Below are 44609 nucleotides of genomic sequence, written 5' to 3' on the forward strand. Positions count from 1 at the left end.
GGGCCGGGGACCGGGGCCGGGAGGGCGGATGCCGCGGCATCCGCCCTCATCAGCGAGGGGTTCGTCACTTGAGGTCCTTGAGTTCGACTCCGGCGACCGCGGCGATCTCGGCGAACGACTCGAACGACGATCCGTCGGGGTCGACGGTCTGCTCGGCCGCGGCGAAGGCGCCGTAGGCTCCGAGAGCCTCGGCGTTCTCGGGCGAGAAGACCTCGGCGATGCCGTCCTGGATGACCTTGCGGGTCTCGTCATCGAGCGACTGACGGCCGAGCACCGCCCCCTGGATGTCCATCGCCGGGCTCTCGCCCACCGCGCGCCACTCGCCGTCGGCGAAGGGGAACATCGGGGCGCCGAGCTCGGTGAGCATGACGGCGGTGCAGGCGGCATCCACCTGTCCCTGCTGCAGCGCCGCGAAGCTGCCCTCGTGGCCGCCGGCGAAGATCGCCTCGTAGTCGGTTCCCTGCTCAAGGCCCGCCTCGTGCAGCATGTACACCGGCATGAAGTAGCCAGAGCTCGAGGCCTGGTCGGCGAACGCGACGGTCTTGCCCTCGAGGTCGTCGACGGTCTGGACCGGCGAATCGTTCAGCACGACGCAGGTCGAGACCGGCTTGTCGTCGCCCTGGAAGGCGACGAGCGCGTCGACCTCGCCCGTGTTGACGGCGAGAGCCGAGGGGAAACCGCTCATGATGCCGATGTCGACGTGGTCGGCACGGATCGCCTCGACGACGCTCAGATAGTCGGGCACGTCGGTGATCTCGACGTCACGGCCGGTGGACTCTTCGAGCAGCTCGGCGAAGACCTCGATCGGGTTCTCGGCGGTGGGGTCGTCGCCGACGGGAAGCGTCGCGATCGTGATGGGAGCGTTCGGATCGGCGGGAGCCGCTTCGGCGGTCGGACTCTGGCAGCCGGTGAGGGCGAGGGCGGCGAGGCCGAGGAGGCCGACGGCGGGCAGGGTGAAGCGGCGCATGATGACCTTTCGGGAGGAGACGTTCCCGAATTCCGAGAACATGAGTATTCCAACTCGCGAAGGTGACAGGGAATTACGAGACCGCCGTACTCGAAACCGAACGCTGAATGAACGGCTGGTGTCGGTGGGCGGGCCGGATGTCGGAAGTCCGGCTTAGAGTGTGCGGATGACCCCTGACGCCCGCGCTCGCCTCGAACAGCTGCGCGCCCGGGCGGCAGAGCGAGTCGCGGCGACCGGCGCCGCCCTCGCCGAGTTGATGCACGACCGGGAGGGGTCGAACGACGACGACGAGCACGACCCGGAGGGCGTCACGCTCTCGTCGGAGTGGTCACGGCTGACCGGGCTCGCCGAGGCTGCGGCATCCGAACTCCGGCAGGTCGACGATGCGATCGCCCGGTGGGATGCCGGCACCTACGGCATGTGCGCGAACTGCGGCCGACCGATCCCGCAGGCTCGTCTCGAGGTCCGTCCGTTCGCGACTCACTGCGTCGCCTGCGCCGAGAAGCTCGGCTTCTGACCCCGGGGCGTCCGGCGACCTGACGACGTTTCGTCTCGGTCGGCTGCGCCGGCCTCGCTCAGCGAGCGGGGAGGATCGCCGACCGGGCCGACCGGGCCCGACCGGGTGCGATCACCAGAGGAACGTGACCCCCACGGTGACCACCGCTCCGATCACGGCGACCGCCCACCAGTACCAGGCACGACGGCGAGGCGCGAGCGGCAGGGGTGCCCGCGACGTACGGAGAATCAGGATGCCGATCGCGGCGAGCGCCGGCGCGAACGCGATGCCCCACAGCCAGCCGCCGACGGAGAACCATGGCCCGCTGTGCCAGAGCAGCAGGAGGCCGAAGGTCGCCCAGATCAGGTCGCCGATCGACGGCAGCAGCGCCTTCACCCGGAACGCGCGGATGAGGGCGACCAGGCTCAGCAGCAGTGCGAGCCCGAAGATGCCCCACGCCACGCCGACGGATGCACTGTCGACCGCGGGAATCGGCGCGCCTGACGCATACGACATGGCGATGTAGTCGGCCGGGGCCACCGTGTTCGACAGCGCGAGGAAGGCGGTGCCGCCCTCGCGGTCGAGCGTGAGCATGGTGCGGAATCCCCCGGTTCCGCCGTTGTGCCAGGTCTGCAGGCCGTCGCCGTCGAACGCGGCCGACGTGATCCATCCCCAGCCGATCTCGGCCCCTTCTCCCATGGGCGCGGTCGGGTCGAGGGCTGCTGCGCCGGGGGCGGTGCCGTCGAGGTTGGCCTGCGCCCACAGCGCGAGGTCTGCCGGGGTGGTGAACGTCGACGATCCGGCGGGCAGGTAGCCCTCTCCCCACCACCGAGGAGCGGGGACGCCGTTGATCAGGAACCCGGGCACCGCATCGGCCGGCACGTCGTCGACGGTCGCGGCGACGACCGTGTCGTCCATGCCGAGCGGTTCCGTGATGCGCTCTCTCAGCAAGGAGGCGTAGTCATCGGCATCCGCCGCTTCGACCAGCGCCGTTCCGAGCAGCGAGACGGCGAAGTTCGAATAGACCGACCCCTGAGCGGGGTCGACCGGCGCGACCGCGGCGTCGGCGATCAGCTGCGCGGTCGTGGTGGTCGCGTAGGGGTTCTCGTTGAGGAGGACGCCGCTCAACGCCTGGGCTTCAGCCGTGGCACCGAGTCCGGGAAGACCCGACGAATGCTGCGACAGCGACGCGAGCGTGACGTCGCCGGCGGCCGTGCCCTCGAGGTCGGGAAGGTGTTCGGCGAGCTGATCGTCGGGGTCGACCTCGCCGCGCTCGATCGCATCGGCGAACAGCGCACCGGTGAAGGTCTTGGTGATGGAGCCGAGCTCGAACACCGTGTCGGCGGTCGGGGCCCCCGGGTCAGACGGGTCAGCGTCACCGAGCCCCGCGAACACGGCACCGTCGGGCCCGATCTCGGCGACCGAGAGCGCGCGGAAGCTGTCGAGGCTGCCGGGCAGAGAGCGGATGCGGTCGGCGAGCGCTTCATCACCCGTGGTCGACGCGCTGACCGTCTGGTGCTGCGGACCGATCGCCGCACCGAGAGCCACGCCGACGACGGCAGCGGCGCCGACCACGGCGAGGATCGCTCGAGTGGGGCGGCGGCGCGGGGCATCCGCTGCGCTCTGGCGGTCCTGCAGGTCTGCGGAAGGGATCGAGGGGGTGGTCACGGTGGGCTCCTCAGCTCGAAGCGATCATGGTCAGGACCAGAAGGGGCACCACGCGCGCGGCAGGCACCTCGTAGTGCCCGCGGCGCGGAGAGACGAGCCACCCCGCACTCACCAGCTGCCGCAGGTGGTGGTAGAGCTGGCCCGACGATGCGAGGTGCTCGAGCTGCAGCAGCTCGGCAGTCGTGTGCGCTCCGCGCATCACCTGACGCACGAGCTCGATGCGCGCCGGGTGCCCCAGAGCTTCGAGCGGACGTGCGAGGTCGCTCCAGTCGTGCGCGAGCAGCCCTTCGGCGTGCAGCCCGTACTGCCAGCGCACCGGACCCGCCTGCGTCTCGACCGCCCCGGCCATCATGACGGCCCCCGGCGCGCGACGACCGAGCTCGTTCACGAACCAGAGCGGATCGTCGGAGCCGGCCGACTCGGGCGCAGCATCCGTCGCCTGCGGATCCAGGTCCGCATCGTCAGCGGGTGCCGCGGAGTGAGCAGCGAGCGCGGAGAGCCGTGCGACCTCATGCTCGAGGTCGGCCAGTCGGCGCTCGAGTGTCGTCAGGCTGTCGGGTTCCATGAGTCGAACCTATCAAAAGTTCGTAATTACGTAAATTGAGCATGAGCAGTTCGTCATGACCCCGGACCTCGGGCTCGGTTCGGCATCCCGGTCACGACTTCCGACCCCCGCGTCCGGCGCGCCGTCGGAACCCGAGCAACCTGGGCGTGTCGAGCCCCGCATCCGAAGACGTGCCCGGAAGACTCCGGCACGGAGACGGGGAACCGCATGCGACGCCGCCTGACCCGAGAAGTAGGCTGAGGACATCATGGACGAGTTCATCCGGGGATTCTGGGACTTCGCAGGCAACTACTGGTGGCTCGCCTTCCCCATCCTCGGCATGGCCGGCGGCGCCGCGAAGGCATGGGAGCGCAGCGCGAAGCGCCGCCATGAACGACGCATCGAGACTCTGCGGCTCAAAGCCGAGATCAAGACCGCCCAGCTCGAGGCGCGCAACGGCCGCGCGAAGCGCATCGGCCCGGCGGTCGTCGACACCCAGGCATCGGTCGCCCCGAACACCCTGCTCGAGCGTCTCTTCTCGGAGCACGACGAGATCACCGCCCGCTGGCTCGACTACGAGCTCGACGTCGCGAAGCTCATCGCCTTCCCCGCCATGAGCGATGGGCGACAGCCACTGGTCGCCGCGTTCCTGCGAGCCAAGAAGACGGCGGATGCACTGCGCCCGTCGTCTGCCGACTCGACCGTGACCGAGCGTCAGGTCTCGGAGTACCTCGACGCGGTGGGCGCGTATGCCGTGGCCTTCGAGATCGCCGAGAAGGATGCCCGCAGGCTGCGCGACTCGACCTTCACCGACCCCGAGCGCAAGCGCCTCGATCGCGCACAGCAGCTGCTCAAGGTCGCCGTCGACGAATCCGCCACGCAGGCCGAGCGCAACGTGGCATACCGCCGCGTGCGCGACGAGCTCGAAGGACTGATCCTGCTGAGCGACGAGGCCGTGCAGGTGCTCGAGAAGCAGGTGGCTCGCGAGCTGCCCGAGCACGCGAGACCCGCAGCCGCGCCCGCTCCGGAGCCCGAGAGGATCGTCCTGCCCTCCGCGACGCAACGCCCAGTGCCCCGGACCGGAACAGAGGCGCCCGCCCAGCCGAGCGCGAACGACGACCGGGAGAATCCGCAGTGATCACGAGATTCGACGAGCTCGACTGGCAGGAGACGCCGATCGGCGAGCTGACCCTGCGTCGAAGGACGGAGCCCGCTGTCGGCCAGGAGGTCTACGAGGTCAGGCTCGGCGACGAGTATCTGATGTCGAGTCTGTTCACGGTGGCGGAGGAGGAGCTCTCGAACCTGGGCCTGGCCGCTGTCGACGGCGACGATCTCTCGGTCCTGGTCGGTGGGCTCGGGCTCGGATACACGGCGGTCGCGGCACTGCGAGACGAGCGTGTGACTTCCCTGACCGTGGTCGACCGGCTCGGCGCGGTGATCGGCTGGCATCAGAGGCAGTTGCTGCCGGTGTCGGCTGAGCTCGTCGGCGACCCGCGGACGACACTGGTCGAAGACGACTTCTTCGCCCTGGTCCGGGCAGCACCGAGCGAAGGCCACCGCGGATACTCCGCGATACTGCTCGATGTCGACCACTCGCCGCGTCACCAGCTCGACCCCACGCACGCCGATCTCTACACCGCGGACGGCCTGCGCGCACTCGACCGGCACCTCGCAACGGGCGGCGTCTTCGCGCTGTGGTCGGATGATCCGCCCGACGACGACTTCATGCGCGAGATGCACGCGGTGTTCGATGACGCCACGGCCCACGTGGTCGACTTCGCGAACGCCGTCACGGGCGGGACGTCGTCGAACACCGTCTACGTCGCGCGCAGTCGCCGTGCGATGGACGCGGCTGCGACTGCCGGGCTTGGATGGAAGGGATCCTCGTGACTCCGAAGACGGTGGTGCTCACCGGAGCATCCGACGGCATCGGCGCGGCCGCAGCGCGCCAGCTCGCAGCATCCGGTCACCGGCTGATCCTCGTCGGCCGCTCGATCGAGAAGACGAGGGCGGTCGCCGCCGACACCGGAGCCGAGTGGTTCACCGCCGACTTCACCAGACTCGACGACGTGCGAGAGCTCGCGACGAAGATCGCGGATGCTGTCGGCGACGGCGGCATCGACGTGCTCGCGAACAACGCGGGCGGGATCTTCGGCGATCAGACCCCGACGGTCGACGGCTTCGAGAAGACCCTGCAGGTGAACCACCTGGCGCCCTTCCTCCTGACGAACCTGCTGATGCCCCAACTGCGCACCGGCCACGCGGCGATCATCAACACCTCGAGCGTCGCTCACCGCCTGTTCGGGAACATCGACATCGACGACCTCGACAACCGCCGCAAGTACAGCGCGAACAAGGCCTACGGAGACGCGAAGCTCGCGAACGTGCTGTTCACGAAGAGCCTGCACACGAAGTTCCACTCCGAGGGGCTGACGTCGGTCGCCTTCCACCCCGGCACGGTGCAGACCAACTTCGCCTCGGATTCGAGCACCGTCATGCGTCTCGTCTATCGCACGCCGCTCAAGCATCTGCTGCTGATCAGCAGCGAGAAGGGCGGCAGCACCCTGAGCTGGTTCATCGAGGGAACCCCTGATGAGACATGGATCTCGGGCGATTACTACGACGAACGAGTGCTGACCCGCCGCGTGAATCCGCGCATCGAGGACGCTGCCCTCGCCGAAGCGCTGTGGCAGAAGAGCGCCGAGCTCGTCGGTATCAGCGCGAGCTGACGCGAGCCCGCTCCGCGTCTGGCGTGCGGTTCGGCGTCCCGTCCGGCATCCCGCACGCTCCGGCCGCGCGCACCTCGCGTCCAGACGGCGGGAGTATGCTGGCACACCGGGTCACGTGACCCCTTCAGAGCGCGAGAGGCGGTGATGGCGATGTCCGGTGATAGTTGCGACGCCGCCTTCGTTGCGTCGCGTCTGACTGCATCCGTGCGTTGAGCCTCGGCTCCGCACCTGCAGGTCTTGCTTCGCAGCCGTCGGCGGCGTCTTCCGCCCCCTGACGAATTCTGCGCACGCCCTCTCTGATCCGGCGTGCGCCTGCGAGAACGGAGCCCACCATGGCCCTCATCGACAACGGCGTATACGTGCACGGACGCCGAGTGGAGACCCCGAAGAACCTCGACGAGACCTACCGGTCGCTCGATGCTCACGGCGGAATCGCCTGGATCGGCCTGTATCGGCCGAGCCCCATCGAGGTCGCCTCCGTCGCGCGCGAGTTCGACCTGCATCCGCTCGCCGTCGAAGACGCGCTCTCGGGCCACCAGCGGTCGAAGGTCGAGCGCTACGGCGACACGCTCTTCGCCGTGCTGCGCCCCGCCCGCTATCGCGACGAGCAGGAGTCGATCGAGTTCGGCGAGCTGCACCTGTTCGTCGGCCCCGACTTCGTGGTGACGATCCGCCACGCCGAGTCCCCCGACCTCGCAGCCGTCCGCCGCCGCATGGAGGCGCACCCCGAGCTGCTCGCGATGGGGCCCGAAGCCGTGTTCTACGCGATCCTCGACGAGGTGGTCGACGGGTACGAGCCGATCGTCACCGGGCTGCTCAACGACATCGACGAGATCGAGGATCAGCTCTTCGGCGACAGCGATGACGATGCCCTCTCGCGCCGCATCTACGAGCTCTCACGCGAGGTGATCAACTTCCAGCGGGCGGTGCATCCGCTCGCCGGGATGCTGGAATGGCTGCGCCGCGGTTCCGAGAAGTACCGCATCGACGAGGAGCTGCAGCGGTCGCTGCGCGACGTGCTCGACCACGTCATCCGGGTGAACGAGCGGGTCGACTCGTTCCGCGCGATCCTCGAGAACGCCCTCACCGTGCATTCCGCTCTCGTCGCACGACGCCAGACCGAGGCAGGATTGGCGCAGAACGACGAGATCAAGAAGATCTCCTCGTGGGCGGCGATCATCTTCGCCCCCACCCTCGTCGGCACGGTTTACGGCATGAACTTCGAGGTGATGCCCGAGCTGCACTGGGCGCACGGGTACCCGATGGCGATCGGCGCGATGGCCGCCTTCGCCGTGGCCCTCTACTGGGTGTTCAAGTACAAGAAGTGGTTGTGAGGCCCGACGGCCGAGGCCTAGGCCTCGGCGCCGTCGCGGTCGCGCACCTCGATGTTGGCGACCTCGAGGTCGTCGTCGAGCTGCACCAGGATCCGCGATTCCGGAAACTGCCTCGGCGCGTCGAACGCGATCAGCACCGCGTCGGCGAATACCACCACGGAGGTGGCTTCGAGATCGTCACGCAGGTCGATCTGCTCGAGCACCGGCTCATCGTCGACCGCCTCGTCGATGTCGTCGGCGACCTCGTCGATCACCGCACGCCACCGCGTCTCGGAGACCGACAGGATGCGCGTGATCGCCTCGAGCAGCGCGTCGTCGTCGAGGGTCTCCTCGTCGTCCTCCAGCTCGGGGTCGACGTTGACCTTCACCACCGCGCCGGCGGCGTCGATGGTCGCCCGGCCGTAGACGAGGCCGTTCTCGGCGACCGGATCATCGAGCAGGCCGCTGTCGACGATGCGGGCGAGCAGGTGGTCGAGCAGTGGGGAGGCCATGAGACCAGTCTTCCACTCACGCCGCCGCTAGGCTCTAGGGCGTGCCGAATGCAGTCGCCCCCGCCTCCGCCGCATCCGACCTCAGCCGCATCGCGGCGTCGCTCGCCGGCCCCGAGCCGCTGAACTGGGTCATCACCGGCGACTCGATCACCCACGGACTCGTCCACACGCAGGGCGGTCGCAGCTACGCCGAGCATCTGCACGAACTGATCCGCGGCGAGCTCGCGCGCACCCGTGACGCAGTGATCAACACGGCGATCAGCGGACACCGCCTCACCGACATCCTCGACGACTGGGATCGCCGCGTCGCAACGTGGCGGCCCGACATCGTCACCCTCATGATCGGCACGAACGACATGGCGACCGGCCCCGGTCAGGTCACCGTCGAGCCCGCCGCGTTCGCCGCCTCGCTGCGTGAGTTCGTCTCGCGTGTGCGGGCGTCCGGCGCTGTTCCGGTGCTGCAGACCCCGCCGTCGATCGACGTGGCGAACGCCCCCGGTCGCGAGCGCATCATCGATTTCGCGGACGCCGTGCGCGACGTCGCCACGAGCGAGGACGTGATCGTCGTCGACCAGCACGCCCGTTTCACCGAGCTCGGCAACGGCGGAGTGCCGTGGGGGCTGATGGGAGACCCGTTCCACCCGAACGCCGCGGGGCATGCTGCGCTGGCGCTCGAACTCGCGAACGCGCTCGGCATCTGCCCGGAGCCCGGCCGCGACCGCACCCTGCCGCTGCTCGAGGCGCAGGTCGCGATGGCGCGCCTGAACGGCTGACGCTGCCCGCCCGGCCCGGCGCGACCCCCGCTCAGCCCCCCGGCATGCGGGGTCAAAAGCGCACCGCGCAGGCCCGTTTCCGATGCGAAACTGTCCCCGCATCGCCGCGGACATGCGGAATCGACCCTGCATAACCGACGCCGCCGCGGCCGAAGCGGAGTGGACCGAGGTCGACGCGTTCACAACTCAGGATGAACGCAGCAATTCGCCCCGGTTATGGCACTTTCGCGCACTGATCCCCCGATTCGTCCTGAGTTGTGAACGGCACCGTGGCGACACCAAGAAAAGATCAGTATTCGGTGTTGCTAAGTACCGGTACTCAGTGTTACTTTGTACCGGTACCCAGCAACGCTGAGTACCGACCAACGAGAGGAGGCCTTCATGGGCAAGCAGATGACCGAGATGCTCAAGGGCACCCTGGAGGGCATCGTTCTGGCTCTCCTCGCCGAGCAGCCGGCCTACGGATACGAGATCACCACCCGTGTGCGTGACCACGGATTCACCGACATCGCCGAGGGCACCATCTACGCCCTGCTCGTGCGGGTCGAGCAGAAGAGGCTCGTCGACGTCGAGAAGGTGCCGAGCGAGAAGGGTCCGCCCCGCAAGGTGTACTCGCTCAACCCGGCGGGCACGCACGAACTCGAGGAGTTCTGGAAGACCTGGAGCTTCCTCGCGCAGCGCATCGACAGCCTGCGCACCGACGACAAGAACGCAGACAAGAACACCGACACGATCGACAAGGAGAACTGACATGGCCGCGAAGTGGATGGAGCTCGTCACCGGCCCCCTCGAGCAGAAGAAGCAGTACCGCGAAGCGAAGAAGCGCATCGACTCGCTGCCCGAGCCCTATCGCTCGGTCGCCAACGCCCAGCACCGCTACACGATGTACTACGGCGGCATCACCGACGGCGACACCCTCGTGCAGATGTATCTCGACCTCGCCGACCTGTGGGAGCGCGCCGCACTCGACGGCATCACCGTGAGCGAGATCGTCGGCGACGACGCCGTCGAGTTCGCCGAGAACTACGCCCAGGCGTACGGCGGACGCCAGTGGATCGACAAGGAGCGGGCCCGCCTCATCACGGCGGTCGACGACGCGAAACACAGGGAGACCCGATCATGACCAGCCCCGCCATCGCCGTTCGCGGACTCGAGAAGTCCTACAAGGACCTCCACGTGCTGCGCGGAGTCGACTTCGAGGTCGAGAAGGGGTCGATCTTCGCCCTGCTCGGCTCGAACGGGGCCGGAAAGACCACCGTGGTGCGCATCCTCTCGACACTGCTGAAGTCGGATGCCGGCACGGCCGTGGTGCAGGGCGTCGACGTCGCCGCCGACCCCCTCGCCGTACGGCAGAAGATCAGCCTGACCGGGCAGTTCGCCGCGGTCGACGAGATCCTGACCGGGCGGGAGAACCTCGTGCTGGTCGCGAAGCTGCGACACCTGCCCGACTCCGCGCAGATCGCCGACGACCTGCTCACGAGGTTCCGCCTGACGGATGCCGGCGCTCGCAAGGTCGGCACCTACTCGGGGGGCATGCGCCGTCGCCTCGACATCGCGATGAGCCTGGTCGGACACCCCGAGGTCATCTACCTCGACGAGCCCACGACCGGACTCGACCCCGAGTCCCGCATCGAGGTGTGGGACGTCATCACGGAGCTCGCCGACACCGGCACCACGGTGCTGCTCACCACGCAGTACCTCGACGAAGCCGAGCAACTGGCCGACCGCATCGCGATCCTCCACGAGGGCCGGATCATCGCGAACGGCACCCTCGCCGAGCTCAAGCGCCTGCTGCCGGCGGCCAAGGTCGAGTACGTCGAGAAGCAGCCCACCCTCGAGGAGATCTTCCTCACCCTGGTCGGCACCACGTCGGGCCCTTCGACCACGCCGACGACCGAATCCGGAAAGGAGACCACAGCATGAGCACGCACGTCGCCGCCGACACCGCGACGCTCACCGGCCGGTCGATGCGGCACATCTTCCGCAGCCCCGACACCATCATCACGACCGCGGTCACGCCGATCGCCCTGATGCTGCTGTTCGTGTACGTCTTCGGCGGCGCGCTCCGCGAGAGCACCGGCACCGAGAACTACGTGAACTACCTGCTTCCCGGCATCCTGCTCATCGCCATCGCGTCGGGCATCGCCTACACCGCTTTCCGGCTCTTCAACGATCTGCAGAGCGGCATCTTCGAGCGATTCCACTCGATGCCGATCGCACGATCGAGCGTGCTCTGGGCGCACGTCCTGACGTCGCTCACCGCCAACGGCATCACACTGGCGATCATCTTCGGAGTCGGATTCCTGATGGGGTTCCGCACCGGAGCCGACCCGCTCGCGTGGCTCGCCGTCATCGGCATCCTGTTCCTGTTCACCCTCGCGCTCACCTGGCTGGCCATCATCGCCGGCCTGAGTGCGAAGACCGTCGATGGCGCGAGCGCCTTCTCGTACCCGCTGATCTTCCTGCCGTTCATCAGCTCGGCGTTCGTGCCGACCGAGACCATGCCGGGCCCGGTGCGGTGGTTCGCCGAGAATCAGCCGGTCACCTCGATCGTCGACACCATCCAGGCGCTGTTCGCCGAGCAGCCGGTCGGCAGCGACATCTGGGTCGCCCTCGCCTGGTGCGTCGGCATCCTGATCGTCGCCTACGCGTTCGCGATCATCGCGTACCGCAAGAAGGTCAGTTGAACGCCCCTCGGGAGGAGAACTGCGCCTCGGGAGGAGAATCCAGCGCGAACCCTCCTCCCGAAGAGCAGTTCTCCTCCCGAAGGGCGAAGCGAGTTCTCCTCCCGAAGGGTGAGTGGAGAGGAGGGCTGAGGGAAGGATGGAACCTACTTCAGCCCGAGCGGCCCGAGCACGATGCGCTGGCGCGTGCGCACCCACACCACACCGTCGGCGCGCCGCTCGGCCCGCGTCGCGAAGCGGTAGCGGTAGGACACCGCGCGCACCCACCGAGGTGGCTCACCCTCGAAAGGGTCGATGCGCAGCAGCGCGAGGGTCGGAGCATCCGCTTCGAGAAGTCGCAGCAGGAACACCGTGAACCAGTCGTCGAGTGAGCGCCCGAGCGGCAGGAACCACATCAGCCAGTCGAGTCGCAGGTGGTACGGGGCGAACTGCCGCGGGATGCGGCGCACATCGCCCGGCTTGCCCCTGAACTCGTACTCGCGCCACAGCATCCCGTCGTCGTCCACCGAGCCCTCGACCACGATCTCGACCCGCTGCTTCGTCACGGCGCCGAACGCTCCGTAGGCGTTGCCGATCTGCCACCGGTTGAAACTCGCGTTCATCAGTTGACGGCGCGCGAACAGGTTGCGCAGGGCCGGCCAGCTCACTGCCACGACGAGCACTCCGACGGCAGTGGTGATCACGAACCAGTACAACGGGATGCCGGGCCAGAGCGCATCTTCTGCCGCCTCGGCGGGAGGGGCAGCCCCGATGCCCGGAAGACCGATCGCCGAGAACGCGATGACGATCGTCACCCAGTTGAGCCACGCGAAGTTGCCGGTGGCGACGAGCCACACCTGCGTCGCGATGACGATGACTGCGGCCATCGCGCCGACGACCTGCGGCACCGGCCCGGGAACCCACACCGACAGCAGCGACGCGAACACGAAGAAGGGCACCACGAGCTGCGCGAAGTGGTTGCCGACGACCTCGACGCGGTGGAACCACCGGGGCAGCAGATGCGCCTGACGGCTGAGCGGCCCCGGCATCGGCTGCGTCTCGTGGTGATAGGTCAGGGCAGTGAGGTCGCGCCACTCCTGCCCACCGCGGATCTTGATCATGCCTGCACCGAACTCCACCCGGAACAGCAGCCACCAGAACAGCACGATCACGACGGTCGGCGGCGGCTGATCGTTTGAGCCGAGGAACGCCGCGAGGAACCCAGCCTCGAGCAGCAGCATCTCCCAGCCGAACGAATAGAAGGTCTGACCGATGCTGACCACCGACATGTATCCGAGCCACAGCGCGAGGAAGCACAGCATCGGCGCCCACGGCGGACCCCACTGTGGGATGCCGATCACGAGCACCGCCGACACGATGATCCCTGCTCCGCACAGCATCGCGAGTCGCCTGTCGGAGTATCGGATGCGGAGGAAGAGCGTCGGATGCAGCATCCGCCGCCGCTCGCTCTTCTCGCCGATCCAGTCGAGCAGCACCGGCGCCGGGAGAAGTCCGTTGTCGCCGAGGAGCGCGCGGAACTGATTCAGGGTCGAGAGGAACGCGACGAGGTACAGCGCCGCGATGCCCCGCTGCAGGACCTCGCGGGCGAACCCGAAGTCGATCGCCGCGAACCCGTCCACGGGCACAGGCTACGCCCGTGGACCCACGGCGCGGAGAGGGTTGCACCACCGCCGGCGTCGCCACCCGTAGGCGGTCGTTGAGCGAGCCCGGCGAAGCCGAGAAAGACGGAACGCGGTACCGATGCACGATCGGTACCGCGTCTCGTCTCAGTCGACTCCGTCGTCGTCGCTCAACGACCGACGGGTCAGGTCAGCTCAGTGCTGTCTTACTCCGAGACGACCCAGTCGAAGTCGTCGCCGTGCTCTTCGAGCCACGCGTCGACGGCTTCCGCTTCCTTGCCCTCGCCGAACTCGTTCACGACCATGTCCTCGAGCGAGCCGTACTGCGCGTCGTCGAGCTTGATCTTCTCGATCAGCTCGGCGGCCTCGGGGAACTCCTCGGCGAAGCCCTTGTGGCCGAGGAAGTGCAGACCCTCTGCCTCGCCCATGGCGCCCTCGGGGTCTTCGAGATCCTTCATGCCGAAGGACTCGTTGGCCCAGAACGGACGCCACAGCGTGACGACGAGGTCCTCCTGCGCATCGGTCGCGGTCTTCAGCTCGGTGAGCATCGCCGCGGTCGACGAGGTGACGAGCTCGTACTCGCCCTCCAGACCGTATGCGGGGATCATCTTCTCCGTCTGAGCAGTCAGACCCGCGCCCGGCTCGATGCCGATGATCTTGCCGTCGAACTCCGCACCCTTGCCCTTGAGGTCCTCGATGGAGGTGAGCTCGGAGTACTCCGGCACCGCGATCGTGAGCTTGGCGTTCTCGTAGTAGGTGCCGATGTCCTCGATGTCGTCACCGTAGGTGTCCATGTACTCGGCGTGCGTCAGCTCGGGCCAGGCCGACGGGTACATGTCGACGTCACCCTGAGCGAGACCGGTGTAGAGCGGGCCCGCCTCGGTCAGCGTCTTCATCTCGACCGTGTAGCCGATCTTCTCGAGCTGGTCCTGCAGCAGGTACGCGGTGCTCAGACCGTCGGTCCACGAAGGCAGGAAGCCCAGCGTGATGGTGCCCTTGTCTTCCGCACCGTCTCCGCCGGAGTTCGTGCCGCCTGCGCCGTCTCCGCTGCAGCCTGCGAGGGCGAGGGATGCGGTGATGCCGAGTGCTGTGATTGCGAGGAACTTCTTCTTCATGTGTATCTCTCCTGGTTCCGTATGGGTGTTGTCTCGTACTGTGTGAGTTTTCGTCAGACGCCGCCGACAGCAGAGCGACGCGGAGCCGCCTTGCGACGCTCTGCCTCTGCCGCCGCATCCTCGTCGTCGGAGGCGGCCGAGCCTGACCCCTCGTCGTGACCTCGGTTGCGGCGACGCTCGAGCATCCCGAGCAGTGACGAGTGGTTCTCGCCCGGGGTCCCGAGAGCTGCAGTGACGCGGTCGAGGAAGACGGCGATGAGCACGACGCCCAATCCGGCCTCCACGCCCTTGGGGATGTTGATGGTCGAGATGGCCTCCACGACCATCTTCCCGAGGCCGTCAGCACCCGCCATCCCGGCGATGACCGCCATCGACAGCGCGAGCATGATGACCTGGTTGACGCCCGCCATGATGGTGGGCGTGGCGAGAGGCAGCTGGATGCCGCGCAGGATCTGGCCCGGCTTCGCACCGAACGCGTGACCGGCCTCGACGGTCTCGGAATCGACACCGCGGATGCCGAGCTCGGTCAGTCGCACGCCCGGAGGCAGCGCGAAGATCACGGTGGCGACGAGGCCGGGGACCACGCCGATGCCGAAGAACACGATGGCCGGGATCAGGTAGACGAACGCCGGCATGGTCTGCATGAAGTCGAGCACGGGCTTGAGCACCGCACGCACGGTGGCGTTGCGCGCCGACCAGATGCCGAGAGGCACGGCGATCAGCACGGCGATGATCGCGGCGACGAGCACGAGCGCGAGCGTCTGCATCGCGGGAACCCAGAGGTCCATCCCGACGATGAGCCCGAAGGACACGACGGTTCCGAGGGCGAGCTGCCACGAGCGCACGGTCCAGGCGATCAGCGCGGCGATCACGATGACGACGGCGAAGTGCGGCGCCAGCAGGGCACTCGTGAGGCCCTCGACGAGAAGGCTCATCACGAACGAGATGACGTCGAGGAGTCCGTCGAGATTGGTCTTGACCCAGTCGACGACCGCTTCGATCCACGTTCCGACGGGGATGCGGAAACCCTCCATCAGCGCACCTCCTCTGTCGCTCCGGCGGCCGGCTGCGGGTCGGCCGTCCATCCGTCATCGAGCACGGCATCGATCTCGGCCTGCGGCATCGGAAGCAGCGGCAGGGTGAGCTCTCCCGTCGCACCGGGGCCGGGGCCCAGGGCGGCGAGCAGGGTGATGCGGGGGATCACGCCGGTCAGGCGCCCTGCGGCATCCACCACTGCCAGCGGCAGCGGCGACTCGACCGAGGGGATGAAGAGGTTCATGAGGACCTCGTCCTCGCTGACGCTCTGCGGCACCGGCTTGATGATCGACTCGAGCGTCGACACGCCCTGGCGCACCAGCTTGACGGCGTCGCGGTCGGTGACGATGCCGAGCAGCTTGCGGTCGCGGCCCGTCACATATGTGGCCGACATGAACGCGTCGCGCATCTGGCGCAGCGCCGTGCGAGGGCCTGCGGTCTCGGCGACGACGGGGCGCGGGCGCTCCATCACGTTCGCGGCCGTGAGCACGCGCGCACGGTCGACGTCCTGCACGAACTGCTCGACGTAGTCGTTGGCCGGATCCGTGAGGATGTCCTCCGGGGTTCCGATCTGCACGATGCGACCGTCACGCATCACGGCGATGCGGTCGCCGAGGAACATCGCCTCGTTGAGGTCGTGGGTGATGAAGACGATCGTCTTCTGCAGCTTCTCCTGGAGTTCGAGCAGCTGCTCCTGCATCTCGCGGCGGATCAGCGGGTCGAGGGCGCTGAACGCCTCGTCCATGAGCAGGATGTCGGAGTCGGCAGCGAGAGCACGGGCGATGCCCACGCGCTGCTGCATACCGCCCGACAGCTCGGACGGCATCTTGTCGGCCTGGCCCTCGAGACCCACGAGCGCGAGGATCTCGTCGGCCTTCTTCAGCCGCTCGTCCTTGCCGACGCCCTTGAGTTCGAGCGGGTAGGCCACGTTCGCGGCGACGGTGCGGTGCGGCAGCAGTGCGAAGTGCTGGAACACCATCGAGATGCGGTCGCGGCGGATCTCACGCAGACGCGACGACGGGATGCCGGTGATGGGGTCGCCGTTCACGACGACGGAGCCGTCTGTCGCCTCGTGCAGCCCGTTGAGCATGCGGATGATGGTGGATTTGCCGGAGCCCGAGAGGCCCATGATCACGAAGATCTCGCCCCGGTTCACGGTGAAACTGGCGTCGATGACGGCGGCGGTTCCTGCGTCGCCGACCTCGGATCTGCTCTCACCGGCCTTCAGTCGACGGACGGCACTGCTCGGATTCTTCCCGAACACCTTGTACAGATTGCGCGCTTCAAGAGCGATTTCGGACACGTTTCCCCTGCGGCTCGCCTTCGGGCGGCTGAGCCTGCTTCGGTTACGCCCGGGTGATCCTCCCGGCCGTTTCGACATGGTGCTGTGGCGGCGCGGACGGCGGATTTCGGATCCACCGCGATAGAGCATCGACCGTACGTCCACGCCTCTTCGCAGCACAGCACATTCGAAAGAAGGACGTGATCGCGGACTGGTCTTCGGGCCGTCAGGCCCACCAACCAACGTAACGAAACGGCCGGTCAGGGGCAAATCCGGCATTTCTACCGTCGTTCAGTTTCGTCGGCTGACCGGGGGATTGCGCGGGTTTCGGACGCCGGTCCGGGGCCGGGCGTGGCGCGGGTCTCGCAGCCGCGCAGACGTCGGTCGGACGCGGCGTCGACGCGCAGGCGGCGGCTCGACGAGAGGCGATCAGCGACGGACGCTGCGCGTCACCGTGAACTTCGGCGTGCGATGCACCTGCTCAGTGGCGCCGACGAGGCGAGTGAGCTCGGCACGGTACCCGAGTGACGAGTTGTAGACCGTGAAGAGCTCGCCGCCGGGGCGCAGGATGCGGGCGGCAGCCTCGAACAGGCGCGTGGCTGCACCCGTGTGCACACTGCTGCCGAGGTGGAACGGCGGGTTGAGAAGCACGACATCGGCGCTCGCGTCGGCGATCGCGGAGCCGGCATCGTCATGCAGGACCGTGACGCGGTCGGCCACGCCGTTGGCAGCGACCGTGGCGCGGGCGGAGGCGACGGCCGCGGCGGAGCGATCGGTGGCGATGACCCGGGATTCAGGGTGGGCGAGGGCGTAGGACACGGCGAGTGCGCCCGTTCCGCAGCCCAGATCGACGACGCCCGGGGCAGGGCTGACGTGTTCGTCGTTCACAACTCCGGAAGAACGTGCGCTCTCGGGCGCATTCGGCCCGCTTTCGGCCGATGCCGAGGTGTTCTTCCTGAGTTGTGAACCAGCGAGGCCGAGCACCTCGAGCAGAACGCGCGTGCCGATGTCGAGGCGAGCCCCCGCGAAGGCGCCACCGTGTGCGACGAGCGCGAGACCGTCGTGTCGCGCCGTCACCGGGAACGGCGGCTCCGACGGCACCGGTCGCGACTCGGATGCCACGACCAGTCGGGACTTGCGCACCGCCCGCTCGGCCTGCACCTCCGCGAAACTGCGTCCGAGCACCTCATTCTGCGCGATGGTCATGTGCTTCACGCGACCGCCGGCGACGAGCAAGACATCGGGCTCGGCCCAGCGGGCCACCGCATCAGCGATCTCCTCGAGCTCTGCGAGAGACTTCGGCAACTGCAGCAGCACGAGCCGCGCGCCGTCGAGCAGAGAGGCGTCGAGCTCGTGGCTCGAGAAGCCGACGAGTCCGAGTTCGTCGGCGTTGCGGGCCAGCGCACGACGCCCCGTAGCGAGGTCCTGGTGCACGCGGATCCCGTCGACACCCGAGGCGGCCAGCGCAAGGGTGATCGCGCCGAACTCGTCGCCGATGACCGCGATCTCTCGCCCATCGATCCCGAGCGACAGCGCGCGTTCGACGAGCAGCAGATCGGTGGCGTCGTAGGCCTGGAGGTTGTCGGCCTCGACGTCGGGCCAGCGGCGCAGGCCGCTATAGGGGAAGTCCACCCCTCAAGACTAGGAGCGCCCCCTCTTGACAGGGACTGAACACGTGTTTAGTCTGCTGTACATGCGTTCAGCTTCTGACGATCTCACGGCTCGTGCCCGCATCCGCGACACCGCCATCGCCGCCTTCGCCCGCGACGGATACGACGGAGCGAGCATGCGCGCGATCGCCAGGGAGGCCGGCGTCAGCCCCGCGTTGGTCGTGCACCACTTCGGCGACAAGAACGCCCTGCGCACGGCCTGCGACGACTATGTGGTCGGCGTCTTCATCGACGAGGATCACGACCTCATCGTCGCGCCGACCCGCGACCGCATCCGCACCGCCCTCAACGACCTCGAGCGCTACGGTCCGTACATCGACTACCTCGCGCGCATGCTCGCCGACGGATCAGCCGCGGCCGATCGACTGTTCGACAGCTTCCTGGCGAACACCCGCGATGTGCTCTCCGACCAGCGCGAGGCGGGGATGCTCGAGCCGATGAGCGACCCCGAGATGACGACGATGCTCCTGACGCTGATCGGACTCGCCCCGGTCGTCATGCGCGCGCAGATCGCTCGCGCTCTGGGCACCGACCAGCTGAGCCCGGCCGGACTCCTGCGCACCACTCTGCCGACGCTCGAACTGCTCACCCACGGCATCTATTCGACGACCGCATTGCTCGACGGAGCGCGAGACGCACTCGCAGCCGAGGGGAACGCCCCGAGAGGAGACGCATCATGACCGACACCATCGAGATCGACCGCCTGCATAAGCGCTACGGCAGTCGCATCGCGCTGCACGAGCTCGACCTGCACGTGCGACCGGGTACGGTCTTCGGGCTGATCGGATCCAACGGCGCAGGCAAGACGACGACGCTCCGCACGCTCGTCGACGTGATCCGCCCGTCATCCGGCTCGGTGCGCGTCCTCGGAGAGGACCCGCGACACGGCGGCGCAGCGCTGCGCCGGCGCATCGGCTACGTGCCGGGCGAGCTGCACCTCGAAGGGCGATCGAGCGGGCACCGGATGCTGGCGTTCTACGCCCAGGTCTCCGGCGAGCGCGATTCCGCGGCGACACTGCGCACCGGCCGCGAGCTGGCCGACCGGCTCGGCGTCGACCTGACGCGGCCCGTCCGCACGCTGTCGAAGGGCAACAAGCAGAAGGTCGGGCTGATCCAAGCCTTCATGCACCGGCCCGAGCTGCTGATCCTCGACGAGCCCACCAGCGGTCTCGACCCACTGGTGCAGCGTGAGTTCCTGCAGATGGTGCGCGAAGCGAAGGACGCCGGGCAGACCGTGCTGCTGAGCTCTCACGTGCTCAGCGAGATCCAGCAGTCCGCCGACGAGGTCGCGGTGCTCGCGAACGGACGGGTCGTCGCCGACGGCGATGTCGCCTCGCTGCGGCTGGGTTCGATCCGACGGGTGCGCGTCGAGATCGCCACGACGGATGCCGCGTCCACCCGGGCCGACTTCGACAGCGTGCCCGGCCTCACCGGAGTCGAGGCGCGCGACGCCGACGGCATCCTGAGCCTCTCCGGCACCGTCGACGGCGCGATCGACCCGTTCCTCAAGGTGCTCGCCCGGTTCGAGGTGCGCGATCTGACGGTGGAGGAACCTGACCTCGAAGAGTCGGTGCTGCGTCTGTACGGCACCTCTGCCACGCCGGCATCCGCCCGACCTGCGACCCGACGATCGCGGCGCGACAGGGAGGAGCAGCGATGAACGGCATCCTGCCGGTGTTCCGTCGCAGCCTGCAGGAGTCCTGGCGAAGCCTGCTCGGATGGACCGCCGGTCTCGCCGCGGTGCTGTTCCTCTACCTGCCGCTGTATCCGAGCCTCGCGGGCGACGGCCAACTCGAGGCCATGATCTCGTCGCTGCCCAAGGAACTCGTCGACACCCTCGGGTACGACCAGATCGCGACCGGCGCCGGATACGCGCAGAGCACGTTCTTCGGCCTGATCGGCTTTCTTCTGCTGACGATCGCTGCGGTGACCTGGGGGTCGTCGGCCATCGCCGGCGCCGAAGAGAGCGGACGGGCCGAGCTCGACCTGGCGCACGGCATCGGTCGTGGTCAGTATGCGCTGGAGTCGGCCGTCGCCGTGCTCGTGCGACTCCTGTGGCTCGGCGCCTTCTCGGGGTTCGTCGTCTGGGCGTTGAACGACTCGGCCGAGCTCGGCCTCGAGGGGTGGCGCATCGTCGGAGCGAGCGCTGCGCTCACCGGGCTCTCGTTCCTCACCGCATCCGCCGCTCTGCTCGCGGGCGCAGCGACCGGCCGCCGCATCTGGGCGACCGGCGTCGGCGCAGGAATCGCCGTGCTCGGGTACGTGCTGCAGGCGATCGCCCGGCAGTCCGACGACCTCGAGTGGGTGAACGCGCTCTCCCCCTACGCCTGGGTCTACCGCCAGCCGCCGCTGGCCGAGGGCGTGGATGCCGGTGGGCTCGCCCTCACCTGGGGCCTGGCTCTCGTGTTCGTCGTGGCGTCGGTCTTCGCATTCCGCGCCCGCGACCTCCGCGGCTGACACCGCGCCCGCCGGGCACCACCACCACCGCCGCCGCACCAGCCAGGCGGGGTCAGTTCCGCACCGCACCAGCCAGGCGGGGTCAGTTTTGCACCGTAACGCGGCGTTTCGGATGCAGGACTGACCCCGCACGACTGCCTGGCCGAGAAACGGGTTGACACGATCCGGGTTCAGTGGTTACCTAGTCGAGTAACTAACCCACTAACCAGCGGAGGACTCGTGATCGAAGAAGGCAAGCCGCTCTTCCTCCAGATCGCCGAGCAGATCGAGGACTCGATCCTCGACGGCTCGCTCGCGGAAGAAGCACAGGCTCCGTCGACGAACGAGCTCGCCGGCTTCTACCGGATCAATCCCGCAACAGCAGCCAAGGGAGTCGCCATGCTCACCGACAAGGGAGTTCTGTACAAGCGCCGCGGCATCGGCATGTTCGTCGCCACCGGCGCGAAAGACCTGCTGCTCGGCGAACGCCGCGCGGCCTTCGCCGATCGCTACATCGACCCGCTTCTCACCGAGGCCCGCACGCTGGGGCTCGGCACCGACGACCTTGCCGCACTGCTCCGCGAGCGCGCGGCCCGGGAGCCACAGACATCACCGGCACGACAGACAGAAGGGAAGACCCCCGCATGACCGCCGTCATCGAGGTGCAGAACCTCACGAAGCACTACAAGGAGAAGAACGCGCTCGACAACGTGTCGCTCACCCTCGAGGGCGGCGCGATCTACGGACTGCTCGGTCGCAACGGAGCCGGCAAGACCACGCTCATGTCGATCCTGACCGCGCAGAACTTCGAGTCGTCTGGCACCGTGCGCGTCTTCGGCGAGCACCCCTATGAGAACACGCACGTCCTCAACCGGGTCTGCTTCGTTCGCGAGAGCCAGAAGTACCCGGATGACGCCTACCCGCGTCATGCCTTCAAGGCCGCGAGCCTGTTCTTCCGCAACTGGAGCCAGGAGCTCGCCGACGAGCTCATCGAGCAGTTCCAGCTGCCGATGAAGCAGACGATCAAGAAGCTCTCACGGGGCCAGCTCTCGGCCGTCGGAGTCATCATCGGTCTCGCCTCCCGTGCCGAGCTGACCTTCTTCGACGAGCCCTACCTGGGACTCGACGCGGTCGCCAGGCAGATCTTCTACGACCGGCTGCTCGAGGACTACGCCGAGCACCCGCGCACGATCATCCTGTCGTCGCACCTGATCGACGAGGTGTCGAACCTGATCGAGAAGGTCATCGTGATCGACAACGGGCGGATCCTGCTCGATGAAGACACGGATGCCGTGCGCGACCGCGCCGTCACCGTGGTCGGCGAGGCCGGCAAGGTCGACGCCTGGGCCGCCGATCGCGAGGTGCTGCACCGCGAGGCTCTCGGTCGAGTCGCCTCCGTCACCGTGCTCGGAGCACTGTCGCCGGCCGAGCGCGCCGAGGTCACGGCATCCGGTCTCGATCTGGCCCCGGTCTCGCTGCAGCAGCTGATCGTGCGTCTCACCCAGAAGGCCGAGGCGGGCTCTGCCGGCAGAGCCTCCGCCGCGAAAGAGGAGGTCCGCTGATGCGACGCACACTCAATGTCATCCGCCTGCAGCTGATCAACCGCCAGACGTTCATCTGGGTTCCGCTGATCGTGCTCGGCTCCGCCGTCGTCATCTCGGTGCTGATCTACGCGATGATCCCCGGCGACCAGCCGAAGTACGGCGGCGGCGGCCAGGCCCCGCTCTGGTACTTCTTCGCCATCGGGCTCTCGGCGATGACCCTCACCTTCCCGTTCTCGCAGGCGATGAGCATCACCCGACGCGACTTCTACTTCGGCACGCTGCTCACCGCCATCCTCGGAAGCGCGCTCATGGGCGTCGTCTTCCTGATCGGCGGCGGCATCGAGACGCTGACGAACGGCTACGGCGTGAACGGATACGTGTTCTACCTGCCGTGGCTGTGGGAGGCGGGCCCGCTCGGCGCGTTCACCGTCTACTTCACCCTCGCCCTCTTCCTGTTCGTCTTCGGCTTCACCGGGGCGACGATCTACAAGAGCTGGGGACCCACCGTGCTCACCATCGCGAGTGTCGGTCTGGGCCTCATCCTCGTGGGGCTCGCCTTCCTCGCCACGAGACTCGAGCTGTGGGCTGAGGTGTGGCGGGGAATCCTCGACGCCGGCGCTCTCGGTCTCGCACTGTGGGGCCTCGTCGCCACGGTGGTGCTCGCGGGCATCTCGTTCCTCGCCTTCCGCAGGGCCATCCCCTGATCAGTCGGTGATCGCTCGGCGCCGGTCGCTCCTCACGGGGCGACCGGCGTCGTCGTGTGCGTGGCGTGCTACCCGGCGTGAGCGCGAGAAGCAACCCGGTGGGCGACACGAAGCCGGGCGGCTAGCGTCGTCCTTTCGGCAGGATCACGAAAGGATGCCGTGACGACGTTCACCTCACGACTCCGCGCGCGCCGCGCAGGGATCGCCCGGTCGCTGCACGAGGCCGTGCTGCCGGCGCGCCTGCTGCTCGTGGCCAAGACGACCCTCGCGGTGGGGCTCGCCTGGCTGATCGCCCCGCATACGCCAGGGGTCACCGACGAGTACCCCTACTACGCACCGCTCGGCGCCCTCATCAGCATGTATCCGACGCTGATGGGCTCGGCACGCTCGGGCCTGCAGACGCTGCTCGGCCTCGCCACCGGCATCGGCCTCGCGACGATCGTCGTGCTCACGGTGGGTCCGACATGGTGGACGATCCCTGCGGTGGTCGGTGTCGGCGTGCTCGTGTCCGGCACTGGCTGGTTCGGGATCGGCCGAGAGTACGTGCCGATCGCCGCCCTGTTCGTGCTGATCGTCGGAGGCCAGGACGCCGACGAGTACTCGCTGGGCTACCTCGTGCAGATGGCCCTCGGAGTGACAGTCGGACTGATCGTCAACGTGGTCATCGCCCCGGCGCCCCTCACACTCACGGCAGTCGCACGGATCGACGCATTCCGCGAGCAGCTGAGCGACCACCTGCGCGACATCGGCTCCGCAGTGTCCGAATCCTGGCCCCCCGAGACCGAGCGGTGGGCGGTCGATTCCGCCTCCCTCGCCGACACCACCTCGGCGCTTCGCACCGCACTGTCGGATGCCGATGACAGCCGCCGCGGCAATCCAAGGGCGTTCGGGGGCCGGGGCGAGACCCGGCACATCCACGAGGAGCTCACGCGCCTCGATCGGATCGCTCACCTGATACGTGACATCTCGGATGAGGTGGCCGACACGATCTGGGCGCGTCCAGGAGCACTCGAACTGGATGCCGCACTGCCCGAACCCCTCTCGGCCGCATGCCATGCCGTCGCCGAGGTCATCGCACAGCAGGACCCCCTGACGCCGGACGATCACCGCGCCCGCGGCGAGGCGGCCCGTGCGATCCGGCTGCTCCTCGAGACGGTCGACGCGCGCACGATCGATGTGCACCGCTCGATGGGACCAGGCGTGCTCGCGGCGATGCATCTGCGTCGCATCCTGATCCTCAGCGGACTCCGCGGCACGGACGACGAAGCGGAGGGCGAGGAAGAGTCGGAGCCGGAGGGCGCGTAGGGGTCAGATCGTGTCGTCCGCGGCGACGAGATCGATCTGCCAGAAGCGACCTTCCGGGTCGTCGTCATCGTGCGCGGCTTCGGCCTCGGCCACCGCCCTGTCGAAGATCTCCATCACCGCCGTGAATTCGGCCTCGGTGAGCCGGGTGGTCCGCTGCTGGAACACGGCGTGGATGCCCGAGGCTCGACCCCCGTAGTACTCGGGCGACCACGCGATCACGCGCTGGAGAAGGTCCTGGTGCTCGGCGGCCACGGCGCGCACGACGGCTCCCCCGAGCTCCTCGTCGGCCACCGGATGGTCGGGGTCGCCGACGCTCATCGCGCCCTTCACCGGCGCCCAGACGCGGTCGCGACGATCTCGCGCATGCTCCGGAGCCTCGACGATGAGGCCCGCGTCAGCGAGAGTGCGCAGGTGGAAGCTGACGCTGTTCGCGGCGACGTCGAGCTCGGCGGCGATGTCGGCCGCGCGCATGTGGTGGCGTCGGGCGAGCAGACGAAGGATCCGTCGACGCAGGGGATGCGTGTAGGCCTTGAGCATGGCCGTCGTCATCCATACGGGATCTTCGCCGTGAATGCCCTCGCCCATGGGTCGATCCTACTCGCACGAAGATTTGCGCAAGAGTAGTTGCGCAAGTCTTCTTGCGGAACTACTCTCTTCACCATGACGACGACCGTGACCGCACCCCACCGGCTCTGGCGCAACGCCCGGTATCTGACCTGGCTCGTGAGCGACACGAGCAAGGGCCTCGCGGCGACCCTGTTCGCCTTCGCGATCCCGCTGCTCGCCTTGATCGTCACGAACGACCCTGCGCAGGCCGGCGTCATCGGCGGTGCAGGGATGATCGCGCGGCTGGCGCTCACCCTCGTGGGCGGCGTCCTGGCCGACCGGCATCGTCGCATCCTGCTCATGCTCATCGGCTCGCTGACCGGCATCCTGCTGGCGGCAGCATTCACCCTGCTTGCTCTCGCGGATGCCCTCACCTTCGGCACCCTGCTCGCGGCGAACATTCTGCTCGCAGCTCGCGGCGGACTCTTCGACGTCGCCGGCGAGAGCGCGATCAAGGAGATCGTGCCCGACGAGGCGATGGGCAGGGCTCAGGCCGCGAACCAGGGGCGGGATGCCGCACTGCAGCTGGCCGGCGGCCCTCTGGGCGGACTCCTGCTCGGCGTCGGCGGCTGGCTGGTCGGCGTCGTCATGACGCTCTGCCACGCGGTCGCGGCAGTCACGGCATGGATGCTGCGGCGAGAGGCGCGCCGCGCCGGGATCGCGGACACGGGGGCGGACGCCGCGGTGGTCGCCCCGGCCAGGACCAGCGCGTGGGCCGAGCTGCGCGAGGCGTTCGCCTGGCTGTTCTCGCGCCCCGACCTGGGCGGCGTGCTCGTCATCATCACGATCGTCAACCTCGGCTTCAACGCCGCGATCACGACCGTCATGTACGCGCTCCAGCAGGCCGGATACTCCGAGCTCCTGATCGGCTCGCTCGGTGCGGGGGTCGGCGCGGTCATGCTCGCCGGCGCCGTCGTCGCGCCGCTGCTCGTTCCGCGCATCCGCACCGGAGTGCTCGCGATCGCCGGCCTCGCGGGCGGCGCCGTCGGCACGGTGGTGCTCGCGACGGTCACCGAGCCATGGGCGATCGTCATCGTGCTGGGAGCCTCGGTGGTGCTGCTTCCGGCGCTCAACGCCGGGATGATGGGGTACTTCATGGTCGCGACGCCGACCGAGCTGCTGGGTCGGGCCAACAGCGCGGCCGGCGTGCTGGGAATGGGCGCCATGCCGCTCGCTCCTCTGATCGCCGGCTTCGGCCTCACCTGGATCGGTCGCGAATGGACGATCCTCGTGTGCGCGGCGCTCTGCATCGTCGCCGTCGCCCTCGCCCTGGGCAACCGCGCGCTGCGCGCTCTGCCCGTCGAGTCGCGCTGGGCCGAGCACGCGAAGCAGTACGAGCTCGATCGCCCGTGACGGATGTCGGCGTCCGCGCGTAGGATCGGCGTCACGCACCCCGACCTGAGGAGACGATGATGTCAGCCATGGAGATCAGCGAGAAGCCGCTCCCGTTCGTACGACTCGCGTCGCTGACCGAGACCGTCGCGTCGCAACCCGAGGTCGCGGCTGTCGTGGGTCCGCTGTTCGACCGGGTGGCCGACGCCCTCAGCGATGCGGGGGCGACGCCGGGACTCCCCGTCGCCGAGTACGACATGGACAGCCACGGTGTGCGCATCACGGTCGGCTTCGTCTACGACGGCCCCGCCGTCGACGGGCTCGTCGTCGTCGAGCTGCCGGCCGTCGAGTCGGCGTTCACCGCCACGCACCTCGGCACCATGGCGACCATCGACGACAGCTGGCAGGCGCTGAACGAGGCGATCTCCGACGGCGGCGCCACCGCTGTCGGAGCGTGTCGCGAGGTCTATCTGCGGTCGGAATCCGAGGATCAGGCCGACTGGATCACCGAGCTGCAGCAGCCGGTCACCCGCTCCTGAGCGCCTTCGGGCTGACCAGGGCGCCGACCGCCAGAACACTGATCGTCAGAGCGCTCCGGCGAGCGCCGCGACGCCGACGATCACCGAGACCAGCGCGAGCACCAGGGCGATCGCGATCAGCACCGCATGCACCTTCAAGAATGTCGTGGCCTTGCCGTCGGCATCCCGAGCCCTGGGGTCTGTCGCGACGCGCTTGTAGAAGCGGGGCCACACCAGCACGTTGAAGGCGGCGTTGAGGAAGAGCACGACGGAGAGAGCGATCACCCCTCCACGCTAACGCTGAGACGGCGCCCCGACGCTGACCGGCCCGGAGGATCCGCCCTCACGCCCCGGAAAAAACACCGAGTCCATGTATCAGCAGGCTCTTGCCGTGCTCCTGACTGGTGTGATCACAATGGGACTCATGATCGACGGCGCACCCGGTGGCGCCGGCCTCGATCCTGCACCGGACGACGGAGCGGCCCGCTGGAAGCGAGCCGCCGAACTCTTCGACGCATGGCGGGACGGCGACAGCCGCGCGATGGACGACCTCGTGCGGCTGATGACGCCTGTGCTCTGGCATGTCGTGCGCGCCTACGGACTCGACCGCACATTGGCCGAAGACGTGATCCAGACGACGTGGCTGCAACTGGTTCGGGGGCATCGGTCGATCAGCGACCCGAAAGCGGTCTCGGCCTGGCTCACCACCACCGCCCGCCGCGAGGCCTGGCGGGCGGGCAAGGCGCACAACAGGGTCGATGCCACGGAGTCGGATGCCCTCGACGCACTGCTTCCTGCGCAGCAGTCGGCCGAGCACCATGCGACCGTCGGAGACGAGAACCGCCGGCTCTGGGCTGCGGTGCATCGCCTCGCCGACCGATGCCAGCGCCTGCTGCGTGTGATCGCCTTCGAGGAGCGACCGGACTACGCCCGCCTCGCCGCCGACCTCGCGATGCCCATCGGCAGCATCGGCCCCACCCGCCAGCGCTGCCTCGCGAAGCTGCGCGACCTGCTCGACGAGCCGACACCACGAACGGAGGGCAGCTCATGAGCGAGAACGACGGCGCCGACGGCAGCGACAACCACGAGGATGCCGAGCTGTTCGCGCAGCTGCGCGCACTCTGGCGCGACGTCGATCCGATGCCCGCCGCCCTGATCGATCGCATGATCGCGACCGTCGCGGCCGAGGGCCTGTCGGAGGAGTACGCGCTGCTCACCCTGATCGAGGAGCCGCTCGGCGCCGTGCGCGGTGACGCCGACGCGCTGACCCTGCAGTTCAGCGACGGCACGACCAGCATTTTGCTGCATGTCACCCGCACCGCGACGGGCGCGCACCGCGTCGACGGCTGGGTCGACTCGACATCGCGTGCGATCGAACTCGCGCAGGGCGAGCACATCCGCTCGACGACGGCCAGCGACACCGGACGCTTCATCTTCGACGAGGTGCCGGACGGACTGACCCTCGTGCGTCTCCACACGACCGTCGGCGATCAGGAGCGAACCGTGACGACCCCGCAGTTCGAGTTGTGATCCGTCGCGGGACGACCCGCGCACACTGCGGGAGTTCCCGCACAGGACGCGGGTCCGCCCGCGAGGAGAGGACCCACGATGGAGCAGCCCAAGGGGTGGAGTTGGCAGGACCGAGCCGAGGGATCGATCAGACGGGGGACGGCTCTCGATCCCTCGGTCGAACCGGTCGACGGCGTCAGGGCGTTCCCCACGGCGTATCTGCAGGAGCGCCTGCTGATCACGCAGGATCAGGAGAACGGTCAGGAGGCCTACGACCAGGAGATCCGTGAGCTGCGCGACGCGGCCGGCTCGTTCGGCTGGAATCTCGAGATCGAATCGCCGGATGCTCTCCGCGCGGCCGATCCGCTGGTTCCCGGAGTTCCCGGCTTCCTCCGCGCCCGCCTGACCACGCCTGACGAACCGACCCGCGGCGAGTCTCCGGTGCCGCCCGATGCGTGGCGCGTGCTGCAGCGCGCCCGCCGCAGCTCGGGCACGCCGATGCCGAGGACCAGCCTCGAGCACGTGCTGTCGATCGATCCGGTCGGACTCAACCCGTTCACCCGCACGAATCCCTTCACCCGCACCAACCCGTTCACGCGCACCAACCCGGTGCGCGGCGCGGGAGCAGGGGCCGGCGGCAGCGACGACTACCTCGAGCCGGGACGCGGCGCCCGTCAGCCGGTGACCTGGCTCGGGCCGGCTCCGCAGCGCACCGCCGCTCCGAAACGAGGCCGCCGCCCGGTGGTGGCCGTGCTCGACACCGGATGCGGAGTGCACGACTGGCTGCCGGACGACATCGTCACCCGGCAGCTCGCGCTCGACGGCGTGCCGATCGGCCTCACCGACGACGCCGACCCCGAGCGCTACCCCGACCTCTACGGGCAGCTCGACGGAGAGATCGACGCGGTCGCCGGGCACGGCACGTTCATCGCCGGAATCATCCGTCAGACGGCGCCGGACGCCGACATCGTCTCGATCCGCCTGGCCGGCGCGCTCGGCGTGATCGATGAGAGCACGTTCCTGACCACGGTCGCCCAGGTCGTCGAGCTGCTGCGGCGACACCGGGAGGACCCCTCGACAGGGCATCCGATCGACGTCCTCAATCTGTCCCTCGGGTATTACCACGAGACGCCGACGGATGGCCTCTTCAGCACGACGCTGCACGCCCTATTGACGACGGCGCGGGAGCTCGGGTGCGTGGTGGTCTGCTCGGCGGGCAACGACGCGATCGACCGGCCGTCCTTCCCGGCATCCCTCTGGCCCTGGCCCGGAGCCGACAACGGCATCCCCCGCGACAAGGACGCCCCGCACGTGTCGGTCGGAGCCCTGAACCCGTCGGCCAGATCGGTCGCGCTGTTCTCGAACATCGGCCCGTGGGTGCAGGTGTACGCGCCCGGCGCCGCCGTGGTCAGCACGTCACCGGCGTTCGTCGGAGGCGAGCAGGCGAGTACCAGGGCGGATGTCGACGGGCTGCGCCGCGAGACGATCGACCCCGACGACTACCGCGGAGGCTTCGCGATCTGGAGCGGCACGTCGTTCTCGGCACCGTACGTCGCGGGTCGCATCGCCGCACAGCTGGGCTCGGTGCCCGCACAGGGCGTCACCGCGACTGCCGCGGCGAAGGCCGTCGCGGCGGTGCTGAAGACACTGCCGTCGCCGGTGACGGGCGGGTAGACGCGGAGGGCTCGGCACGGTGGTCGGCCAGACCTGAGACACGGATGCGGCCGCAAGCCTTCCCTGAGACCAGACATACCGGCATTCTGGTGCGATGCCCCTGTCTGCTCTCGAGCTGCATCAGCGCGGCGTCGACGCAGCCAACTCCCGACGGTTCGCGCAGGCGCGGCGTGCGCTGACTACCGCCTCCGCGCGCACCGACGACGGCGATCTGCGCGCACGCATCGACGGGACCATGGCCTACGTGCTCGCCCAGACGGGCCAGCCGGCGGCGGCCGAGCGGCTCTCACGACAAGCGCTGTCGCGCCCTGGCCTCAGCGATGAGACGATCGCGCTCGCGAACGGGCAGCTCGGTACGCTGCTCGCTCACGGGGGACGCCTGGATGAGGCCGACCTGCTCCTCACGAAGGCGATCGACGGACTCGATGAGGGCTCGATCGAGAGCGCGAACTGCCTGATGAGCCGCTCGGTCGTCACCATGCAGCGACACCGGCTCGACGACTGCGTGGCCGACCTGCAACGGGCGATCGCTGCGTATGAGGCGCACGGGGCAGACGCGCCGCTCGCCGAAGCCCGCCACAACCTCGGCTACGCCGCACTGCTCGGCGGCGACCTCGTCATAGCGCTCGGGCTGATGACCCGATCGCGGCCGATCCTCGCCGCCACGAGCGACCTCGCCGCAGCGATCAGCGACCTCGACCGCGCCGAAGTGCTGCGCGATGCGGGCCTCACGACAGAGGCCGAGGAACTGCTCGGCGCGGTCGCGGCGCGGTTCGGCGCACAGCGCATGCGCCAGGCGCGTGGCGAAGCCGAGTTCCACCTCGCACGATCGCTGCTGCGCCACGACGCTGCTGCCGCCGAGCGGGCAGCCGCGACCGCATCCCGTCGCTTCGCGGCTCTGGGGAGCGAGAGCTGGGCCGCCCGGGCCGAGGCGGTGCGGCTGGAGGCCCGGCTGGCTGCCCACCCCAAGGCCCTGCCGAAGGCCGAGGACTTCGCGCGCACCGCCGCAGCGCTCGCCCGCGGAGGCTTTCGCACCGAGGCCACGGCCCTGTCTCTCACGGCACGCCTCACTGACGGCGGTCGGCTGCCGCGGCTCTCCTCCGACGCCCCGACGCCGCTGCGCCTGCGAGCGCACGAGGTGCGTGCGATGCGGGCGGCGTCTGCGGGCAGGGATGCCGCTGCTCGCCGCGCCGCAGCCGAGGGCCTCGACCTGCTCACCGCCTGGCAGCAGTCGTTCGGCGCGCTCGACCTGCAGGCGTCCGTCGCGATGCACGGCACCGAGCTGATGTTCACGGGGCTCGCCGCCGCCGCACGATCGCGCGACCCCGAGGTGCTGTTCGAGTGGTCCGAGCGCGCCAGGCATCTGAGCCAGCAGGTCGCTCCGGTGCGGCCGCCGCACGACGCAGACCTCTCTGCCGACCTCGCCGAACTGCGGATGCTGCGCGCAGACCTCGCGGGGTCGGACTGGACGACCGATGCGCGTGTGCGCGAGCTGCGCGATCGGGTGCGCGACCGCCAGTGGTCGTCGACCGGTGTCGGCGGAAACCACCAGCGCCTCGGACTGCTCGAGGCCAGGGCTCGTCTCGACGGCGAGACGGCGATCCTCGCCTACGTCTTCACGCGCACGGAGCTGCTCTGCGTCGTGGTGACGGCATCCGGTTCGTCGATCGTCGAGCTGTCGCTGCCGCGCGTCGAGGCCGCTCTCGACGGACTCCGCGCCGACCTCGACGTGGCCGCTCTCACCCGCCGTGGGCCGATGGCCCCTGTCGTGGCACGATCGCTCGACGAGAGGCTGCGCCGGCTCGACGATGCCCTGCTCGCACCGGCCCGTGCGGCGGCGGGAGGGGTCGCTCGTCTCGCTGTGACGGTTCCGGGCATCCTCGGCGGCATCCCCTGGGCGATGCTCCCCGGCATGAGCGGAACGCCGTTCACGATCGCGACCTCGGTGTCGCGCCTTCTCGGGCAACCGCCTCGACGACCCGATTCCTCCTCGCCCCCTTCCGCACCGGACTCCTCGCGCGGCGCGCCCCGGCGCGTGCACGACGCAGCGGCATCGGCTCCGACGGCCGGATTCGCGACCGGACCCCGGGTCGCGCGGGCCGAGGAGGAGGTGCACGTGGCCGCCGAGGCGTGGACCGACGCCCGGATGCTGACCGGCGAGCGCGCACGGGTGTCGGCCGTCACCGAGCTCGCCGAGCAGGTCGACGTGCTGCACATCGCCGCCCACGGTCGCCACGCCGTCGACAACCCGCTGTTCTCGGGATTCGAACTCCACGACGGCACGCTGTTCGGCTATGACGTCGACCTGATCTCGCGCGCGCCCGACACCGTGGTGCTCTCGGCGTGCGAGCTGGGCCGCTCATCGGTGCGCTGGGGCGAGGAGGCACTGGGCATGACGCGGGTCTGGCTGCACGCCGGCACCGGCTGCGTCATCGCGGCTCCCGTGGTGGTGGCAGACGACGTCGCCTGCGAGCTGCTCGGCGCCGTGCACATCGAGCTGGCGGCGGGTGCACGACCGGCCGTCGCGCTGGCGGCGGCAGCCGAATCCACCGGACTCCGTGCACCGTTCCAGTGCCACGGAAGCGGACTCTGAAACTTTGCTCCAGTCGATGTATCAGAACATCGATACCCCGCTCCTTATCTCCAGAAGGTGCCGGCGAAGGGCTTCGGAGACGAAGCGCGAGGGAGGCGCAGTCGAATTGGGGAAACCCTCGTGCACTGGGGAGTGTGAGGGAACGACAGGACACCATCTACTCCGGGGGTGCCGCGAGCAGGGTCGCGGCACCCCCACCAGGAGTCCGCAGCGCGACACGCAGGTCAGGCGGTCAGAACCTCGTAGCCCGCGTCGCGGAACGCGGCGAGCGCCGCGGCATCCGCCCCGCCGTCGGTCAGCAGCAGGGGGAACAGCTCCGGGCCGCCGACGGCCGCGAACGCCACCGTGCCGATCTTGCTGCTGTCGGTGACGACCACGGCACGGCGGGCTCGCTCAGCCATCATGCGGTTCACCGCGGCTTCGCGTTCGTCCTGCGTGGTGGCACCGGCTGCGGCGTCCATGCCGTTGACTCCGATGAAGGCGATGTCGAGCCGTACACCCCTCAGCAGCTGCTCGACGAACGGGCCCACCAGCTCGTAGCTGCGCGAGTGGATCACCCCGCCGGTCACGACGACCTTGATGTCGGGTCGGGTCGCGAGCTGCGCCGCGATGTTGACGGCGTTGGTGACGACCGTGATGCCCGTCCCTGCGGCGAGATCGTCGCGGGCGGCGAGCGCTGCGGCGATGGCCGTGGTCGTGGTCCCGCCAGACAACCCGACGACCATGCCCGGCGCGACGAGCGCGGCGGCAGCCAGGGCGATGCTCTCCTTCTCGTGCGAGCGCTGGTGGCTCTTGTAGCGGATCGGCAGCTCGTAGGCGACCGAGTGCGCGACGGCCCCTCCGTGCGTGCGGGTGAGCAGACGCTGCTCGGCGAGTGAGTCGAGATCGCGACGGGTGGTGGCAGCCGAGGCGCCGAAGCGCTCGACGAGCTCGTCGACGTTCACCTCGCCGTCCGCGGCCAGGAGGTCGAGGATCGCGTTCAGACGGGCGGCGCGCTTCATGTCACCATCCTGCCCGTGCTCACGCTGGTCACCCCGCAACTCCGGCGGGTTCGAGGGCGAAGAGGCGCAGCATCCGTGCGGCTTCGCCGGCGAGCGCATCGCGCGCGGGGGTGAGGTACTTGCGCGAGTCGACGAGCCTCTCATCGGTGTCGAGCGTCGAGCGGATCGCCCGGGTGAAGAAGCCGTTGAGGTGCGTCGAGACGTTGATCTTGGTCATTCCCGCGCGCACGGCGTCGGCGATCACGGCATCCGCGACTCCCGACGATCCGTGCAGCACGAGCGGCACGGCCCGCTCGTCACGACCGCTGCGCTCAAGCGCCTCGCGCAGTCGGGCGATCAGCTCGAGGTCGAGGGATGCCGTCCGGTCGGTCATCGCGTGCGATGACCCCACGGCCACGGCGAGCGCATCGACGCCGGTCGCTGCGACGAATGCGCGCGCCTCGTCGGGGTCGGTGCGCACGCCGGGTGCATGGGCGCCGTCTTTGCCGCCGACCTCGCCCAGCTCGCCCTCGATGTAGACGCCTGCCGCATGAGCCCGCTCGGCGACGGCAGCCGTGATCGCCACGTTCTCGTCATAGGGCAGCGCACCGCCGTCGAACATGACCGAGCCGAATCCGAGGGCGATGGCCTCGTCGACGAGCTCGGGGCGCTCGGCGTGGTCGAGGTGCACGGCGACCGGCGTCGCTGCCCGACGGGCGACCGCGAGGGTCGCCAGGGCGATCGGCTCCAGACCCCCGTGATAGTCGGCGCAGTTCTGCGAGATCTGCAGGATCACCGGCAGGCGCGCTGCCTCGGAGGCGCGCACGAGCCCCTCGGCGGTCTCGAGGTGGATCACGTTGAATGCGCCGATGCCGGTGCCGCGTGCTGCGGCATCGGTCACCAGTTCGCGGGCGGAGACCAGGGTCACAGAGGGTCCTCTCGAACGATGGGGTCGTAGGGGGCGACGAGCAGACGCTGTTCGAGCGCCTCCCACTCGTCGGAGATCTCGCCGGCGAGCGGCATCAGCACGGCGCTCGCCGACCAGGCGGTCGCGCGTCGCAGGATGATTGCGGGGTCGCGGATGCCGTCGGCATAGAGCACCGCGCAGGCGGCCACTCCGGCGTCACCGGCTCCGGTCGGGTTGCCGGCGAGCGGAGCATCGAGACGGGCGTGCAGCACCTCGGATGCCGTGACCGCCAGCATGCCCTCGGCGCCGAGCGACAGCAGCACGAGGTCGACGCCGCGCTCGATCAGCGAGCGGGCGCCCGCGACCGGATCGGTGATGCCGGTCGCCTCGACCAGTTCGGCGGCGTTGGGTTTGAGGACGGATGCTCCGGCATCCGCCGCGCGCAGCATCGCGGGACCGGACGTGTCGACGATCACCGGCACGCCCGCGTCTCTCGCCGTGCCGATCAGCAGGGGCAGCAGCGTCTCGGGTGCCCCGGGTGGAAGACTGCCCGAGATCACCAGGACCTGCGCGCCGGGCAGAGCGTCGACCACCTCGCCGAGCAGCGCGGCCCACTCGGGATCGGTCGGGTTCACACCTCGCTCGTTGACGACCGTGGTGTCTCCGAGCGCCTCGTCGACCAGGGCGATGCTCTGCCGAGTCGCTCCCACCACAGGGACCAACCGGTGCGGCACCCCGCTGGCACCGAGCTCGGCGGCGAGCTCGACGCCGCTGCGACCGCCGGCGGTCGAGACCGCGAGCACCGAAGCGCCCTGAGCGTGGGCGACCCTGGCGACGTTGAGCCCCTTGCCGCCGGCACGCACGGCGCCGGCATCCGCCCTGTGCGTCTCGCCGAGAGTGAGTCGGTCGACGTGCCAGGTGAGGTCGAGTGCGGGATTCGGGGTGACGGTGAGGATCATGCGAGCTCCCTCGCGCGCAGTGCCGCGCCCAGGATGCCGGCGTTGCCCGAGAGCTCGGCGGGCACGAGCTCAGGAATCCGATGGAAGCTGAGCCGCTCGGCCAGTCGGGCTCGCAGCTCGTCGAAGAGTGCGCCACCGGCGCGGGAGAGCCCGCCGCCGATCACGATCGCTTCGGGTGCGACGACCGCCGTCAGCTGCGCGAGCGACAGGGTGAGGGCGTCGAGCGCCGAGTTCCAGATCTCCGAGGCGATCCGGTCGCCGGCAGCGGCCCGGGCGATCACGTCTTTGGCGCCGTCGGGGGTGATGCCGGTCGCCTCTCGATAGCGGCGCGCGATGGCACCGGCCGACGCGACCACCTCGAGGCAGCCCCGCGCACCGCACGCGCACACGGGGCCGTCGGCGATCGGCGAATGACCGATCTCACCCGCGTAACCGCCCGCCGTGTACGGCTCCCCGCCCACGAGAAGCGCGCCGGCGATGCCGGTGCCGATCACGAGCACGACCGAGTTCGAGTACGTACGAGCCCCGCCCAGGCGGTGCTCGGCCCAGCTCGCCGCGCGAACGTCGTGGTCGAACGCCACAGGCAGGCCGAGCTTCGCCGATGCGAGGTCGCGCAGCGGCGAGTCGTGCCAGCCGAGGTTGCTCGCGAAGACGCCGAGTCCGGCATCCGCGTCGACGATCCCCGGCACCACGAGCCCCGCCGCCTGCGGAACGACGTCGGGGTGGTCCGCCCGCAGCTCGGCGGCGAGCACTCCGAGCCGTTCGATCAGCACCTCGGTGCGATCTCCGTCGGCCACCGGCGTCGGTGTACGACGCAGGCCGAGTGCCGTGCCGTCGGCGTCGAACAGCGCCGACTTGATGTCGGTGCCGCCGACGTCGAAGGCCAGCACCGGAGCGCCGCTGCCCAGTGGACGCGCGGAGGCGAGCTTCTCACCCGATGCGTCGCTCACGACATCGGCGATGCTCGCGGCATCCTCAGGGCTGGTCATCGAACTCTCCGCGGGTGGATCGGGTCATGCATCCAGGATGACGGATCGCGTGAGGTTGCGCGGCTGATCGGGGTCGAGACCCTTGGCGACCGCGCGATCAAGGGCGACGCGGTGCAGACGCACGAGATCGGCGAGCGGGTCGACCGGATGCTGCACGAAGCGCGCTCCCGTGGCCTCGACCTGCGCGGCCAATCCTTCCGGTGCCTGGCCGAACTGCCAGGTCACGCGGCCCGGCGCCGCGATCGCGATCGGACCGTGACGGTACTCCATCGACGGGTACGACTCGGTCCACGACTGCGACGACTCGCGCATCTTCAGAGCGGCCTCGTGCGCGAGACCGACGGTCCAGCCACGACCGAGGAACGAGTACTGCTCGGCATCGCGCAGCTCGTCGTCGTAGTCCGCGGCGAGCACGGCGGCGGCATCCTCGATCGCGCCCGTGAGATCTTCGCCGAGCGAGGCGCGGAACAGTGCCAGCGCGGTGGTCGCGAAGCGCGTCTGCACGACCGACTTCTCATCGGCGAAGGGCAGCAGCACAGCGTCGTCGACGAGCGAGACCAGCGGCGATTTCTCGTCACCGATCACGCCGATCGTGGGCACGCGGCCCTTGATGCGCTCGACCAGCTCGAGCACCTCCGTCGTGGTGCCCGAGCGCGTCAGCGCGACGACCGCGTCATAGCCGCGGTCGACGAACGACTCGGATGCCGCGAAGGCGTCTGTCTCGCCCTGCCCCGCGGTCTCGCGCAGGAACGCATAGGACTGCGCCATGAACCACGACGTGCCGCATCCGACGACCGCGACACGGGCTCCGGATGCCGGCAGCAGCGCCTGAGCATCCCGGAGATCGGCGGCGCGGGCCCAGGTCTCGGGCTGCGAGTTCAGTTCTTCGCGCATGTGTGCGCCGGGCAGAAGTTCGGTCATGTTGGGCCCTCCGGACCAGATGTTGCAAGTTTGTGATTGTTTAGAGGTTGATTCGATCATAGTATTTCGACACGAGGAAATCATGCAAGGTTCCTCTTGATTTGTTTATTCTCCTGACAAATAATCGAACAAGTTCCACCGCCCCTCTGCAGATCCGGTCCACGGAGGGTTCCTCGAGCCGACCCGGCTTGAACCGATCGCCCAGCCACCGGCGAAGGCGATCACACGCACCGTCGCGTGAGTTGTGCTTGCGACTGTGCACCACCTACACAGTGAGGAATGCAATACACATGAAGAAGTCACTGCGATTCGGTGCCGTCGCCCTGGCGGCGACCGCCACGCTCACGCTCGCTTCGTGCGGGTTCGGCGGCTCGACAGGAGGCGGCGGAGACGCCGAGGGCGAGACGACGCTCAACCTTCTGGTGCCCAGCTACTCCGACGCCACCAAGGGTCTGTGGGAAGACGTGATCGACGGGTTCGAGAGCGAGAACCCCGACATCACGGTCGACCTCGAGGTGCAGTCGTGGGACAACCTCGAGAAGGTCGTCTCCACCAAGATCCAGGCCGGTGAGGCCCCCGACATCTACAACGGCGGACCGTTCGCCGGATTCGTCGGCGACGAGCTGCTCTACCCGGTCGAGGACGTGGTCTCGGAGGAGACCTACTCAGACTTCCAGGACGCGTTCCTCGCGAACGCCGAGGTCGACGGCACCGCCTACGCCCTGCCGCTGATCGCATCGGCCCGTGCCCTGTTCGTCAACAACGCGCTCCTCGAGCAGGCCGGCGTCGAAGCGCCGACCGACTGGGATGAGCTGCTGGATGCCGCGACCAAGGTGTCGGCGCTCGGTGGCGGCGTGGCCGGCTACGGCATGCCGCTCGGGTCTGAAGAGGCTCAGGCCGAGGCGGCCGTGTGGCTGTGGGGCGGCGGCGGCTCATTCGGCGATGCCTCCGAGATCACGATCGACACCCCCGAGAACCTCGCGGGTGCCGAGCAGATCAAGAAGATGATCGACGCCGGCGCCACGCAGGCCGACCCCGGCTCGACGCAGCGCTCGCCCCTGATGGACATCTTCATCCAGGGCAAGATCGGCATGCAGGTCGGCCTGCCGCCGACGGTGGGTCAGATCGAAGAGGGCAACCCCGAGCTCGACTACTCGATCGTCCCGATCCCGACCGAAGACGGCTCGCCGTTCACGCTCGGCGTCATGGACCAGCTGATGGCGTTCCAGAACGACGGTGACAAGCAGGAGGCGATCACCAAGTTCTTCGACTACTACTACTCGGCAGACGTCTACGTGCCGTGGGTACAGGCCGAGGGCTTCCTGCCCGTCACCAAGTCGGGCGCCGAGCAGCTCGCCGGCGAAGAGGCCCTCAAGCCCTTCCTCGACGTGCTGCCCGACGCGCAGTTCTACCCGTCGACGAACGCGAAGTGGTCGGCCGCAGACGGAGCCTTCAAGGCGCTGTTCGGCCAGCTGCAGTCGAAGCCGGCCCAGGACGTCCTGGCAGAGATCCAGGCACAGGTCGACGCGGGCTGAGGCCCGCTGACCCTGCCCACACCACGCGACGGAGAGGTTCGGGTATTCCCATGAGCCAGACGAAAGAATCCTCGAACCTCGCGGGGGCGGCCACCGGCCGCCCCCGCACCCCGGGGCGCCGACCAGGTGCCGCCCGCGGCAAGCCCGGCGGGAAGGACCTCCTCCAGGCGCTGCCCTGGATCGCTCCGGCACTGCTGCTCATCATCGGCGTGGTGCTGTTCCCCGCCGGAGTGATGTTCTTCAACTCGACCCGCGACATATCGCTCTCGGGCCTCGACAAGGGCTCGGTCGGCTTCGACAACTTCGTGACGGTGTTCACGTTCGCCGAGTTCTGGCCGATCATCTTCCGCACGATCATCTGGGTCGTCGCGGTCGTGACCTTCACGGTGCTGATCTCACTCGGCCTCGCCCAGATCCTCAACAAGGCGTTCCCGGGTCGGCAGATCGTGCGCATGGCGGTCATCGTGCCGTGGGCGGCATCCGTCGTGATGACGACGATGGTCTTCTACTACAGCCTCGAGCCGTACTTCGGCGTCTTCAACAAGTTCCTCTACGACATCGGGCTGTCCGATGACGCGGTCGGCTACGGCTGGACCAAGAACCCGGCCACCGCGTTCGCATGGTCGATCGTGATCGCGATCTTCGTGTCGCTGCCGTTCACGACCTACACGATCCTCGCCGGGCTGCAGACGGTTCCGTCCGACACCCTCGAGGCCGCGAAGATGGACGGCGCCGGGGCGACGCGCACCTACTGGACCATCGTGCTGCCGCAGCTGCGCAGCGCCCTCGCGGTCGCGGTGCTCATCAACATCATCAACGTCTTCAACTCGCTGCCGATCCTCAAGGTGATGACGGGGTCCATCCCCGGTTACGGCGCCGACACGATCATGACGATGATCTTCAAGTACATCGAGCTGCAGAAGAAGGTCGACGTCGCGAGCGCGCTCTCGGTCGTCGCCTTCCTCATCGTGATCGTGATCGTCGCGATCTACGTCAAGGCTGTCAAGCCCATGAAGGAGGTCTGATCATGACTCTGACCGAGACCGCCCTCGTCACCACCGCAGGCGACGACGCCGCCCCCCGCATCCCCGGGCGCAAGCGCAGGTACACCGAAGACCAGGTCACGCTGCCCCGCGTCATCCTGCGCATGGCCGCCGGCATCCTGGTGCTCGCGATCTTCGTGCTGCCGTACCTGATCATGTTCTTCGGCTCCGTGAAGACGAAGTCGCAGATCCGCTCGGTCGACCCGACCTACCTGCCGATCGAGTGGCACTGGGAGAACTACATCTCGATGTGGTCGACCCCCGAGACGCCGCTGCCCTACAACCTGATCTCGACGATCATCATCGCCGTGTTCGCGACGCTGCTCGTGCTCCTCGTGTCGCTGCCGGCCGCCTACTACACCGCCCGCTTCAAGTTCCCCGGGCGCATGGTGTTCCTGTTCCTGGTGATCGTGACGCAGATGCTGCAGCCGGCCGTGCTCACCTCGGGTCTGTTCCGCCAGTTCACGGTGCTCGGACTCAGCGACACGTGGGCCGCGATGATCTTCATCAACGCCGCGTTCAACCTGTCGTTCGCCGTGTGGATCATGCACTCGTTCTTCGCCGGCATCCCGAAGGAGATCGACGAGGCCGCCCAGATCGACGGCGCCGGACGCTCCACCGTGCTCTTCAAGATCAACCTGCCGCTGGTCTGGCCCGGCATCGTGACCGCGATCGTCTTCACCTTCGTCGCCTGCTGGAACGAGTTCGCCGCGTCTCTCGTCATCCTCTCCACCGACAAGAACCAGCCCCTGTCGGTCGCGCTCACCAAGTTCGTCGGCCAGTACGAGACCAGCTGGCAGTACGTGTTCGGCGTCTCGATCGTGGCGATCCTGCCGGTCGTCATCCTGTTCATGCTCATCGAGAAGCGCCTCGTCGGCGGCCTGACCGCCGGCAGCGTCAAGTAGAACCTGCTCGCGATCACCCGGACGCGAGACGAGATCTCGGCGCGCGGGCTGGGTGTACCAGCCCGCGTTCACAATTCAGCATGAGATCGATGGATCCGCGCGACCTCGGTCGCACACCGGCGTATCGACACCGTTCATGCTGAATTGTGAACGGCGGGGGCGCTGGTCCGCTCTTCAGGTGCTCGGAGCGGAGGAGCGCCGTCTAGTGTGGTGACGCAGGGGGGCAATATATGACATGGCAGGATGCGGGACGAGTTGATCGACGACCGTCAGGCGATGCACACCCGGGGTGGGGATGGGGCGTGGTGCTCGTTCCGGCAGCAGTCGGACTCGCGGCGCTCGGGCTGTTCTTCATCCGATCTCTCGACCCCGGGATGGGCACCCTGATCGGCGTCGCCCTCATCGCCTGGGCGGTGTCCCTCGCGATGCCGTTCTTCGTCATCGCCTGGTACGCGGCGCAAGCGGCTTGGAAGGCGCCTCGCGAGCAGCGCGGACAGGCGTTCGCTGCACCATCGCACGCGCTGCGACGCATCGGATTCGGCATGCGCTGGAGCTTCCGCGCGCGCGGCTCGCTCTTCAACCCGGCGTCGTACGACGGACCGGACCTCCCGATGCTCGTCACCGGCAAGATCGTCCATTACCTCGCAATCGCGATCCTGGTGATGGCCGGGCTGGTGGCCGCACTGGTCGGGATCGCTTCGCCGCGCTGAGCGGAGGCCTCGCGTCCGCAGCGGCCTCAGGAGAGAGCGCTGAAGTTCAGTCGCGAAGAGCGGATGCTGCGCGCAGCTGCGCCGGACTCCAGCGCACGCCCAGCGCGCTCGAGAGTGCCACCTGTGCGACACCCGTCGATATCGACGCGTCCGAGTCGGCGTATCGCACCGGCACGTTCGCGGTGCCGGTCGCTGTGTAGTCGACCTCTGCCTGAACGAGGGCCAGGAACCTGTCGCCCAGCGCCCGTGCCGGTCCGCCGATCACGACCTCGGCCGCGTCGAGCACCGCGGCGATGAGCTTGATGGTGCGGGCGAGCGCTCGTGCTCCCTCCGCCAGGTGCTCGTCGTCGGCAGACGCGGCGAGCGCCGTGATGGCCTCGTCGTCCATGGAGTCGTCGAAGTCGTCGCCGAGCATGGCCGTCATCGACGACGCCGACTCCAGGCAGCCCTGTCGTCCGCACCGGCACGTCCGCGCGTCATCGCCGAACTCCACCTGGACGTGACCGATCTCGCCCGCGCGATCGCGAGGGCCCGGAGCGAGCTCGCCGTCGAGAGTCACCGCCGCGCCGATGCCGGTGCCGATATGGATGAACAGCCGGTAGCCCGAGGGCTCGTCTTCTCTGGCAGCCTCGGCGATCGCCTCGGCATCCACGTCGTTGACAAGCAGCACGGGGATCCCGAGTACCGCTTCGAAGCGATCGGCGAGCGGAACATCCGTCCAGCCGAGCTGCACGCTCTCGAACACCCGGCGTCCGTCGGTCGTGCCCGGCAGCTGCACCCCGGCGATGAGCAGTCGACCGGAGTACTCGGCCGCGATGTCGACCACGGCGTCGTCGAGCGCCTGATCCCGCGACTCGTCGGAGAACGCGACGCTCCGGGTCTCGACCTCGGTGCCGTCGAGCGCGACCAGCGCGATGCGCGCATCGGTCGGTCGGATCACGAGCACGAGGATGACGTGATGTCCGGCCGCGATGCTCAGAGTCGTCGCTCTCTTGCCGCCTGTGCTCGCAGCCTGCTCGCCGTCGACGATCAGCTGCAGATCGATGAGCTCGGCCACCAGGGACGAGGCGGTCGCCGCCGTGAGACCGGTGGCGCGGGCGATCCCCGCCCTCGTCTCCGAGCCGGGGTTGCGGAACACGAGCTGCAGCGCCCGACGCAGGTTCGCGCGGCGCACCGAGGCCTGCGTATCGAGTGCGTCGTCGCCGTTCAGCATGGTGCCGGTCCCGGTGTCGGATTCGGTTGACAGGCCTGGTGGTTCTGCGTACCCTCGGTCATAGTTTATTCAATAAACTTAGTTCGGTCCCCGGGCGGGTGAGTGCTGCACACACTGTCACTCGCCCGGAAGGCCGGATCATCGCCCCTCGGCGGCTTCGGTGTGGTGGCGGATGACTTCAGCCACCACGAAGTTGAACCACTTCTCGGCGAACTCCGGGTCGAGGTGCGCGTCCTCGGCCAGTGCCTTCAGGCGCGCGACCTGCTGCTCCTCGCGCCCCGGATCGGATGCCGGCATCTCGTGCTCGGCTTTGAGCTGCCCGACCTGCTGCGTCGCGCGGAACCGCTCGGCGAGCATGAAGATGAGTGCGGCATCGATGTTGTCGATGCTCGAGCGCAGTCGGAGGAGTTCAGCCCGGGGGTCTTCGGCGGCGGTCATGCCCCCTACTCTACGGAAACACGGGGCTGGACGACCCTTCGTGACCATGCGGATGCTGCCGGGTCTGGCATCGATCGGACGCTATCGTGAGCACATGAGCCGAGAAGAGCATGAGTCGCCGTCGAGCGGGTCCGACGCCGCATCCGACCCGTCCGCGACGTCCGCGCACGAAGTCTCGACGGCCGACGCACCCGCTGACCCCTCTGCATCCGCGAGCTCTCCTGCCTCGACGGCCACCGTCGTCGCGACGACCTCCCCACGCGACCCGGCCACTCCGCCCGCCGCTCGTCACGGCGTCGTCGAGCCGATGACGCCGAGCCGCTCGTTCTGGACGCGCATCGACCGCCCCTTCGTGTTCGGGTTCCTGGTGACGCTCGGCGCCCTCGCCGCCATCGTGCTCGGCCTGGCAGTCGCGAACCTGTCGACCGTGCTCATCTACATCGCACTCGCCCTGTTCGCCGCCCTCGGCCTCGACCCCAGCGTGCGGTTCCTCGAACGTCGCGGGCTGTCGCGGGCCGTCTCGGTGGTCGTCGCGATCCTCGGGCTCATCGTCGTCGCGGGCCTCGTCGTGTGGATGGTGCTGCCGGTCGTGATCGATCAGATCGCGAGCTTCGTGCGATCCGTGCCGGGGATGATCCAGGAGTTCACTCGCAGCGACATCTATGCGGCGCTCGATGAGCAGTTCGGCGATCAGTTCCAGGACCTCGTCGCCGACGTGCAGTCGTTCCTCACGAACCCCGGCAATATCGCCGCGATCGGCGGCGGGGCCCTGAAGGTCGGCGCCTCGATCGCCAACGCCATCTCAGGCATCATCGTCGTCTTGGTGCTCACGCTGTACTTCGTCGCGACCCTGCCCTCGATCAAGGCGGGAATGCTCCGACTCGCTCCCGCTCGCGATCGCGCTCGTGCCGCCGACATCACCGACCAGATCACCGACTCTGTCGGTGCCTACGTCATGGGCATGGTCGTGCTCGCGTTCTGCAACGCCGTGCTCGCATTCCTGCTGTATCTGTTCCTCGGGTTGCCGTTCCCGCCGCTCATGGCGACCGTCGCATTCTGCATCACGCTGATCCCGCTCGTCGGATCGGTGATCTTCTGGATCATCGGCACGGGCCTCGCCCTGTTCACCAATCCGGTCGCGGCGCTGGTGTTCGCTCTCGTCTACCTCGTCTACATGCAGATCGAGGCGTACGTGATCACACCCCGCGTGATGAACCGCGCCGTCTCGGTGCCCGGAGCCCTCGTGGTGATCGGTGCACTCGCCGGCGGCACGCTGCTCGGGCTCCTCGGTGCGCTCGTCGCGGTGCCGGTCGCGGCATCCATCCTCATCATCATCAAACAGGTGCTGATCCCCCGACAGGATGCCCGGGTCTAGCCGCGC

Annotated in this window: 46 protein-coding genes; 28 read left to right on the plus strand and 18 right to left on the minus strand. The window is 68.6% G+C overall.

Annotated features, from left to right (window positions below):
• Nucleotides 1-64: 64 nt before the first annotated feature.
• A complete protein-coding gene (gene phnD / locus QMA07_RS15885; RefSeq protein WP_290163655.1) occupies nucleotides 65-967 on the minus strand; it encodes a phosphate/phosphite/phosphonate ABC transporter substrate-binding protein in 903 nt (300 codons plus the stop codon).
• 166 nt (nucleotides 968-1133) lie between these two features.
• Between phnD and QMA07_RS15890 the strand changes: the two genes are divergently transcribed.
• Nucleotides 1134-1484 carry a TraR/DksA C4-type zinc finger protein gene (locus QMA07_RS15890; RefSeq protein WP_290163657.1) on the plus strand — a complete coding sequence of 117 codons (351 nt, stop codon included), beginning with the start codon at nucleotides 1134-1136 and terminating at the stop codon, nucleotides 1482-1484.
• A 111-nt stretch (nucleotides 1485-1595) separates the two neighbouring features.
• Here the strand turns inward: QMA07_RS15890 and QMA07_RS15895 are convergent, their stop codons facing one another.
• Complete coding sequence (locus QMA07_RS15895; protein ID WP_290163660.1) at nucleotides 1596-3131, minus strand: serine hydrolase domain-containing protein; 1536 nt, start codon at nucleotides 3129-3131, stop codon at nucleotides 1596-1598.
• A 10-nt stretch (nucleotides 3132-3141) separates the two neighbouring features.
• Complete coding sequence (locus QMA07_RS15900; RefSeq protein WP_290163663.1) at nucleotides 3142-3696, minus strand: winged helix-turn-helix domain-containing protein; 555 nt, start codon at nucleotides 3694-3696, stop codon at nucleotides 3142-3144.
• Between the two features lie 247 nt (nucleotides 3697-3943).
• Between QMA07_RS15900 and QMA07_RS15905 the strand changes: the two genes are divergently transcribed.
• The 4 genes from QMA07_RS15905 to QMA07_RS15920 all read left to right on the plus strand — a co-directional run bounded on the left by QMA07_RS15905 (nucleotide 3944) and on the right by QMA07_RS15920 (nucleotide 7738).
• Nucleotides 3944-4813 carry a hypothetical protein gene (locus QMA07_RS15905; RefSeq protein WP_290163665.1) on the plus strand — a complete coding sequence of 290 codons (870 nt, stop codon included), beginning with the start codon at nucleotides 3944-3946 and terminating at the stop codon, nucleotides 4811-4813.
• The gene (locus QMA07_RS15910; protein ID WP_290163667.1) at nucleotides 4810-5565 is read left to right on the plus strand and encodes a spermidine synthase; all 756 of its coding nucleotides are present in this window, start codon (nucleotides 4810-4812) and stop codon (nucleotides 5563-5565) included. The genes QMA07_RS15905 and QMA07_RS15910 overlap by 4 nt, the downstream gene beginning before the upstream one ends.
• Nucleotides 5562-6404 (plus strand): SDR family NAD(P)-dependent oxidoreductase, encoded by an 843-nt coding sequence (locus QMA07_RS15915; protein ID WP_290163671.1) that lies wholly within the window; start codon nucleotides 5562-5564, stop codon nucleotides 6402-6404. The genes QMA07_RS15910 and QMA07_RS15915 overlap by 4 nt, the downstream gene beginning before the upstream one ends.
• A gap of 332 nt (nucleotides 6405-6736) precedes the next feature.
• Entirely contained in the window at nucleotides 6737-7738 is a 1002-nt protein-coding gene (locus QMA07_RS15920; RefSeq protein ID WP_290163674.1) for a magnesium and cobalt transport protein CorA, read from the plus strand.
• Between the two features lie 17 nt (nucleotides 7739-7755).
• On the opposite strand, the gene QMA07_RS15925 is transcribed toward QMA07_RS15920, so the two are convergent.
• Complete coding sequence (locus QMA07_RS15925; protein WP_290163676.1) at nucleotides 7756-8229, minus strand: cytochrome C5; 474 nt, start codon at nucleotides 8227-8229, stop codon at nucleotides 7756-7758.
• 41 nt (nucleotides 8230-8270) lie between these two features.
• On the opposite strand from QMA07_RS15925, the gene QMA07_RS15930 reads away from it, so the two are divergent.
• The 5 genes from QMA07_RS15930 to QMA07_RS15950 all read left to right on the plus strand — a co-directional run bounded on the left by QMA07_RS15930 (nucleotide 8271) and on the right by QMA07_RS15950 (nucleotide 11689).
• Nucleotides 8271-9002, plus strand: coding sequence for an SGNH/GDSL hydrolase family protein (locus tag QMA07_RS15930; protein WP_290163680.1), 732 nt, complete (start codon nucleotides 8271-8273; stop codon nucleotides 9000-9002).
• A gap of 381 nt (nucleotides 9003-9383) precedes the next feature.
• Entirely contained in the window at nucleotides 9384-9752 is a 369-nt protein-coding gene (locus tag QMA07_RS15935; protein WP_290163683.1) for a PadR family transcriptional regulator, read from the plus strand.
• A gap of 1 nt (nucleotide 9753) precedes the next feature.
• Nucleotides 9754-10125, plus strand: a complete 372-nt coding sequence (locus QMA07_RS15940) for a DUF1048 domain-containing protein (protein WP_290163685.1) — start codon at nucleotides 9754-9756, stop codon at nucleotides 10123-10125.
• Nucleotides 10122-10925 carry an ATP-binding cassette domain-containing protein gene (locus QMA07_RS15945; protein WP_290163687.1) on the plus strand — a complete coding sequence of 268 codons (804 nt, stop codon included), beginning with the start codon at nucleotides 10122-10124 and terminating at the stop codon, nucleotides 10923-10925. Before QMA07_RS15940 ends, QMA07_RS15945 begins: the two co-directional genes overlap by 4 nt.
• Nucleotides 10922-11689, plus strand: a complete 768-nt coding sequence (locus tag QMA07_RS15950) for an ABC transporter permease (protein WP_290163689.1) — start codon at nucleotides 10922-10924, stop codon at nucleotides 11687-11689. Before QMA07_RS15945 ends, QMA07_RS15950 begins: the two co-directional genes overlap by 4 nt.
• A gap of 143 nt (nucleotides 11690-11832) precedes the next feature.
• On the opposite strand, the gene QMA07_RS15955 is transcribed toward QMA07_RS15950, so the two are convergent.
• The 5 genes from QMA07_RS15955 to QMA07_RS15975 all read right to left on the minus strand — a co-directional run bounded on the left by QMA07_RS15955 (nucleotide 11833) and on the right by QMA07_RS15975 (nucleotide 18369).
• Nucleotides 11833-13305, minus strand: coding sequence for a lipase maturation factor family protein (locus tag QMA07_RS15955; RefSeq protein ID WP_290163691.1), 1473 nt, complete (start codon nucleotides 13303-13305; stop codon nucleotides 11833-11835).
• A gap of 206 nt (nucleotides 13306-13511) precedes the next feature.
• Nucleotides 13512-14420, minus strand: a complete 909-nt coding sequence (locus QMA07_RS15960; protein ID WP_290163696.1) for a glycine betaine ABC transporter substrate-binding protein — start codon at nucleotides 14418-14420, stop codon at nucleotides 13512-13514.
• 53 nt (nucleotides 14421-14473) lie between these two features.
• Nucleotides 14474-15454, minus strand: a complete 981-nt coding sequence (locus tag QMA07_RS15965) for a proline/glycine betaine ABC transporter permease (RefSeq protein ID WP_290163698.1) — start codon at nucleotides 15452-15454, stop codon at nucleotides 14474-14476.
• Nucleotides 15454-16758, minus strand: a complete 1305-nt coding sequence (locus QMA07_RS15970; protein WP_290163700.1) for a glycine betaine/L-proline ABC transporter ATP-binding protein — start codon at nucleotides 16756-16758, stop codon at nucleotides 15454-15456. Before QMA07_RS15970 ends, QMA07_RS15965 begins: the two co-directional genes overlap by 1 nt.
• Before the next feature lie 408 nt (nucleotides 16759-17166).
• Nucleotides 17167-18369 (minus strand): methyltransferase, encoded by a 1203-nt coding sequence (locus QMA07_RS15975; protein WP_290163702.1) that lies wholly within the window; start codon nucleotides 18367-18369, stop codon nucleotides 17167-17169.
• A 61-nt stretch (nucleotides 18370-18430) separates the two neighbouring features.
• Between QMA07_RS15975 and QMA07_RS15980 the strand changes: the two genes are divergently transcribed.
• The 7 genes from QMA07_RS15980 to QMA07_RS16010 all read left to right on the plus strand — a co-directional run bounded on the left by QMA07_RS15980 (nucleotide 18431) and on the right by QMA07_RS16010 (nucleotide 24396).
• Nucleotides 18431-19087: a TetR family transcriptional regulator gene (locus QMA07_RS15980; RefSeq protein ID WP_290163703.1), complete on the plus strand. Its 657-nt coding sequence runs from the start codon at nucleotides 18431-18433 to the stop codon at nucleotides 19085-19087.
• A complete protein-coding gene (locus QMA07_RS15985) occupies nucleotides 19084-20067 on the plus strand; it encodes an ABC transporter ATP-binding protein (RefSeq protein ID WP_290163705.1) in 984 nt (327 codons plus the stop codon). Before QMA07_RS15980 ends, QMA07_RS15985 begins: the two co-directional genes overlap by 4 nt.
• Nucleotides 20064-20864 (plus strand): ABC transporter permease subunit, encoded by an 801-nt coding sequence (locus QMA07_RS15990; protein WP_290163707.1) that lies wholly within the window; start codon nucleotides 20064-20066, stop codon nucleotides 20862-20864. Before QMA07_RS15985 ends, QMA07_RS15990 begins: the two co-directional genes overlap by 4 nt.
• A gap of 219 nt (nucleotides 20865-21083) precedes the next feature.
• Nucleotides 21084-21491, plus strand: a complete 408-nt coding sequence (locus tag QMA07_RS15995) for a GntR family transcriptional regulator (protein WP_290163709.1) — start codon at nucleotides 21084-21086, stop codon at nucleotides 21489-21491.
• Nucleotides 21488-22405 carry an ABC transporter ATP-binding protein gene (locus QMA07_RS16000; protein ID WP_290163711.1) on the plus strand — a complete coding sequence of 306 codons (918 nt, stop codon included), beginning with the start codon at nucleotides 21488-21490 and terminating at the stop codon, nucleotides 22403-22405. Before QMA07_RS15995 ends, QMA07_RS16000 begins: the two co-directional genes overlap by 4 nt.
• Nucleotides 22405-23091 carry a hypothetical protein gene (locus tag QMA07_RS16005; protein ID WP_290163713.1) on the plus strand — a complete coding sequence of 229 codons (687 nt, stop codon included), beginning with the start codon at nucleotides 22405-22407 and terminating at the stop codon, nucleotides 23089-23091. The genes QMA07_RS16000 and QMA07_RS16005 overlap by 1 nt, the downstream gene beginning before the upstream one ends.
• A gap of 159 nt (nucleotides 23092-23250) precedes the next feature.
• Nucleotides 23251-24396 carry an aromatic acid exporter family protein gene (locus QMA07_RS16010; RefSeq protein ID WP_290163714.1) on the plus strand — a complete coding sequence of 382 codons (1146 nt, stop codon included), beginning with the start codon at nucleotides 23251-23253 and terminating at the stop codon, nucleotides 24394-24396.
• A 3-nt stretch (nucleotides 24397-24399) separates the two neighbouring features.
• Here the strand turns inward: QMA07_RS16010 and QMA07_RS16015 are convergent, their stop codons facing one another.
• Nucleotides 24400-24981 (minus strand): winged helix-turn-helix domain-containing protein, encoded by a 582-nt coding sequence (locus tag QMA07_RS16015; RefSeq protein ID WP_290163715.1) that lies wholly within the window; start codon nucleotides 24979-24981, stop codon nucleotides 24400-24402.
• A 75-nt stretch (nucleotides 24982-25056) separates the two neighbouring features.
• Between QMA07_RS16015 and QMA07_RS16020 the strand changes: the two genes are divergently transcribed.
• Nucleotides 25057-26355: an MFS transporter gene (locus QMA07_RS16020; protein WP_290163716.1), complete on the plus strand. Its 1299-nt coding sequence runs from the start codon at nucleotides 25057-25059 to the stop codon at nucleotides 26353-26355.
• Nucleotides 26356-26414: 59 nt separating this feature from the next.
• A complete protein-coding gene (locus tag QMA07_RS16025; RefSeq protein ID WP_290163718.1) occupies nucleotides 26415-26873 on the plus strand; it encodes a GyrI-like domain-containing protein in 459 nt (152 codons plus the stop codon).
• Nucleotides 26874-26918: 45 nt separating this feature from the next.
• Here QMA07_RS16025 and QMA07_RS16030 read toward each other — a convergent pair whose 3' ends face one another.
• Entirely contained in the window at nucleotides 26919-27137 is a 219-nt protein-coding gene (locus tag QMA07_RS16030; protein ID WP_140035740.1) for an SCO4848 family membrane protein, read from the minus strand.
• A gap of 139 nt (nucleotides 27138-27276) precedes the next feature.
• Between QMA07_RS16030 and QMA07_RS16035 the strand changes: the two genes are divergently transcribed.
• The 4 genes from QMA07_RS16035 to QMA07_RS16050 all read left to right on the plus strand — a co-directional run bounded on the left by QMA07_RS16035 (nucleotide 27277) and on the right by QMA07_RS16050 (nucleotide 32628).
• The gene (locus QMA07_RS16035) at nucleotides 27277-27903 is read left to right on the plus strand and encodes a sigma-70 family RNA polymerase sigma factor (RefSeq protein ID WP_290163720.1); all 627 of its coding nucleotides are present in this window, start codon (nucleotides 27277-27279) and stop codon (nucleotides 27901-27903) included.
• Nucleotides 27900-28382 carry a hypothetical protein gene (locus tag QMA07_RS16040; RefSeq protein ID WP_290163721.1) on the plus strand — a complete coding sequence of 161 codons (483 nt, stop codon included), beginning with the start codon at nucleotides 27900-27902 and terminating at the stop codon, nucleotides 28380-28382. The genes QMA07_RS16035 and QMA07_RS16040 overlap by 4 nt, the downstream gene beginning before the upstream one ends.
• Nucleotides 28383-28460: 78 nt before the next feature.
• On the plus strand, nucleotides 28461-30035 hold the full coding sequence (locus tag QMA07_RS16045) for a S8/S53 family peptidase (protein WP_290163723.1): 1575 nt from the start codon (nucleotides 28461-28463) through the stop codon (nucleotides 30033-30035).
• Nucleotides 30036-30129: 94 nt separating this feature from the next.
• Nucleotides 30130-32628 (plus strand): CHAT domain-containing protein, encoded by a 2499-nt coding sequence (locus QMA07_RS16050; RefSeq protein WP_290163725.1) that lies wholly within the window; start codon nucleotides 30130-30132, stop codon nucleotides 32626-32628.
• Nucleotides 32629-32852: 224 nt separating this feature from the next.
• Here QMA07_RS16050 and QMA07_RS16055 read toward each other — a convergent pair whose 3' ends face one another.
• From QMA07_RS16055 to QMA07_RS16075, 5 genes are read right to left on the minus strand one after another with little or no spacing between them, the layout of a single operon-like run.
• The gene (locus QMA07_RS16055; protein WP_290163727.1) at nucleotides 32853-33629 is read right to left on the minus strand and encodes a DeoR/GlpR family DNA-binding transcription regulator; all 777 of its coding nucleotides are present in this window, start codon (nucleotides 33627-33629) and stop codon (nucleotides 32853-32855) included.
• Nucleotides 33630-33657: 28 nt separating this feature from the next.
• Entirely contained in the window at nucleotides 33658-34536 is an 879-nt protein-coding gene (locus QMA07_RS16060; RefSeq protein ID WP_290163729.1) for a class II fructose-bisphosphate aldolase, read from the minus strand.
• Nucleotides 34533-35474, minus strand: a complete 942-nt coding sequence (locus tag QMA07_RS16065; protein WP_290163731.1) for a 1-phosphofructokinase family hexose kinase — start codon at nucleotides 35472-35474, stop codon at nucleotides 34533-34535. The genes QMA07_RS16060 and QMA07_RS16065 overlap by 4 nt, the downstream gene beginning before the upstream one ends.
• The gene (locus QMA07_RS16070; RefSeq protein ID WP_290163733.1) at nucleotides 35471-36463 is read right to left on the minus strand and encodes an ROK family protein; all 993 of its coding nucleotides are present in this window, start codon (nucleotides 36461-36463) and stop codon (nucleotides 35471-35473) included. The genes QMA07_RS16065 and QMA07_RS16070 overlap by 4 nt, the downstream gene beginning before the upstream one ends.
• 24 nt (nucleotides 36464-36487) lie before the next feature.
• Nucleotides 36488-37384 carry a sugar isomerase gene (locus tag QMA07_RS16075; RefSeq protein ID WP_290163735.1) on the minus strand — a complete coding sequence of 299 codons (897 nt, stop codon included), beginning with the start codon at nucleotides 37382-37384 and terminating at the stop codon, nucleotides 36488-36490.
• Between the two features lie 290 nt (nucleotides 37385-37674).
• Between QMA07_RS16075 and QMA07_RS16080 the strand changes: the two genes are divergently transcribed.
• From QMA07_RS16080 to QMA07_RS16095, 4 genes are all read left to right on the plus strand, one after another.
• Nucleotides 37675-38919, plus strand: coding sequence for an extracellular solute-binding protein (locus tag QMA07_RS16080; protein WP_290163737.1), 1245 nt, complete (start codon nucleotides 37675-37677; stop codon nucleotides 38917-38919).
• Nucleotides 38920-38969: 50 nt separating this feature from the next.
• A complete protein-coding gene (locus QMA07_RS16085) occupies nucleotides 38970-39944 on the plus strand; it encodes a sugar ABC transporter permease (RefSeq protein ID WP_290163738.1) in 975 nt (324 codons plus the stop codon).
• A 2-nt stretch (nucleotides 39945-39946) separates the two neighbouring features.
• On the plus strand, nucleotides 39947-40867 hold the full coding sequence (locus QMA07_RS16090) for a carbohydrate ABC transporter permease (protein WP_290163740.1): 921 nt from the start codon (nucleotides 39947-39949) through the stop codon (nucleotides 40865-40867).
• A gap of 302 nt (nucleotides 40868-41169) precedes the next feature.
• Nucleotides 41170-41577 carry a hypothetical protein gene (locus QMA07_RS16095; protein WP_290163742.1) on the plus strand — a complete coding sequence of 136 codons (408 nt, stop codon included), beginning with the start codon at nucleotides 41170-41172 and terminating at the stop codon, nucleotides 41575-41577.
• A 46-nt stretch (nucleotides 41578-41623) separates the two neighbouring features.
• On the opposite strand, the gene QMA07_RS16100 is transcribed toward QMA07_RS16095, so the two are convergent.
• Together QMA07_RS16100 and QMA07_RS16105 are read right to left on the minus strand one after the other, a co-directional pair.
• Entirely contained in the window at nucleotides 41624-42790 is a 1167-nt protein-coding gene (locus tag QMA07_RS16100; RefSeq protein WP_290163744.1) for an ROK family protein, read from the minus strand.
• Nucleotides 42791-42928: 138 nt separating this feature from the next.
• Complete coding sequence (locus QMA07_RS16105; protein WP_042541193.1) at nucleotides 42929-43228, minus strand: chorismate mutase; 300 nt, start codon at nucleotides 43226-43228, stop codon at nucleotides 42929-42931.
• Nucleotides 43229-43322: 94 nt separating this feature from the next.
• On the opposite strand from QMA07_RS16105, the gene QMA07_RS16110 reads away from it, so the two are divergent.
• Nucleotides 43323-44603, plus strand: coding sequence for an AI-2E family transporter (locus tag QMA07_RS16110; protein ID WP_290163747.1), 1281 nt, complete (start codon nucleotides 43323-43325; stop codon nucleotides 44601-44603).
• Nucleotides 44604-44609 lie beyond the last annotated feature (6 nt).

Origin of the sequence: Microbacterium sp. APC 3901, assembly GCF_030407765.1 — a bacterium.
Taxonomy (GTDB): domain Bacteria; phylum Actinomycetota; class Actinomycetes; order Actinomycetales; family Microbacteriaceae; genus Microbacterium.

Excerpts from the sequence above, each read along its gene's own strand:
- QMA07_RS16035 (WP_290163720.1), top strand. The coding sequence starts at position 27,277 with ATGATCGACGGCGCACCCGGTGGCGCCGGCCTCGATCCTGCACCGGAC.
- phnD (WP_290163655.1), bottom strand. The coding sequence starts at position 967 with ATGCGCCGCTTCACCCTGCCCGCCGTCGGCCTCCTCGGCCTCGCCGCC.
- QMA07_RS15935 (WP_290163683.1), top strand. The coding sequence starts at position 9,384 with ATGGGCAAGCAGATGACCGAGATGCTCAAGGGCACCCTGGAGGGCATC.
- QMA07_RS15945 (WP_290163687.1), top strand. The coding sequence starts at position 10,122 with ATGACCAGCCCCGCCATCGCCGTTCGCGGACTCGAGAAGTCCTACAAG.
- QMA07_RS15960 (WP_290163696.1), bottom strand. The coding sequence starts at position 14,420 with ATGAAGAAGAAGTTCCTCGCAATCACAGCACTCGGCATCACCGCATCC.
- QMA07_RS16000 (WP_290163711.1), top strand. The coding sequence starts at position 21,488 with ATGACCGCCGTCATCGAGGTGCAGAACCTCACGAAGCACTACAAGGAG.
- QMA07_RS16085 (WP_290163738.1), top strand. The coding sequence starts at position 38,970 with ATGAGCCAGACGAAAGAATCCTCGAACCTCGCGGGGGCGGCCACCGGC.
- QMA07_RS15900 (WP_290163663.1), bottom strand. The coding sequence starts at position 3,696 with ATGGAACCCGACAGCCTGACGACACTCGAGCGCCGACTGGCCGACCTC.
- QMA07_RS15940 (WP_290163685.1), top strand. The coding sequence starts at position 9,754 with ATGGCCGCGAAGTGGATGGAGCTCGTCACCGGCCCCCTCGAGCAGAAG.
- QMA07_RS16045 (WP_290163723.1), top strand. The coding sequence starts at position 28,461 with ATGGAGCAGCCCAAGGGGTGGAGTTGGCAGGACCGAGCCGAGGGATCG.
- QMA07_RS16065 (WP_290163731.1), bottom strand. The coding sequence starts at position 35,474 with ATGATCCTCACCGTCACCCCGAATCCCGCACTCGACCTCACCTGGCAC.
- QMA07_RS16020 (WP_290163716.1), top strand. The coding sequence starts at position 25,057 with ATGACGACGACCGTGACCGCACCCCACCGGCTCTGGCGCAACGCCCGG.
- QMA07_RS16025 (WP_290163718.1), top strand. The coding sequence starts at position 26,415 with ATGTCAGCCATGGAGATCAGCGAGAAGCCGCTCCCGTTCGTACGACTC.
- QMA07_RS16050 (WP_290163725.1), top strand. The coding sequence starts at position 30,130 with ATGCCCCTGTCTGCTCTCGAGCTGCATCAGCGCGGCGTCGACGCAGCC.
- QMA07_RS16075 (WP_290163735.1), bottom strand. The coding sequence starts at position 37,384 with ATGACCGAACTTCTGCCCGGCGCACACATGCGCGAAGAACTGAACTCG.
- QMA07_RS16090 (WP_290163740.1), top strand. The coding sequence starts at position 39,947 with ATGACTCTGACCGAGACCGCCCTCGTCACCACCGCAGGCGACGACGCC.
- QMA07_RS16080 (WP_290163737.1), top strand. The coding sequence starts at position 37,675 with ATGAAGAAGTCACTGCGATTCGGTGCCGTCGCCCTGGCGGCGACCGCC.
- QMA07_RS15950 (WP_290163689.1), top strand. The coding sequence starts at position 10,922 with ATGAGCACGCACGTCGCCGCCGACACCGCGACGCTCACCGGCCGGTCG.
- QMA07_RS16100 (WP_290163744.1), bottom strand. The coding sequence starts at position 42,790 with ATGCTGAACGGCGACGACGCACTCGATACGCAGGCCTCGGTGCGCCGC.
- QMA07_RS16005 (WP_290163713.1), top strand. The coding sequence starts at position 22,405 with ATGCGACGCACACTCAATGTCATCCGCCTGCAGCTGATCAACCGCCAG.
- QMA07_RS15920 (WP_290163674.1), top strand. The coding sequence starts at position 6,737 with ATGGCCCTCATCGACAACGGCGTATACGTGCACGGACGCCGAGTGGAG.
- QMA07_RS16015 (WP_290163715.1), bottom strand. The coding sequence starts at position 24,981 with ATGGGCGAGGGCATTCACGGCGAAGATCCCGTATGGATGACGACGGCC.
- QMA07_RS15890 (WP_290163657.1), top strand. The coding sequence starts at position 1,134 with ATGACCCCTGACGCCCGCGCTCGCCTCGAACAGCTGCGCGCCCGGGCG.
- QMA07_RS16105 (WP_042541193.1), bottom strand. The coding sequence starts at position 43,228 with ATGACCGCCGCCGAAGACCCCCGGGCTGAACTCCTCCGACTGCGCTCG.
- QMA07_RS15965 (WP_290163698.1), bottom strand. The coding sequence starts at position 15,454 with ATGGAGGGTTTCCGCATCCCCGTCGGAACGTGGATCGAAGCGGTCGTC.
- QMA07_RS15925 (WP_290163676.1), bottom strand. The coding sequence starts at position 8,229 with ATGGCCTCCCCACTGCTCGACCACCTGCTCGCCCGCATCGTCGACAGC.
- QMA07_RS15990 (WP_290163707.1), top strand. The coding sequence starts at position 20,064 with ATGAACGGCATCCTGCCGGTGTTCCGTCGCAGCCTGCAGGAGTCCTGG.
- QMA07_RS15980 (WP_290163703.1), top strand. The coding sequence starts at position 18,431 with ATGCGTTCAGCTTCTGACGATCTCACGGCTCGTGCCCGCATCCGCGAC.
- QMA07_RS16110 (WP_290163747.1), top strand. The coding sequence starts at position 43,323 with ATGAGCCGAGAAGAGCATGAGTCGCCGTCGAGCGGGTCCGACGCCGCA.
- QMA07_RS15905 (WP_290163665.1), top strand. The coding sequence starts at position 3,944 with ATGGACGAGTTCATCCGGGGATTCTGGGACTTCGCAGGCAACTACTGG.
- QMA07_RS16055 (WP_290163727.1), bottom strand. The coding sequence starts at position 33,629 with ATGAAGCGCGCCGCCCGTCTGAACGCGATCCTCGACCTCCTGGCCGCG.
- QMA07_RS16040 (WP_290163721.1), top strand. The coding sequence starts at position 27,900 with ATGAGCGAGAACGACGGCGCCGACGGCAGCGACAACCACGAGGATGCC.
- QMA07_RS15985 (WP_290163705.1), top strand. The coding sequence starts at position 19,084 with ATGACCGACACCATCGAGATCGACCGCCTGCATAAGCGCTACGGCAGT.
- QMA07_RS16070 (WP_290163733.1), bottom strand. The coding sequence starts at position 36,463 with ATGACCAGCCCTGAGGATGCCGCGAGCATCGCCGATGTCGTGAGCGAC.